The 55,370-nt window shown below is 69.7% G+C and carries 57 protein-coding genes (1 of these 57 running past the window's edge); 24 read left to right on the forward strand and 33 right to left on the reverse strand.

Translation table 11 applies throughout. The annotated features are described in order from the left end of the window. The 5 genes from AX744_RS05305 to AX744_RS05325 form a co-directional block, all read right to left on the reverse strand. On the reverse strand, positions 1–1,047 hold a 1,047-nt coding region (locus AX744_RS05305), incomplete at its 3' end, for a DUF6716 putative glycosyltransferase (protein ID WP_061015655.1). Further along, positions 1,044–1,916, reverse strand: a complete 873-nt coding sequence (locus tag AX744_RS20555) for an N-acetylneuraminate synthase family protein (protein WP_058632547.1) — start codon at positions 1,914–1,916, stop codon at positions 1,044–1,046. The genes AX744_RS05305 and AX744_RS20555, both read right to left, overlap by 4 nt. A 93-nt stretch (positions 1,917–2,009) precedes the next feature. After that, on the reverse strand, positions 2,010–3,296 hold the full coding sequence (locus tag AX744_RS20560) for an acylneuraminate cytidylyltransferase (protein ID WP_231728744.1): 1,287 nt from the start codon (positions 3,294–3,296) through the stop codon (positions 2,010–2,012). Further along, positions 3,227–4,576, reverse strand: coding sequence for a polysialyltransferase family glycosyltransferase (locus AX744_RS05320; RefSeq protein ID WP_061015657.1), 1,350 nt, complete (start codon positions 4,574–4,576; stop codon positions 3,227–3,229). The genes AX744_RS20560 and AX744_RS05320 overlap by 70 nt, the downstream gene beginning before the upstream one ends. Further along, positions 4,573–5,553: a glycosyltransferase family 2 protein gene (locus AX744_RS05325; RefSeq protein WP_061015659.1), complete on the reverse strand. Its 981-nt coding sequence runs from the start codon at positions 5,551–5,553 to the stop codon at positions 4,573–4,575. Before AX744_RS05325 ends, AX744_RS05320 begins: the two co-directional genes overlap by 4 nt. A 408-nt stretch (positions 5,554–5,961) precedes the next feature. Here AX744_RS05325 and AX744_RS05330 point away from each other — a divergent pair, with 408 nt between their 5' ends. Together AX744_RS05330 and AX744_RS05335 are read left to right on the forward strand one after the other, a co-directional pair. Further along, the gene (locus AX744_RS05330) at positions 5,962–6,882 is read left to right on the forward strand and encodes a hypothetical protein (RefSeq protein ID WP_058632544.1); all 921 of its coding nucleotides are present in this window, start codon (positions 5,962–5,964) and stop codon (positions 6,880–6,882) included. A 9-nt stretch (positions 6,883–6,891) separates the two neighbouring features. Further along, the gene (locus tag AX744_RS05335; protein ID WP_061015661.1) at positions 6,892–7,197 is read left to right on the forward strand and encodes a DUF4229 domain-containing protein; all 306 of its coding nucleotides are present in this window, start codon (positions 6,892–6,894) and stop codon (positions 7,195–7,197) included. A gap of 49 nt (positions 7,198–7,246) precedes the next feature. Here the strand turns inward: AX744_RS05335 and AX744_RS05340 are convergent, their stop codons facing one another. The 3 genes from AX744_RS05340 to AX744_RS05350 are packed head-to-tail and all read right to left on the reverse strand — an operon-like array spanning position 7,247 to position 8,939. Next, entirely contained in the window at positions 7,247–8,221 is a 975-nt protein-coding gene (locus AX744_RS05340) for a 1,4-dihydroxy-2-naphthoate polyprenyltransferase (protein ID WP_061015663.1), read from the reverse strand. 51 nt (positions 8,222–8,272) lie between these two features. Continuing rightward, on the reverse strand, positions 8,273–8,563 hold the full coding sequence (locus AX744_RS05345) for a DUF4287 domain-containing protein (RefSeq protein WP_061015665.1): 291 nt from the start codon (positions 8,561–8,563) through the stop codon (positions 8,273–8,275). A gap of 13 nt (positions 8,564–8,576) precedes the next feature. Next, a complete protein-coding gene (locus AX744_RS05350) occupies positions 8,577–8,939 on the reverse strand; it encodes a cupin domain-containing protein (RefSeq protein WP_061015667.1) in 363 nt (120 codons plus the stop codon). 45 nt (positions 8,940–8,984) lie between these two features. Between AX744_RS05350 and AX744_RS05355 the strand changes: the two genes are divergently transcribed. Continuing rightward, positions 8,985–10,010 (forward strand): ArsR/SmtB family transcription factor, encoded by a 1,026-nt coding sequence (locus tag AX744_RS05355; RefSeq protein WP_082738414.1) that lies wholly within the window; start codon positions 8,985–8,987, stop codon positions 10,008–10,010. Positions 10,011–10,025: 15 nt separating this feature from the next. Here AX744_RS05355 and AX744_RS05360 read toward each other — a convergent pair whose 3' ends face one another. Next, positions 10,026–10,484: an Lrp/AsnC family transcriptional regulator gene (locus AX744_RS05360; RefSeq protein ID WP_046747768.1), complete on the reverse strand. Its 459-nt coding sequence runs from the start codon at positions 10,482–10,484 to the stop codon at positions 10,026–10,028. 72 nt (positions 10,485–10,556) lie between these two features. Here AX744_RS05360 and AX744_RS05365 point away from each other — a divergent pair, with 72 nt between their 5' ends. Continuing rightward, the gene (locus AX744_RS05365) at positions 10,557–11,996 is read left to right on the forward strand and encodes a DUF6421 family protein (protein ID WP_046747767.1); all 1,440 of its coding nucleotides are present in this window, start codon (positions 10,557–10,559) and stop codon (positions 11,994–11,996) included. Positions 11,997–12,127: 131 nt separating this feature from the next. Continuing rightward, complete coding sequence (locus AX744_RS05370; protein ID WP_061015668.1) at positions 12,128–12,808, forward strand: SDR family oxidoreductase; 681 nt, start codon at positions 12,128–12,130, stop codon at positions 12,806–12,808. 78 nt (positions 12,809–12,886) lie between these two features. Here AX744_RS05370 and AX744_RS05375 read toward each other — a convergent pair whose 3' ends face one another. Then, the gene (locus AX744_RS05375; protein WP_082738415.1) at positions 12,887–14,278 is read right to left on the reverse strand and encodes an MFS transporter; all 1,392 of its coding nucleotides are present in this window, start codon (positions 14,276–14,278) and stop codon (positions 12,887–12,889) included. Positions 14,279–14,333: 55 nt separating this feature from the next. Here AX744_RS05375 and AX744_RS05380 point away from each other — a divergent pair, with 55 nt between their 5' ends. Beyond that, positions 14,334–15,407 carry a threonine aldolase family protein gene (locus AX744_RS05380; RefSeq protein ID WP_061015672.1) on the forward strand — a complete coding sequence of 358 codons (1,074 nt, stop codon included), beginning with the start codon at positions 14,334–14,336 and terminating at the stop codon, positions 15,405–15,407. Between the two features lie 12 nt (positions 15,408–15,419). Here AX744_RS05380 and AX744_RS05385 read toward each other — a convergent pair whose 3' ends face one another. Then, on the reverse strand, positions 15,420–16,025 hold the full coding sequence (locus AX744_RS05385) for an NUDIX hydrolase family protein (RefSeq protein ID WP_046747764.1): 606 nt from the start codon (positions 16,023–16,025) through the stop codon (positions 15,420–15,422). Between the two features lie 120 nt (positions 16,026–16,145). On the opposite strand from AX744_RS05385, the gene AX744_RS05390 reads away from it, so the two are divergent. Next, positions 16,146–16,802, forward strand: coding sequence for an alpha/beta hydrolase (locus tag AX744_RS05390; protein ID WP_061015674.1), 657 nt, complete (start codon positions 16,146–16,148; stop codon positions 16,800–16,802). Here the strand turns inward: AX744_RS05390 and AX744_RS05395 are convergent, their stop codons facing one another. Beyond that, entirely contained in the window at positions 16,803–17,090 is a 288-nt protein-coding gene (locus AX744_RS05395; protein ID WP_058633243.1) for a hypothetical protein, read from the reverse strand. A 288-nt stretch (positions 17,091–17,378) separates the two neighbouring features. Between AX744_RS05395 and AX744_RS05400 the strand changes: the two genes are divergently transcribed. Next, complete coding sequence (locus tag AX744_RS05400; protein WP_061015677.1) at positions 17,379–18,998, forward strand: ABC-F family ATP-binding cassette domain-containing protein; 1,620 nt, start codon at positions 17,379–17,381, stop codon at positions 18,996–18,998. Positions 18,999–19,044: 46 nt separating this feature from the next. Here the strand turns inward: AX744_RS05400 and AX744_RS05405 are convergent, their stop codons facing one another. Genes AX744_RS05405 through AX744_RS05415 form a run of 3 tightly spaced genes read right to left on the reverse strand, consistent with a single transcriptional unit; the run spans position 19,045 to position 21,773 of the window. Further along, the gene (locus AX744_RS05405) at positions 19,045–19,710 is read right to left on the reverse strand and encodes a response regulator (protein WP_061015679.1); all 666 of its coding nucleotides are present in this window, start codon (positions 19,708–19,710) and stop codon (positions 19,045–19,047) included. After that, positions 19,707–20,978, reverse strand: a complete 1,272-nt coding sequence (locus tag AX744_RS05410; RefSeq protein WP_082738416.1) for a sensor histidine kinase — start codon at positions 20,976–20,978, stop codon at positions 19,707–19,709. Before AX744_RS05410 ends, AX744_RS05405 begins: the two co-directional genes overlap by 4 nt. Positions 20,979–21,011: 33 nt before the next feature. Next, positions 21,012–21,773 (reverse strand): DUF998 domain-containing protein, encoded by a 762-nt coding sequence (locus tag AX744_RS05415; RefSeq protein ID WP_157543522.1) that lies wholly within the window; start codon positions 21,771–21,773, stop codon positions 21,012–21,014. Positions 21,774–21,898: 125 nt separating this feature from the next. On the opposite strand from AX744_RS05415, the gene AX744_RS05420 reads away from it, so the two are divergent. Continuing rightward, positions 21,899–22,507, forward strand: coding sequence for a hypothetical protein (locus tag AX744_RS05420; protein ID WP_141368623.1), 609 nt, complete (start codon positions 21,899–21,901; stop codon positions 22,505–22,507). 21 nt (positions 22,508–22,528) lie between these two features. On the opposite strand, the gene AX744_RS05425 is transcribed toward AX744_RS05420, so the two are convergent. Together AX744_RS05425 and AX744_RS05430 are read right to left on the reverse strand one after the other, a co-directional pair. Continuing rightward, the gene (locus AX744_RS05425; RefSeq protein WP_061015685.1) at positions 22,529–22,915 is read right to left on the reverse strand and encodes a hypothetical protein; all 387 of its coding nucleotides are present in this window, start codon (positions 22,913–22,915) and stop codon (positions 22,529–22,531) included. A 22-nt stretch (positions 22,916–22,937) separates the two neighbouring features. Next, positions 22,938–23,345, reverse strand: a complete 408-nt coding sequence (locus tag AX744_RS05430; RefSeq protein WP_061015686.1) for a DUF6157 family protein — start codon at positions 23,343–23,345, stop codon at positions 22,938–22,940. Between the two features lie 70 nt (positions 23,346–23,415). Here AX744_RS05430 and AX744_RS05435 point away from each other — a divergent pair, with 70 nt between their 5' ends. From AX744_RS05435 to AX744_RS05450, 4 genes are all read left to right on the forward strand, one after another. Further along, entirely contained in the window at positions 23,416–27,996 is a 4,581-nt protein-coding gene (locus tag AX744_RS05435) for an ATP-dependent helicase (RefSeq protein WP_061015688.1), read from the forward strand. A gap of 23 nt (positions 27,997–28,019) precedes the next feature. After that, positions 28,020–28,841, forward strand: a complete 822-nt coding sequence (locus AX744_RS05440) for an EI24 domain-containing protein (protein ID WP_061015690.1) — start codon at positions 28,020–28,022, stop codon at positions 28,839–28,841. Further along, positions 28,841–29,614, forward strand: a complete 774-nt coding sequence (locus AX744_RS05445) for a DNA-formamidopyrimidine glycosylase family protein (RefSeq protein ID WP_061015692.1) — start codon at positions 28,841–28,843, stop codon at positions 29,612–29,614. Before AX744_RS05440 ends, AX744_RS05445 begins: the two co-directional genes overlap by 1 nt. 80 nt (positions 29,615–29,694) lie before the next feature. Then, entirely contained in the window at positions 29,695–30,102 is a 408-nt protein-coding gene (locus AX744_RS05450) for a DapH/DapD/GlmU-related protein (RefSeq protein WP_017829277.1), read from the forward strand. A 23-nt stretch (positions 30,103–30,125) separates the two neighbouring features. Here the strand turns inward: AX744_RS05450 and AX744_RS05455 are convergent, their stop codons facing one another. After that, the gene (locus AX744_RS05455; protein ID WP_061015694.1) at positions 30,126–30,785 is read right to left on the reverse strand and encodes a LuxR C-terminal-related transcriptional regulator; all 660 of its coding nucleotides are present in this window, start codon (positions 30,783–30,785) and stop codon (positions 30,126–30,128) included. After that, a complete protein-coding gene (locus AX744_RS05460) occupies positions 30,778–32,022 on the reverse strand; it encodes an ATP-binding protein (RefSeq protein WP_046747753.1) in 1,245 nt (414 codons plus the stop codon). The genes AX744_RS05455 and AX744_RS05460 overlap by 8 nt, the downstream gene beginning before the upstream one ends. A gap of 114 nt (positions 32,023–32,136) precedes the next feature. On the opposite strand from AX744_RS05460, the gene AX744_RS05465 reads away from it, so the two are divergent. From AX744_RS05465 to AX744_RS05480, 4 genes are read left to right on the forward strand one after another with little or no spacing between them, the layout of a single operon-like run. Continuing rightward, a complete protein-coding gene (locus AX744_RS05465; protein WP_061015696.1) occupies positions 32,137–33,726 on the forward strand; it encodes a PspC domain-containing protein in 1,590 nt (529 codons plus the stop codon). Further along, a complete protein-coding gene (locus tag AX744_RS05470) occupies positions 33,726–34,037 on the forward strand; it encodes a hypothetical protein (RefSeq protein WP_058632370.1) in 312 nt (103 codons plus the stop codon). Before AX744_RS05465 ends, AX744_RS05470 begins: the two co-directional genes overlap by 1 nt. A 10-nt stretch (positions 34,038–34,047) precedes the next feature. Then, positions 34,048–34,788: a substrate-binding domain-containing protein gene (locus AX744_RS05475; protein WP_061015698.1), complete on the forward strand. Its 741-nt coding sequence runs from the start codon at positions 34,048–34,050 to the stop codon at positions 34,786–34,788. A 40-nt stretch (positions 34,789–34,828) separates the two neighbouring features. Further along, positions 34,829–35,545 carry a glutamine amidotransferase-related protein gene (locus AX744_RS05480; protein WP_061015700.1) on the forward strand — a complete coding sequence of 239 codons (717 nt, stop codon included), beginning with the start codon at positions 34,829–34,831 and terminating at the stop codon, positions 35,543–35,545. A 1-nt stretch (position 35,546) separates the two neighbouring features. Here the strand turns inward: AX744_RS05480 and AX744_RS05485 are convergent, their stop codons facing one another. Together AX744_RS05485 and AX744_RS05490 are read right to left on the reverse strand one after the other, a co-directional pair. Next, complete coding sequence (locus AX744_RS05485) at positions 35,547–36,017, reverse strand: hypothetical protein (RefSeq protein WP_046747748.1); 471 nt, start codon at positions 36,015–36,017, stop codon at positions 35,547–35,549. Continuing rightward, a complete protein-coding gene (locus tag AX744_RS05490; protein ID WP_046747747.1) occupies positions 36,014–37,228 on the reverse strand; it encodes a cation:proton antiporter in 1,215 nt (404 codons plus the stop codon). Before AX744_RS05490 ends, AX744_RS05485 begins: the two co-directional genes overlap by 4 nt. A 116-nt stretch (positions 37,229–37,344) precedes the next feature. Here AX744_RS05490 and purU point away from each other — a divergent pair, with 116 nt between their 5' ends. After that, positions 37,345–38,196: a formyltetrahydrofolate deformylase gene (gene purU, locus AX744_RS05495; RefSeq protein WP_046747746.1), complete on the forward strand. Its 852-nt coding sequence runs from the start codon at positions 37,345–37,347 to the stop codon at positions 38,194–38,196. Positions 38,197–38,332: 136 nt separating this feature from the next. Here the strand turns inward: purU and AX744_RS05500 are convergent, their stop codons facing one another. Further along, complete coding sequence (locus AX744_RS05500; protein WP_061015702.1) at positions 38,333–39,379, reverse strand: NAD(P)H-dependent flavin oxidoreductase; 1,047 nt, start codon at positions 39,377–39,379, stop codon at positions 38,333–38,335. A gap of 145 nt (positions 39,380–39,524) precedes the next feature. Here AX744_RS05500 and AX744_RS05505 point away from each other — a divergent pair, with 145 nt between their 5' ends. Both AX744_RS05505 and AX744_RS05510 read left to right on the forward strand, forming a co-directional pair. Then, positions 39,525–39,797 carry a DUF6412 domain-containing protein gene (locus AX744_RS05505; protein WP_046747744.1) on the forward strand — a complete coding sequence of 91 codons (273 nt, stop codon included), beginning with the start codon at positions 39,525–39,527 and terminating at the stop codon, positions 39,795–39,797. A 66-nt stretch (positions 39,798–39,863) separates the two neighbouring features. Next, positions 39,864–40,643, forward strand: coding sequence for a YidC/Oxa1 family membrane protein insertase (locus AX744_RS05510; RefSeq protein ID WP_046747743.1), 780 nt, complete (start codon positions 39,864–39,866; stop codon positions 40,641–40,643). Here the strand turns inward: AX744_RS05510 and AX744_RS05515 are convergent. The 3 genes from AX744_RS05515 to AX744_RS05525 all read right to left on the reverse strand — a co-directional run bounded on the left by AX744_RS05515 (position 40,615) and on the right by AX744_RS05525 (position 43,029). After that, a complete protein-coding gene (locus AX744_RS05515) occupies positions 40,615–41,532 on the reverse strand; it encodes an EamA family transporter (protein WP_061015704.1) in 918 nt (305 codons plus the stop codon). The two genes, AX744_RS05510 and AX744_RS05515, sit on opposite strands and share 29 nt — an antisense overlap. A 136-nt stretch (positions 41,533–41,668) precedes the next feature. Next, positions 41,669–42,553 (reverse strand): SDR family oxidoreductase, encoded by an 885-nt coding sequence (locus tag AX744_RS05520; protein ID WP_046747741.1) that lies wholly within the window; start codon positions 42,551–42,553, stop codon positions 41,669–41,671. A 128-nt stretch (positions 42,554–42,681) separates the two neighbouring features. Beyond that, positions 42,682–43,029 carry a DUF7882 family protein gene (locus AX744_RS05525; RefSeq protein WP_046747740.1) on the reverse strand — a complete coding sequence of 116 codons (348 nt, stop codon included), beginning with the start codon at positions 43,027–43,029 and terminating at the stop codon, positions 42,682–42,684. A 186-nt stretch (positions 43,030–43,215) separates the two neighbouring features. Here AX744_RS05525 and AX744_RS05530 point away from each other — a divergent pair, with 186 nt between their 5' ends. Together AX744_RS05530 and AX744_RS05535 are read left to right on the forward strand one after the other, a co-directional pair. After that, positions 43,216–43,695, forward strand: coding sequence for a hypothetical protein (locus tag AX744_RS05530; protein ID WP_061015706.1), 480 nt, complete (start codon positions 43,216–43,218; stop codon positions 43,693–43,695). Between the two features lie 25 nt (positions 43,696–43,720). Then, positions 43,721–44,272, forward strand: coding sequence for a CinA family protein (locus tag AX744_RS05535; RefSeq protein ID WP_061015708.1), 552 nt, complete (start codon positions 43,721–43,723; stop codon positions 44,270–44,272). A 69-nt stretch (positions 44,273–44,341) separates the two neighbouring features. Here AX744_RS05535 and AX744_RS05540 read toward each other — a convergent pair whose 3' ends face one another. The 6 genes from AX744_RS05540 to AX744_RS05565 form a co-directional block, all read right to left on the reverse strand. Continuing rightward, a complete protein-coding gene (locus tag AX744_RS05540) occupies positions 44,342–45,430 on the reverse strand; it encodes an alcohol dehydrogenase catalytic domain-containing protein (protein WP_061015710.1) in 1,089 nt (362 codons plus the stop codon). 11 nt (positions 45,431–45,441) lie between these two features. Then, positions 45,442–46,149 carry a phosphonatase-like hydrolase gene (locus tag AX744_RS05545; protein ID WP_046747737.1) on the reverse strand — a complete coding sequence of 236 codons (708 nt, stop codon included), beginning with the start codon at positions 46,147–46,149 and terminating at the stop codon, positions 45,442–45,444. After that, complete coding sequence (locus AX744_RS05550; protein ID WP_061015711.1) at positions 46,146–47,285, reverse strand: TIGR03364 family FAD-dependent oxidoreductase; 1,140 nt, start codon at positions 47,283–47,285, stop codon at positions 46,146–46,148. The genes AX744_RS05545 and AX744_RS05550 overlap by 4 nt, the downstream gene beginning before the upstream one ends. Then, on the reverse strand, positions 47,282–49,039 hold the full coding sequence (phnE, locus tag AX744_RS05555) for a phosphonate ABC transporter, permease protein PhnE (RefSeq protein WP_082682666.1): 1,758 nt from the start codon (positions 49,037–49,039) through the stop codon (positions 47,282–47,284). Before phnE ends, AX744_RS05550 begins: the two co-directional genes overlap by 4 nt. Then, a complete protein-coding gene (phnC, locus tag AX744_RS05560; protein ID WP_061015714.1) occupies positions 49,036–49,866 on the reverse strand; it encodes a phosphonate ABC transporter ATP-binding protein in 831 nt (276 codons plus the stop codon). Before phnC ends, phnE begins: the two co-directional genes overlap by 4 nt. A gap of 107 nt (positions 49,867–49,973) precedes the next feature. Next, positions 49,974–50,903 (reverse strand): phosphate/phosphite/phosphonate ABC transporter substrate-binding protein, encoded by a 930-nt coding sequence (locus AX744_RS05565; protein WP_061015717.1) that lies wholly within the window; start codon positions 50,901–50,903, stop codon positions 49,974–49,976. Positions 50,904–51,072: 169 nt separating this feature from the next. On the opposite strand from AX744_RS05565, the gene AX744_RS05570 reads away from it, so the two are divergent. Further along, on the forward strand, positions 51,073–51,816 hold the full coding sequence (locus AX744_RS05570) for a GntR family transcriptional regulator (RefSeq protein ID WP_231728745.1): 744 nt from the start codon (positions 51,073–51,075) through the stop codon (positions 51,814–51,816). A gap of 254 nt (positions 51,817–52,070) precedes the next feature. On the opposite strand, the gene AX744_RS05575 is transcribed toward AX744_RS05570, so the two are convergent. Continuing rightward, positions 52,071–53,213, reverse strand: a complete 1,143-nt coding sequence (locus AX744_RS05575) for a sensor histidine kinase (protein WP_061015719.1) — start codon at positions 53,211–53,213, stop codon at positions 52,071–52,073. Between the two features lie 227 nt (positions 53,214–53,440). Here AX744_RS05575 and AX744_RS05580 point away from each other — a divergent pair, with 227 nt between their 5' ends. Then, positions 53,441–54,097, forward strand: coding sequence for a response regulator (locus AX744_RS05580; protein WP_230977804.1), 657 nt, complete (start codon positions 53,441–53,443; stop codon positions 54,095–54,097). A gap of 23 nt (positions 54,098–54,120) precedes the next feature. Here the strand turns inward: AX744_RS05580 and AX744_RS05585 are convergent, their stop codons facing one another. Beyond that, positions 54,121–55,370 carry the 3' portion of an HNH endonuclease signature motif containing protein gene (locus tag AX744_RS05585; protein ID WP_061015723.1) on the reverse strand. The gene runs 184 nt beyond the window's last position, so the window shows 1,250 of its 1,434 coding nt (coding positions 185–1,434); the start codon falls outside the window, past its right edge; the stop codon is at positions 54,121–54,123.

Here is a 55,370-nt window from a genome sequence, read left to right on the forward strand (position 1 = left end):
CCCCGCCACGACCTCGCTGCGACCGCCGAGCAGCCCACTTCCCACGAACACCGTGTTCAGCAGACTCTTGCTCACACCGAACGCATCCAGGGCGATCACGGGCACACCGAGAGCCGTGGCCTCGATCGCGGCGGTGGAGCTCACCGTGACGAGGCCCGCGGCCGTGTCGAGCGCCGTGCTCATCGAGTCGTAGGAGAAGACGAGGTTCTCCGGAAGGCGCGACGGCAGCAACCCCGCGTACGGCTCGCGCTCGAGGTGCGTCTCGGATTCCCCCGGCCGCGACCGCAGCTTCACCACCACCCGGCGGCCCGGCTCGGCCTCGGCCGCGCGCACGAGCATGGCCGCGATCTCGGCGCGCTGGTCTTTCGCGAGGGGGACGAGGGCCTGCGCGGCGAAGACGATGTCCGTGGCCGGCGGCTTGACCGGAGCGGTCCGCGGGGGGCGTTCGGCGACCGCGACACCGCCGCCCAGCGCCGCGAAACCGCTGCCCCACGCCGCCGCCGCATCGACGGCGAGTCGTTCCGAGCGCAGCATCCGCTGCCGTCGCCGGGCGAACGGAAGGGTCGCGAGCGCCACGGGCGTCCGCACCCCGATCCGGCGCCCGAGCTCTTCGAAGGCACGCACCTCGCGGTGGGAGTGCACCACCAGCAGGTCGGTGTGGCGGCGATAGTCGAGCGCCCCGCGCTGGGCGGGGATCGCCATACCGGGCAGCCCCGAGACCGTGACCGGCCGATGCTCCAACGTGTCGATCACGCGCCCCATCAGCCGCACGAACGGTCCACGCCCCGCGAGCAGGACCACGTCCGGGCGCTGTTCGGCCAGCCAGCCCTCCGTCTGCGCGAACCCGATGCGGGTGACGTCATCCGGCCCGAGCGTCGTGCCGGCGAGAGCCGCGCGCTGCTGCTCGGCGCTGGCCGTGAGCGGTGTGCGCACGAGCAGCAGGTGAGGGCGCACACCGGGCACGGAACCGAGAAGGGAGGCGGCCCACTTCACGAACGAGTCGGCGTCCGCGATGGCGACGACGCGGATGCCGCTGGTTACCGTCATGCCGGAACGCGGCGCAGCTTCGCCATCGGCGCCCGCTCGCTGTCGAACACCCGCTTGACCCCGTCGCCGGTCGCGCGCTCGATCACCCGGATATCGCGCACGAGGTGCTCCAGCCCCGTCGGCTCGAGCGATGCCGCGTGGTCGGACCCCCACATCGTGCGGTCGAGCGTGATGTGCCGCTCGACCGCGACGGCTCCTATGGCCACTGCAGCGAGCGAGATCTGCAGCCCGCGCTCGTGGCCCGAGTAGCCGACGGGCACGCCGGGGTAGCGGTCGCGCAGCGTGGCGATCACCCGCAGGTTCGCCTCCTCGGGCTCCAGCGGGTAGGTCGAGGTCGCGTGCATGAGCACCACGCGATCGGTGCCGAGGGTCTCCAGCGCTCGGTCGATCTGCTCGATGGTCGACATGCCGGTGGAGAGGATCACGGGTTTGCCGGTCTCCCGCAGCGCGATCAGCAGCTCGGTGTCGGTGAGACTGGCCGACGCGACCTTGTGCGCCACGACGTTGAGATCCTCCAGGAACTCGACGCTGGGCACGTCCCAGGGAGAGGCGAACCAGTCCAGACCGCGCATGGTCGCGTAGTCGCCGATCTCGATGTACTCCTCACGACCGAACTCGACCCGCCGGCGGTAGTCGAGGTAGCTCATCACACCCCAGGGCGTCTCGCGGGGGACGTCGCGCATGTGCTCAGGAGTCGAGATCTCCGGAGTCCGCTTCTGGAACTTCACCGCGTCGGCGCCGGCCCGAGCCGCGACGTCGATGAGCTTCTTCGCGATGTCGACGTCGCCGTTGTGATTGAGGCCGATCTCCGCGATGACGTAGGCCGGACGACCGCCGCCGATCACTCGCGAGCCGATGCTGACAGTCATGATTCCTCCGGTGTTCGAGCGTTGGTGCAACCCCTCCCTCCTGACTACGGGCCGAGGATGAACACCGGGAGACCGCCGGGTTACCGGCATCGGTCAGCTCGACAACACCCGTTCGATCAGCTCGCGCACGGCGCCCTCTCCGCCCCGGCGGCGCAGGACGACACGAGCCTCTTCGATCACCAGCGGGTGCGCGTTCGCGACCGCGACCGGCCACCCCACGATCCGCAAGGCCGGCAGGTCGTTGACGTCGTTGCCGAGATACGCGATGTCGGCGAGCGGCACCCCGTTCTCGCGCGACCAGGCGCGCAGTGCGCTCTCCTTGTCGTCGATGCCGTGCAGCACGGGCACCCTGAGCTTGTCTGCACGAGCACGCACCACCGGGTTGACCTCGGTCGACAGGATCAGCAGCGGCACACCGGCCCGACGCAGGAGCGCGACACCCATGCCGTCTTCCCGACTGACCCGCACGCGCTCCCCGCCGTCGGCATCGATGATGGCGGTGTCGTCCGTGTGCACGCCGTCGAAGTCGGTGACCACCGCGCGCACCGGGATGGGCTCAGGCACGTCGTGCAGAGCGGCGAGCGCACGGGCGACACGGAGCTGCTCTGCATCGTCGATCTCGATCGCGGTCCACTCCGGCACGGGGGCGATGCGGATCCTGCCGAAGAAGCGATGTCTGCTCGCCCGGAAGCCGGAAGCCCGGAACACGTAGAACGCCCCGGTCTCGAGGTGGTGGGGCTCGCGATCCTGCCTTCGCGGGCGGTGTGCGGCCTCGTGGTTGATCGCCGCAGCCTCACCGTGTTCGTCCTCCCGCCACAGGAACCCGTACGTCTCATGCGCCGCGAAGACACTGTCGGCACGGTCGGCGCGGACCTCCTCCACGGCGGCGGCGAGCGCATCACTGGGGATGAACGGCGACGTCGCCTGCAGGAACGCCACGACATCGACGCTGTCGCCGCTCGCTTCGAGCGCGTCGAGGGCATGCAGAATCGCGCTCTCCGAGGTCGCGGTGTCTCCCGCGAGCTCCGCGGGGCGGCGGACCACTCTGGCACCCGCGGCAGTCGCCAGCGCGGCGATCTCGTCATCGTCGGTCGAGACCACGACCAGGTCGATGCCCGCGGCACGGGCGGCCGCGCGCACGGCGCGCTCGACCAGCGGCACGCCGCCGACGCGCTGCAGATTCTTGCGCGGCACCTGCTTCGATCCGCCGCGTGCCGGGATGATCGCCACCGTGAGGGGCCTCTGCTCGTCCATCGTCCCTGTCCTCCTCGTCGTCGCCATCGCCATCGCCATCGCCATCGCCATCGCCGTCATCGTCCGCGCGCCGCCCGCCAGACGCGCCCCGCACGCCGCCGCGCACCGAGGGCGTGCAGTCGCCACTCCTCGATCCTGCCCACGCCGCCGGCGGGTCGCAGTGCACGACGCACGGCGTTCTCGACCGGCGCGCCGGGTAGCCGCAGCTCGGCGAGCCTTCGTGGCGAGAAGTACCGATTCCGCTCGACCGGGTCGAGATCGTGCAGCAGCTCCTCGGCCCGCCCCCGCAGATGTCCGGCGATCTTCGGCTGCATGGCATAACCGACCGCGTCGATCAGCAGCTGGAGCCGGGCGGGGTCGGCGTAGGGCGAGCCCTCGCGCGTCATGGCGTCCACCAGAGTCACGGGAATCCGGTTGCTGTTCTCGAACGGCTTCAGTGCCGCGAGCACCGCGTCATTGCCGGCCGACCCGATCGCGCGTCCGAAGAGCGTGTGCACGGTCGGCAGCGCAGTGGAGAACCCGGCGACGACGGCCAGGGCATCGATCCGTTCGGCGAGCAGCTCCGCCGCGAGCGGACCGCGATACTCGACGAAGTCGATGCCCTGCTCGCTCGCTCGCGCCCCGACGGCCGCCGTCACGAGAGGCGGCGCGCCCGGATGCGGCTTGAACACGATGCGCTGTGGTCGCCACTGCGCCGCACGGTCGATCAGACGCTGCTGCAGGTCGATCTCCTCGGCCACCGAGACCAGACCGAGCGCCGACAGGTACTGGCCGAGCACGAGCACCGTCGATGGGGAAGCCTCAGGGAGGGAAGACTCCCCTGTGTCCGTCTCCCGCAGGACCGCGGCGAACGACGCCGGCGGCACCGGCACGATCCGCGCACCCGGCGATCCCACGAGCGGCCTGACGCCCGGCACGACATCGGCATGGACGACCCGCTCGATGCGTGCGGCGACGGGATAGGGCACCCGCACCCGCATGGGCGCATAGGTCATCAGCCCGTCCCCGATGATCGTGATCCGCGCCCGGGGGAACAGCGCCATCAACGTCCTGGCGGGTGCCACCTGCGGGCTCTGCACGAACAGTTCCAGATCGCGAGGGTCCACAGCCCACGCGCGCGCGAACAGGCGCTCGAGCATCGGGAGATCAGCGGCCTTCGGCTCCCAGGATCGCGGATGCCGCGGCATGAGCATCTCATCCAGCGGCTCCGCGCGGTCGAACCGCGCCCGCAGCGGCCCGAGCGCCGCATCATCCGCGATCCCGGTGACGGTCTCGGGCACCGTCGAGGAGGTGAAGGGCACAAGGATTCGCTCGCCACGGACCTCGTCGTCGATAAGTCCGGCATCCATCGCGGCCACTGCGGTCGCGAGTCCATAGGCGCTGTGCAGCGCGAAGACCTGCGTCATCCGGCACGACCCGCCTGACGGAGGACGCGTGCGAGGACCCGGCGGCGCGGTCCATCGAGGTGGCTCAGCACGACGGCCACCTCATCGGCCGGGAGTCGACGGAGCGTGCGGAGGATCCCCGCGCGCACTGCGCCGCGCAGCTGAGGGCTCATGCGGCGGGCGCGCACGAGGTGGTGGGAGCTGAGGGCGAGCACCGTCCAGACGGCCTTGGGGAGAAACCGCTCCGCCTCGCGATCCCGTTCGACGAGCGAGATGACCTCGCCCATCGCCCTGGCGAAGTCGAGCTGTCTCCGATCTCGGGTCTGGGTGAGCGATGTGGCCACGCCCCGCCGGTAGAGCAGCGCAGGCGCATCGACCACCGCGAACGACTCGGCCTGCAGATGCAGTCGCCAGATCCACGGTCGGTCCTCTGCGGTGAACAGCCCTTCGGTGAACGCCGCCAGGCCACGGTCGATGAGCCGGCGGTGGAAGAGCCCCGCCCAGGCGTACGGGTAGTCGACCATCGTCGATTCGTGCTCCGGCAGGATGGCGTCTCGCGGAGGAACGACCCGGTCGCGCCACGGATACGGCGCCCGGACGAGGGCGCGCGTCCCACCCCTCACCGTGACGTGGTCGGTGCGTACGAAGTCGCAATCGAGCTCTCGCAGCCGCGACGCGAGCACGTCGAGCCGACGCGGCTGCATCCAGTCATCGCCGTCGAGGAAGCAGAAGGCCTCCCCCTCGACGTGCGGCAGTCCCTGGTTGCGGGCCGTCGCCAACCCGCGCGCGGACTCGTTGCGCAGCACCTCGGCGCGGGGGAACCGCTCCGCGTACCGCCGCATGAGAGCACCCGTGTCGTCGCGCGAGCCGTCGTCGATCGCGACCAGCTTCACGGCTCCGAGATCATCGAACTGCCGAGTGAGCGTCTCGAGCGTCGTCCCGATGTACGCGCCGGCGTCCTTCGCGGGCAGGATGACGGTGACGAGGGGTGTGCGCACAGGACTCCAGAACGGGGACGGTGTGCGGGAATGGTCGCAGGCGGTCCTTGCCGGACGGCGACGCGGAGGTGAACGACGGGTGTCCGTGAAGCGCCAGAGACCGTGCACTCGGGAGAAAGGCACTGAGGTGTGGTCCCGTACCCGAACGGAACCACACCTCCCAGTGCATCGCACTGCCGAACGAGACACGTTCGGGACGCGGTATCGCAGATGCGACACCGCGTGCCACGCGGCCGACTGACCCCCATCAGATGGCCGCGAGACGCTCATGGTCGTCGCGCCACCCTGGATGAGAGGAGAGCGCGACCGGACAGTAACATAATACATGCCAGAACTACGGCTGCACTCCGTCGCGCGACTCCCGTGGTCCGGTTGGCCCCCAACGGCCGTATCGGCGACGATGGGGAGATGCTGTGGCCCTTCGGATCGACCTGGCGCCCCGTGCGACAGCGGAGGCGTGACACCGTCGACCTGCGCTGGCTCAGCGCGAGGACCTGGACCAGGCGCTGGTATCCGCAGGGCGTCGACGTCGGCGAATGGCGCGGCCGACGCACCCTTGCCGTGAGCTGGTTCCGCCAGGAGCTGTCAGGAGAGCATCTCGCCTCCCGCGTGACGCTCGTCGATCTCGAGCGCTCGCGTCACCTCGACGTCCTGCTCGCGACCGCCGACGACGACGACGGCGAACTGCACCCGGCGCGGATCCACGCCGGGGGACTCGCGTGGTTCGGGGATCGGCTGTTCGCCGCCGCGACGGGCCAGGGCATCTGGGAGTTCGATCTGTCGGACATCCGTACCGTGCGCGGCGCTCTCGCCCAGCGGCTCGCCGGGTCGAACCGCCGCGGCGGACGCAGCACCGCTCTCGTCGCCGTGCGAACCAGGGTGCATCCCATCGCCCTGCGCTGCTCGTACCTCGGGCGGGTGTTCGACGACGACGGCTCCCCGCTCGCACGGGTGCTCATCGGTGAGCATCGCCCGGACGAGAGCGGAAGGATCGGCGAGTTCGCGATCCCCGTCGACCTCGCCGGCGAGTTCACCGAGGTGGACCGCTTCACCCCCGGCATCGCACGGATGCAGGGCGCCGTCCGCTGGGGCCGGCATCACTTCGTGTCGCAGTCCGACCGCATGCACCCCGGCACACTCTGGAGCGGCCGACGCGGGGCTCTCGCTCCGGACGCCGTCCCTCTCCCCGTCGGGTGCGAGGACCTGGCTCTCGACCTCGAGGCCGGACTGCTCTGGTCGCTCGGAGAGCACCCCTGGCGACGGGTGGTGCGCGGCATCCCCTTCGCCAGGCTCGGGATCGGCGACGAGGGCTCCCGACGGCGAACGTAGACTGGAGGGGTGAAGAAGCCCGCGCCTTTCCTCGTCTACACCGTGCTGCGGCTGCTGGCGTTCCTCGTGCCGCTCGCCATCCTCTGGTTCTTCTTCCCGATCTTCCGAGAGTTCTGGTGGCTCGCAGCGATCTTCGCCGCGCTCATCGGCATGAGCATCTCGATGCTGTTCCTCCGCACGCCGCTCACCGACGCGTCTGCCCGCCTGCAGGAGCGCCGCGAGAGCCGTTCATCCGGCGGTCAGGACGACGCGGACGCCGAGGACCAGGCGATCGACGAGTCGAACGATCCCGCCGACGGCGACGCCAAGCCCTGAGGCTCCCACGAGCCGGATCAGCCCACGGCCGGATCAGCCCACGGCCGGATCAGCCCACGAAGGCCCAGAACAGGGCCCCGGCGTACAGCAGCGACGTCAATGAGGTGAGCGCGAGAGCGGTCACCAGCTCTTTCGGCTGCCGGTACGACCAGACGATGGCGATGGCCGGCAGACCGGCGAGCAGCGCCAGCAGGGAGATCCACGCGATCGGGAACCCCAGTGCCAGGAATGCGGCGATGCCGAACGGCGCGAGCACGAAGAGCGTGAAGAGCACCTGGGTGGCCCTGCGCCCGATCAGCACCGTGAGGGTGCGCTTGCCCACCTCGCGGTCCTGGTCGATGTCGCGCAGATTGTTGGCGAGCAGCACGGCGCAGGCGAACAGACCGGTCGCGATCGCGCCGAGCCAGGCCTGCTGCGGCAGGGCGAAGATCTGCACCCAGGTGGTGCCGATCGTGGCGACGAGTCCGAAGAAGACGAAGACGAACACCTCGCCGAAGCCGTAGTACCCGTACGGCCGCTTGCCGCCGGTGTAGAACCACGCGGCGACGATGCAGGCGGCGCCGACGGCCAGCATCCACCACTGCCCCGTGCGGATCACGATCCCCAGACCCACGAGAGCGGCCAGGGCGAAGAACACCAGGCCGATGATCAGCACGGTGCGCGGCTTCACCCGCCCCGAGGCCGTCAGGCGCGCAGGTCCGACCCTGTGCGCATCGGTGCCGCGGACGCCATCGCTGTAGTCGTTCGTGAAGTTCACACCGATCTGCAGCAGCACCGCGACCGCGAGGCAGGCGAGCGCGATGACCCAGTGGAACTCGGGCCCGGTGCTGCGCGCGGCGCCCGTGCCGATGACGACGGGTGCGATCGCGAGCGGCAGGGTGCGCAGGCGCGCAGCGCCGATCCAGTCCCCCGCCGTCACCGGCCCGGCTTCGACCACCGGACGCTTCGCCGGGTTGCCACTCGTGTGCACCGGCGTGCGCTTCGCGGACGGGTTCTTCTTCTTGCGCTGGGAGGATGCTGCCACGCAGGGAATCCTACTGGCCGACCCGATGCCGGACCTCAGCGGGACGGCGCATCAGGGGTTCGGGTTGGTGTCCTTGCCGTCGAGCCACAGGGTGTCGGACCGGTCGCCGTGGGCGCCACCCTTGCCCACGTGCTTGTCGCTGATCTGCGGCCCCTTGGTGATCACGTGCACGAGGGCCATCGCGTGACCCTGTCCCAGTTGGTAGTCCTCTTTGAGCCACGCGACGATCGGCGTCGCCTTGGTCGTCCGGTCGAACCCCTTCTCGGCGGCGAGTTCGATGAACTGCCGCGGGGTGAGGCCGGTCTTGGTCTCGATGTTGTCGAGGTATGCCTGGAAGGACATGATGCTCCTGTGGTCAGTCCTCGTCGAGGAACGTCTGGATGATGGTGGCGGAGGCGTGGATGCCGATGATCTTGAGCACCCCGTCACCGACGTTGGTGAAGCGGTGCGGCACATAGGCGGGTCCGGTCGCGGTGTCGCCTGCTCCGGCGACGAAGGTCTCCTCGCCCACCGTGATCGAGGCGATGCCCTCGATCACGACCCAGGTCTCAGGATAGGGATGCCAGTGCAGACCCGGCCCCTCCCCCGGCTGGTTCTCGACGAAGAAGTAGGACACGGCGGCGCCGTGTTCGACCCCGACGAACCTCCGGCTGCGCCCCGTGCCGATGCGGATGTCGTCGGCCGCGACGACGCCGGAGAGAGACGGTGTGCTGTTCATGGCTCCAGTCTCGACAGACCCTTCGCCTGCTCCTAGAGTTTCGATGTGGATCGAAACTCCAGCCCGATCGAGGGCGTCGAGCACCCGGATCATCGTGTCGAGTTCCACCTGAGCCCCGGCGACGTCGAGGCGGTGCGGTTCGGCATCTCCCCCGGGCACGAGCTCGCGCACGCGGTGAGGGTGTTGCGGCGTCCGGCCGCCCATCCGCTGCAATGGGGGTGGCTGCGCGCCGTTCGCGAACAGCTCCCGCGCCGCGACTTCGCACTGCTCTCCACCGTGATCGGCGACGACGGCTACCTGCCCGACTTCCTCACGACCACGCCCCGATGGGATCTGACCCCCGAGGCCGAGCTCGATGAGCTGCGCGCGGCACCTCTCGATCCGATGCGCGTCGACTTCGGGAAGATGGTGCAGCGTTCGACCGGCGCCCGCCGACAGGCCCTACGCGAGATGCAGGACCATCCCGAGCGCGCCCGTGACATGATCGCCGACGGGTGGGCCGCCGTATGGGAGGCGGCACTCGCCCCAGTGTGGCCGCAGCTCGAGCGCTTGCTCCGTGCCGACATCGCTGTGCGCGCCCGCACCATCACGACAGCAGGTATCGCCGGCATGGCCGGAGACCTGCACCGCCAGGTGACCTGGGGCGCGGGCGCCGTGCGCGTCTCCCTGCGTCGCCACAGCGAGCAGGTCGACTGCCGCGGAAGCGGACTGGTGCTGGTGCCCTCGGTCATGTCGTCGTGGGGCTGCATGGTGCTCACCGAACCTCCGGCGCAACCCACGCTGTTCTATCCGGCCCGCGGCGTCACCGCAGGCTGGGCCCGAGACGCCGCCGACATCGAGGATGCTCTCGGCGCCCTGGTGGGACCGGCGCGGGCGGCGATCCTGCTCCAGGCCGGCGCCGCCCGCACGACGACGCAAGTCGCGCACGATGCGGGCCTCGCGATATCGACGGCGTCGCATCACCTCTCGGTTCTTCGAGATGCCGGCCTGGTCACCAGCGAACGCGACGGCGCCAGGATGCACCACCTGCGCACCCCGCTGGGCGAGGCCCTGGTGGGTGCCGCGCTCTGACACCCGCCGTACGGGCTACTCCGCGGAGCCCACCGGGATGATCGGCCGGTGCTCGTAGTACGTCTGCAGCACCACCGTCGTGCGGGTGCTGACGTTCGCCGCCAGGCGCACGTCGCGCACGAGCTCTTCGAGTGCGCGCGGCGACGGCACCCGCACGAACAGCATGTAGCTCGCGTCACCGGCGATGGAGTGACAGGCCTCGATGGCATCGAGGTGCTCGAGCAGTTCCGGGGCGTTGTCCGGCTGGGCGGGGTCGAGCGGCGTGATCTCGATGAACGCCGAGAGCGGTGTGCCCACCTGTTCGGGGTCGAGGATCGCGCGGTAGCCGGAGATGACACCCCGCGTCTCCAGCCTGCGCAGGCGCGACTGCACGGCCGACACCGACAGCCCCACGGCGTCGGAGAGCTGCGAGAGCGTGGCACGGCCGTCGCGGGAGATGGCGGTCAGGATCGCGCGGTCGACAGAGTCATCCATAGCTGTAAGATTATCGTCAGGATTCCGTATATGCCGGAATCTTTCCACCAAACTCTCCGATCGGAGGTCCCGATGTCCCTTCTTTCCGCCAACAGTTCCGCTGTCCAGGCCATCGTCGGCGAACCTGAGGTCGTCGAGGACGCATCGATCGCCGAGCAGTCTGCCGCGTGGGCTCAGCTCAAGGACGCCGCGATCGCGATCCGCGAGATGCAGATCAAGGACGGCTCGATCCCGGATGCCGCGCACCACGCCGCCGCCCGTGAACTCGTCGGTGCGATCACCGCCGCGATCCGCGCACTCGCCCCCGCCTTCCCGCACGACGCCGAATACCTCGCCGCCTCCGTAGTCGACTTCGAGCGCTGGGTCTCGGAAGACTTCGGTGTGCCGGACTTCCTCGACTCGCTCGTGGCCTTCCAGCCGCAGCAGCACCGCGTCGACGGCATCCGCCACCTCGTCGTCTTCCCGATGTACACGCAGAACGGCTCGAGCGACCGCCTGGTCGAGGCGCTGATCGTCGAGACGATCTGGCCGGAGTTCATCGCGGCACTCGAAGCCGGCGACTACGGCAACAAGCTGTTCGTCTCGCTGCGTCTGGTCGATTTCACCCCCGGCTACGACACGAACTCGGCCGTGCTGTTCCCCGAGACCGTCGCGATGCGCGAGATCCCGACCTTCACGTGGGGCGCGATCTTCCAGGACCGCGAGGCGGCCCGCTACCGTCGTGTCACCCGTGCCGCTGCCGAGATCACCAACCTCGACCTGCCGGAGCGCGCGGCCGCGATGCTCGACGACCAGCAGATGACCGAGAAGACCTTCGTCATGTGGGACATCATCCACGACCGCACCCACATGCGCGGCGATCTGCCCTTCGACCCGTTCATGATCAAGCAGCGGATGCCGTTCTTCCTCTACTCGCTGGAGGAGATGCGCTGCGACATGACGGCGTTCCGCGAGTCGGTGAAGATCGAGCGTGCTCTCGCTGCCCGCATCGAAGCCGGCGAAGAGCTCACCGAGATCGAGCAGGAGACGCACGACTACGCGCACCTCGTGCAGTACGCGGTGATCTTCGATCGCATCTTCCGCTTCTCGATCACGGGCACTCGCACGCGCAACTACGACGCGGTCGGCGGACAGCTCCTGTTCGCGTGGCTGCACCAGCGTGGCGTGCTGCACTGGACCGACACTGCTCTCGCGTTCGATTGGGACGCCGTGCCGGATGCCGTGGTGGCTCTGGGAGATGCGATCGACGACCTGTACTGGCACTCGATCGACCGTCCGAAGGTCGCGCACTGGCTCGCCGCATACGAGCTCGTCCGCGGCACGCTCACCCCGCACCCGGCGTCTCAGTGGGCCCGCGGCCTGTCCGACGAGATCCTCGCCGGCGCGCCGAAGGGCTACACCGACGCCGTGATGGACGACGAGTTCCCGCTGTCGATGTTCTTCGAGACCCTCGACAAGAAGATGAAGCCGGTCATCGAGTCGACCGTCGGCATCCGCGGCACGGACGACTGATGACCACGCGCGCACCGCGCGCGTTCCGAGTGTGACGCTGGGGCGCACCGCGCTGCGGCTGGAACCTCTCATGCGGGATCTCCCGCAGGTTCCGGCCGCAGAAGCCCCTCCGATCCGGGAGAGTGGACGACATGGCTGAACACGTGGCACACGAGGCCGAGCGCACCGAATCGACGGCTTCCGGACGCATCGTCCTGCTCGCCGGGGCCACCAGTGCGGCCGGCCTCGCCGTGACGCGGGCGCTGGTCGCCGCGAACGCACGGGTCTTCGCGACCGGCCGCTCGGAGGAGCGCCTGCGGGAGATCGCAGATGCCGGCGCTCAGGTCGAGGTCGCCGATGCGACCTCTCTCGACGAGATGACCACCCTGGCCTCGCGGCTCGGCCCCGTGGATGCAGTGGTTCCGCTGGTCGGAGGGTGGAGAGGAGGCGGGGGCCTGGCCGGACAGTCCGATGAGGACTTCGCCGCGCTGCTCCCCGCGCTCGACGCCGTGCGAGCCACGAGCCGGGCGTTCGACGATGTGGTGCGCGCCTCAGACGCCGGACGCTTCGCGATCGTCTCATCCACCGCCGTCGCGCGCCCCCTCGCCGGCGGGGCGAACTACGCCGCGGTCAAGGCTGCGAGCGAGGCCTGGGCGCGAGCGGTGGCCCAGGGCTACGCCAAGGCCGCACGCGAAGCCGAAGAGCCCCTGCGCACGGCGTCCGTGGTGTTCCGCGCCAAGGCACTCGATCCCGATGCGCTGGCCGCCCGGATCGTCGCGCTGTGGGACGAGGACGCGACCGCGCTCAACGACCGGGTGCTGGACCTGGGCTGATCCCCGGCCTGGCACGGCACCGAGGCTCCCTCGATGCCGTCTCGATGCCCCCTGTCCGCTCCTGCGCGGCGGTCAGCGTCAGCGGGAATCCGGAGGCATCCCCGGAACCACGGGTGGAGCATCCGCCCCCTCCGGTTCCGGCGCGTCGATCTCCTGCTCGGGAGCCTCGGCGTAGAGCTCGGTGAGTTTGCGATAGGAGCGCGTGAAGAAGGCCAGCGTGGCCGCGACGACCATGATCAGTCCGGCGAACAGGCAGATCAGCGCGATGCCTCGCGCCTCGCCTTCTCCGAGCAGCCACCCCCACTGCTGCTGCCCCTGGGCGGTCCTCATGTAGGGGATGATCAGGAATTCGGCGATCGGGGCGATCAGGAAGGCCGTGAGCGGAGCCGCCGCCGCTTCCATCGCTGCGGCCACCCCGAACACACGCCCCTGACGCTGGAACGGCACGACCTTCTGGATCACGGTCTGCTCCGCGGCCTCGACCGGAGGCACCAGTGCCATGTACACCCACATGCCGACCACGTAGAGCGGCCACCACTCTCGCAGCATGAACACCGACCCGAGCAGTCCCATCGCGATGACCACGAGCAGCATCGTGCGCATGGGCTTGGGGCCGAGGCCGAACTTGGCCACCAGCCCGCCGCCGACGAGGAAGCCGGTCGAGGCGAAGGCCAAAGCGAACCCCCAGGTCTGGGCATCGAAGAGCGTGAGCCCGTAGGGGTCCATGAGCGCCATGTAGACGCCGCCGATGAGGTTGTTGAACGTGGAGAAGATGATCAGCGCGAACAGCCCGGGAGCCAGTCGGATGGCCTGCACGCTTCCCCGGAAGTCGAGGGCGCTGGAGGCGTTCGGGTCGGGCTCCGGAGCGCCCTCAGGGATGCGGATGAACAGCAGGTGCGCGAAGGTGAGCGCCATGGCGGCGATGGCGATCGCCAGGGTCCATCCCATGCCGAGGAAGCCGATCGACAATCCCGAGAACACACTGGTGACCAGGAAGGCGATGCCCTGCACCGTGCCGACCAGACCGTTCGCGTTCGCGCGCTTCTCCTCGGGGATGAGCAGGGTCACGGTCGTGGACAGCGCGATGTTGCGCAGCTGCTCGATCACGCCGCCGAACAGGATGATGCCGGAGAACAGCCAGAACCACGGCCCTCCCAGATCGAGCAGCGCCGCCTCGGGCTGCCAGACGTAGAGCACCCCGGCGACGAGGAAGGAGACCGCGGAGATGATGCTCGAGATCACCATGACGGTGCGCTTGCGGTTGCGATCGACGATCGTGCCGAACGCCATCGCGAAGAACGCGACGAACAGCATGTAGGCGCCGCCGATGATGCCCGTGGCCAGCACCGACTGCGTCTCGATGTAGACCCAGAACGTCAGCGCGAACCACAGGAAGCTCGTCGTCACGTTCGCGATGAGCGTGTTGACGAGGACGTTGGCGAAGGCTCTCTTCGCTACGGTGCGCTCCATGGATTCGAGGGTAGAGCGGGGCGGGGACATCCGGTAGGGCGATTAGGCTTGAGCGGTGAGCATCCAGCATGACCCCGCGATCCGGGGCTTCGCCAGTGACAACTACTCCGGTATCCACCCCGACGTCCTCGCGGCCATCGCCGCGGCGAACGGAGGCCACCAGAGCGCCTACGGCGAGGACGCGTACACCGCGCGCCTGCAGGAGGTCTTCCAGGAGCACTTCGGCGAGGGCGTGCAGGCGTTCCCGGTGTTCAACGGCACCGGCGCGAACGTCACCGGCCTGCAGTCCATGCTGCCGCGTTGGGGGGCGGTGATCGCCGCTTCGACCGCCCACATCAACGTCGACGAGGCCGCGGCCCCGGAGAAGATCGGCGGCTTCAAGCTGCTGACCGTCCCCACCGACGACGGCAAGCTCACGCCCGAGCTGATCGACCGCGAAGCCTGGGGCTGGGGCGACGAGCACCGCGCACAGCCGCTGGTCGTCTCGATCACCCAGAGCACCGAGCTCGGCACGCTGTACACGGCCGAGGAGATCCGCACGATCGCCGACCACGCGCACGAGCGCGGCATGAAGCTGCACCTCGACGGTGCGCGCCTCTCGAACGCGGCAGCGGCCCTCGACCTGCCGCTGCGTGCGTTCACCCGCGACGCCGGCGTCGATGTGCTGACCTTCGGCGGCACCAAGAACGGCGCCATGCTCGGCGAGGCCATCGTCGTGCTGAACCCCGACGCCGCCGACGGCCTGAAGTACTCGCGCAAGTTCAACATGCAGCTGTCGTCGAAGATGCGGTTCGTGTCGGCGCAGCTGATCGCTCTGCTCGAGACCGACCTGTGGCTGCGCAACGCGAAGCACGCGAACGCCATGGCGGCGCGTCTGCGTTCGGAGATCGAGGCGGGCATCGCCGACGGCTCCATCCGCGGCGTCGACTTCACCCAGCCGACGCAGTCCAACGGCGTCTTCGCCACGCTCCCGGACGGCGTCGCCGACCGGCTGCGCGACTCGTTCCGCTTCTACGACTGGGACGCGGCGCGCAAGGAGGTGCGCTGGATGTGCGGTTTCGACACCGAAGAAGCCGACGTCGACGCCTTCGTCGCCGAGCTCTCGCGCCTCACCACAGCCGGAGCCTGAGCACCGGAGGTCTCAGCGCAGCAGACCGAGGCTCGCGAGAGCCTGGCGGATGAGAGTGCCTCGACCGTTCTCCATCTCGGCGGCGACCGCGTCGGACCCGGCGGCCTCCGGCGAGAACCAGGTGACCTCGAGCGCATCCTGCCGTGGCTCGCACGTGCCGGTCACCGGCACGACGAAGGCCAGCGACACCGCATGCTGCCTGTCGTCGTGGAAGGCACTCACGCCGGGGATCGGGAAGTACTCGGCCACGGTGAACGGCAGCGGCTGGGGCGGAAGCAGCGGGAAGGCCATCGGGCCCAGGTCGTTCTCGACGTGGCGGAAGAGGGCGTCGCGGATCGTCTCGCCGAAGCGGACGCGGCCGGAAACGATCGTGCGAGTCATCTCCCCCATCGGGGTGGAGCGCAGCAGGATGCCGATCTCGATCACCTGGCCGGAGCCGTCGGTGCGCACCGGGATCGCCTCCACATAGAGCATCGGCAGCCGACGCCGAGCCTCTTCGAGCTCGAACTCGCTCAACCAGCCGGGGTTCGCATCGGGCGCAGGGCGATTCGAATCCGGGAACTCGCCGAGACCGTCGTCGTCGGGTTCCGGATCAGGATCAGGTGTGCGGACCGCCATGTGTCCTTTCTACCAGCCGTCCCTCAGAACCGACACCGCGCCCGCCCGTGCACCTCGAGTGGACGGCCGCCGCGCGACGGCTGAGCAGACGATGAGGGTGGCCCCTGGCAGGATGACGGTGTGAGCGAGAACCTGACGATCGACGACTCCGCGACCCGATGGTCGTCCACCGACCGCGCAGGGGCGCCTCTGCTGGTCCTCCTGCACGGTTACGGGGCGGACGAACACGACCTCTTCGGACTCATCCCCTACCTTCCCGAGGGCATCGCCGTGGCCTCCGTCGCCGCTCCGCTCGCCCCTCCGTGGCCCATGCCGGGGCGCTCCTGGTACCCGATCGAAGGACTCGACGGACGCAGCTCGGAGGCGGTCACCGCCGCGGCAGACGCCTTCCTGCGCTGGCTCGACTCCGCAGCCGCCGATGCCCCCTCGGTGGCGCTGCTCGGCTTCTCTCAGGGCGCGGCGGTGGCGCTGCAGGCCCTCCGTCTGGCTCCGGAACGCTTCGGCGCGGTGGCGGCGCTGAGCGGATACGCCGCACCGGGAGACCTTCCGAACGACGAGGCACTGGCCGAGCTGCGCCCACCGGTGTTCTGGGGTCGGGGCACGCGCGACGACGTCATCCCGCCCGCGCTGGTCGACCACACGGCCCAATGGCTGCCGACGCACTCCGAGCTGTCCGGTCGGGTGTACACCGGACTCACGCACAGCATCTCGGAGGAGGAACTGACCGACGTGCACCGCTTCCTCACCAAGTGGGTCGAGGGGGTCGCCGCGAGCTGATCAGCGCTCCGGCTCCTCGGAAGCACCGGAGTCGTCACCAGGGCGCCCGTCGGTCTCGTCGCCGGCCTCGCGTTGGTCCCCATCCTCGCGCTCGCGGGAACCGGATCCGCCGCCCGAGGTGATGGCGACGGAGAGGGCGACGCCGATCGCCACTCCGATTCCGATTCCGAGGGCCCAGTTCTGCAGGGCGGCGCCCAGCGACGCCCCGATCGCCACTCCGAGCGCGAGCCCGACGCCCAGGCCCATACGCGAACGCGACTCCTGCGGACTCGGATCGTGATCTGCCATGCCTCCACGCTACGCACCGGTGGAGGCGACGGCATCCCCCGCGCGACGGACAATCCGACACGCCCGGGGTTGCGCGATCGCGACACGCCCGGGTATCGTCGGGGAGTCCTGTCCGCCGTGTCTGGAAGTCCTTTGATCTGATCCGTCGCCTCCGCGCTCATCTTTCCGCGCGCTGACCCGACGATCGCCGACTCCACGGCAGACCCACTCCGCCCTATCCCGTGACGCGTGTCACGGCCCGGCAGGGGCTCGGTGTCAGTGCACCCTCGCACTCGACAGGAGACACTCATGTCAACCCCGACAACTCTTCACGCCTCGGTCGTCCTCGACCGGCTCACCTTCACCTGGCCCGACGGCTCGATCGCGCTCGACGGCATCTCCGGGTCCTTCGGCTCGGGACGCACCGGGCTCGTCGGACGCAACGGCGCCGGCAAGTCCACGCTGCTGCGACTGATCGCCGGCGAGCTCGACTCCACCTCGGGCGTCGTCACCGCATCCGGCGAGGTCGCGTACCTTCCGCAGCAGCTGACACTCGATGTCGACCGCCGCGTCAGCGACCTCCTCGGGGTGTCCGAAGCCCTCGATGCCGTGCGGGCGATCGGCACGGGCGACGTCGACCCGGCCCACTTCGATGCGGTCGGGGACGACTGGGACATCGAAGCGCGCGCGGAGGCGTCGCTGGCCGAGGCCGGACTGGCCCCGGACTTCCTCGACCGCACGGTCGGCGAGCTCTCGGGAGGGGAGGCGGTGCTCGTCGCGATCGCCGGCATCCGTCTGCGCCGCGCGCCCATCACGGTTCTCGACGAGCCGACCAACAACCTCGACCGCGACGCCAGAGCGAAGCTCGCGGCGATGGTGCGCGCCTGGAAGGGCACGCTCATCGTCGTGAGCCACGACCTGTCTCTGCTCGAGCTGATGGACGACACCGCCGAGCTCTACGCCCAGACGCTGAGCGTGTTCGGCGGCCCGTACTCCGAGTGGCGGGCGTGGCTGGACGCCGAGCAGGATGCGGCGAAGCAAGCCGAGGTCACCGCCGCCCAGGTGCTCCGCAAGGAGAAGCGTCAGCGGATCGAAGCCGAGGTGAAGCTCGCCCACCGCGCACGCACCGCGAAGAAGGCGGAGATCGAGAAGCGCGTCCCGAAGATCGTGGCCCACGGGCGCAAGATGGCCGCTGAGGTCTCGGCGGGCCGACTGCGCACCGAGGTCGGAGCGAAGGAGGATGCGGCGCGGTCGCTCCTCGATGAAGCGGGGCGCCGTGTGCGCTCTGATGCATCGATGAAGATCGAACTGCCCGACCCGCAGGTGTCCCGCAGCCGCCGCATCGCGACGGTCGGCGATGACGAACGAGCCTGGGTGATCCAGGGTCCGGAGCGGGTCGCACTGATCGGCCGGAACGGGGCGGGCAAGACCACGCTGCTGGAGCGGTTGGTCGCCGGCGGCTCGGCTCCGGATGAGCATCCGCTGCACGCCGAGGCCCACACCGACCTGATCGGCTACCTGCCGCAGCGGGTCGACGGACTCGACGAGCAGCGCTCGGTGTTCGAGAACATCGCCGCCGCAGCACCCCACGTGCCGGAGAAGGAGCTGCGCAACCGGCTCGCCCGGTTCCTCATCCGAGGAGCCACGGCCGAGCGCCCTGTGGCGTCCCTCTCCGGCGGTGAGCGGTTCCGCGTCGCGCTGGCGACGCTGCTGCTCGCCGACCCCGCACCGCACCTCGTGGTGCTCGACGAGCCGACGAACAACCTCGACCTCGACACGGTCGACCAGCTCGTCGAAGCCCTCCGCGCCTACCGAGGCGCCGTGCTCGTCGTGAGCCACGACGACGCATTCCTGCGTCGCCTCGACCTCGATCTGACGCTCGAGATCGACGGCGAAGGCGCACTGCAGGAGGTGACGCTGGAGCCGTGAGGCGGACCTGCGTCGTCGGGGAGGCGGCTCCCCGACGACGCACCCGTCAGACCAGACCGATCTCGTACGCGAGGATGACGGCCTGCACGCGGTCACGCAGATCGAGTTTCAGCAGCACCCTGCCGACATGGGTCTTCACGGTCGACTCGGACACGAAGAGGCTCTCGCCGATCTCGGTGTTGTTGTACCCCTTGGCGATGGCGAGGAACACGTCGCGCTCCCGCTCGGTCAGCACGTCCAGGCGCGCATCCCCACGCTCCGCCTGTCGGGGCAGGCGTGTGGCGAACAGATCGAGCATCGACCGGGTGACACGCGGCGAGACCAGAGCATCACCGGCGGCGATCGCCCTGATCGCCGCCGTCAGCTGCGCGGGCGGAGTGTTCTTCAACAGGAAACCACTCGCTCCCGCACGAAGGCTCCCGAACGCGTACTCGTCGAGGTCGAAGGTCGTGAGCACCAGCACCCTGCTCGACGGAGTGCCCCTGACGATGCGCCTGGTCGCCTCGATGCCGTCCATCTCCGGCATCCGGATGTCCATCAGGATCACGTCGGGGCGCAGATCCGCGGCCATGTGCACAGCCTCGGCTCCTGATGCTGCCTCGCCGACGACCTTCATGTCATCTTCGGCGTCGAGCACCATCCTCATCCCTCGCCGGATCAACTCGTGATCGTCGACGATGAGCACCCGGATCGGGGTCAGTTCCTCGGTCATCGCTGGTCCTCCTGTTCGGGGATCTCCGCCCGCACGCGCCATCCGCCGTCGGGCAGAGGTCCGGTCTGCACTGTTCCGCCGGCCAGCCGCGCCCGCTCACGCACGCCGACGAGCCCGCGACCCGACCCGACCGAGGCGGCGGGCGGTCCCGGCTGCCCGTCGTCGGTGACCTCGATCACGAGGACGTCGTCGCGGAAGTCGAGCAGCACCCGCACCTCACGCGGATCCTTCGCGTAGCGCAGCGCGTTCGTGAGCGCCTCCTGCACGATGCGGTGGATCGTGTTCTGCAGAGCGGGCGACGAAGGCGCACTCCCCTCCGTGCGCACCGACACGGGGAGCCCCGCCGTGCGGAAGGTCTCGACGAGAGGCACGAGCTCGGCAAGTCCAGGATTCGGCCGCAACGAACCGTCTTCTTCGCTCTCCGCCGTGTCGTCGCCCAGAGCACCGAGCAGCTGCCGCATCTCGACGAGCGACTGCCGCCCGATCTCGCCGATCTCCTGCACGGCGTCCCTCGACCGCTGCGGGTCCTTCTCGGCCAGGGCATCCGCACCGTCTGCGAGCGACACCATCACCGACACGCTGTGCGCCACGACATCGTGGATCTCGCGCGTGATCCTGGCGCGCTCGGCCAGAGTCGCGATCCGTGCCTGCTGATCGCGTTCACGGGCGAGCTGATTGGCGCGATCGAGGATCGCTCCGATATACCGCCGCCGGTCACCCACGTTGACTCCGAGGAGGGCAGCGATCAGCATCACGGCGAGGAACAGCACGCTCGTGGGTACCGAGACGAAGAGACGTTCCGGATCGGGTTCGCGCAGCCAGTCCAGGGCAGGGAGGACGAGGACCCCTCCCACCACGGTGATGCCGAACGCGATCCAGCCGCTGCGATTCGACCGGTAGACGAACAGCGCGTAGACCGCGAGGCCGACCCCGAACGTCTCGACGACGGTGTCGGTGACGAACGCGACGACCGCACCCGCCCCGAACACCAGGTACGTGAGCCAGGGTCGATGGGAGCGCAACATCAGGGAGGCGGAGGTCACCACGCTCACGAACAGCGGGATCATGTACGGCCACGCGGGCGACCATACGCCGGAGGACAGCGGAGTGACCAGGGACCAGAACGCACTCACGACCAGGTAGCCGGCGGCGAGGAGTCCGTCGAAGAGCCAGGGGTGCGTCTTCCAGAACCGCCCCAGCGCACCGGGAGGCCGAGGCAGACCCATCGCTCTGGCCTCTCCGGCGGCGACGGGTGCTGGCTCTCGCATGGGTCGACTCTACGCACCGCATCGTGGACTCCGTCAGCGAGAGACGACGAGGAGCGATCCGGTCGCGGTGCGACGCTCCCCCACCAGAGCGCCGGCCTTCTCCTTCGAGGCTCGCACCCACGTCTGTCTGCGCGCCGCACCTGCCCGCTGGGCGAACGCGGTGCCCATCCCGAGGATCGCGAGCCAGCCCATGCCGATCGTGGTCGCGACGAGCTCGAGGATGCTGCCGATATCGGTGCGGAACTGCAGCAGCGAGAGGAGGCCACCGGCCGCCGCGATCACCGCGGTCGAGATACCCGCCACCAAGGAGAGGATCCGCAGCGTGCGCCTCCCCTCGACGAACGACACCTGGAGCATCGCGAACGCGGCCAGCGCGAAGGCGAGGACGGCGACGGTCGTGTGCACGAGGTCCTGCCAGGTGAAGGCCGGGCCGACGGGAAGCGGGCATCCCGTCGTGCATGTGACCTGGGAGGCCACCAGGAACAGCGCGGACGCCATCGCCACCGAGAAGGACGGCGTCCAGATGCTCAGCCAGGGCACCGTCGACCGCAGTCCGCGTGCCGCCCACGCGACCGAGAGACCACCCACGACGAGGAGCAGCAGGGCGAGCTCGAACCATCCGGCCGTCGGCTCTCCGTCGGCTCCGAGGCCGCTCACGTACAGGACCCGGTCGATGCTCAGACGGGCGACCCAGATGATGCTCAGAGCGGCGGCGACGAGCACGCTTCCGACGATCGAGGCGATGACGCGGAGAGCGCTGGCGGCGGGGTGGGGAAGGGTGTTCTCGACGGGCATAGGGCGACGGTAAAAGCGCAGGCCACCCCGTCGCGTCGACCCGAAGTGCCCACTGTCAGGGGTCGTCGTACCTCAGTACGAGACACCCTGAAGTGTCCAGGCTGCCGCGCCGAGATAATGAGGCCGTGTCACGAAACCCCATGGACTTCCCTCTCAGCCCGCAGGAGCTGGGAGATCTCAAGTCCCGCCTTGCCGTCGAACCTCGCGATGACTCGACACGTCGTGCTCTGGTCGCCTGGTATCGGCGCAACGGTCACGAGGACCAGGCCGGGCGGTATGCCCTCGCGATCGAGAGTCTCGCCACCGACGACGAGCTCCGGGCCTACGCCTCGATGCTCCGTGGCATCGGCGCCGACGATCGGCGGATGCGCGAACTCAGCCGCCTTGCCGACGACATCGAGATCGAGATTGAGACGAGAGTGAAGCAGGAGCTGAAAGCGGCGACGGCTGCGGCACGACGCAACGTCGTCGGCGACATCGCGGGATACTCGTGGACGGCCTTCGGCCTCATGGTCGTGATCGCGCTGATCTGGACATTCGTCGTCACGATCCAGGGCGACGCGAACGCGCGGGATCACGCACTGGTGTTGAGCACCGTCGCTCTGTTCGTGCTCGCCGCGACCTGCGGCGTGACGGCCATGGCATCCGCGCTCGAGAAGGCACGGGTCACTGCCACAGTCTTCGGCCTGCTGAGCGTCGCCGCGCTCACATTCGGCGTCCTGCTCTTCCCCTGATGACAGGGAGCGCACGCGAAGTCAGGTGTCGATCCAGACGGTCGCGTTGACAGCGGCGATCTTCTGGATGAGTGCGGGCCGGAGTGTCTGCGCACCGCGTCCGAACGTCATGAACAGCCGGACGAACGACGCCTCGTCGAACAGCACCTCGCGCGGCACATCTGACAACAGGTCCAGCAAGGTCGAGACGGAACTGTCGAGTGCATGCAGCCGTCGGTCTGCGTCGGGTTCGTCTACCCTGATCGTCCCGAGGTCGTACGATCGACCGCCGTCCTTCGCGTCGCCGATCCATTCGAACGCCGACAACTCGTCGATCGTCGACGGTGCGAAGACGGTCAGGGTAATGATCACCCAACCGAAATCGTCATCGTTGATGTCCGTCTCCGCTTCCTCTACCAGCGCGGGCAACCCACCTTCTCATTCCGCGAACTCACGCCCGCCGACTCCGCATCGCCCGAGTGTGCGCGAGCGCGGGGTCTGCGGCGAGCGCCGTGTACTCCGCCGAGTCCCGCGGAACCAGAGCGACCCGACCCTCCGCGTCGTGGTGGACGCCCCATCCGTAGCGCTTTCCCAGCGGCGAGGAGCGCAGGCAGGGCTGTCCCTTCGAGAAGAACGACGCCCGTGCGGCAGTGTCGTCCACGGCGATGCCGTTGCGCAGCGCATACGTCTCGAAGATCACGTCGTCGGAGGTGCGCGCGTAGGGCTGCTCGGCGATCAGACGGTAATGCATCGCCGCGATCGAGGGCTTCTCGGCGACCGGCGGCTCGGTCGCGTGCGCGATCGGGCAGTCGTCGGCGACCTCGATGAACGTGTCGACGTAGTTCGTGGTGTGCGCCATTCCCCCAGCATCCTCCCTCCCGCCGACATCGTCACGCCCCGATGTCTGCGGCCTCGACGATGATGGAGGGATGAGCGACGTGCTCGACCGCTTCACTCCCGCCACGCAGGACTGGTTCCGGGGGGCGTTCCCCGCGCCCACTCCCGCGCAGGCGGGTGCCTGGAACGCGATCTCCGCCGGCAAGCACGCCCTCGTGGTCGCCCCGACCGGATCGGGCAAGACGCTGTCCGCGTTCCTGTGGGCGATCGACAGCGTGTTCCGCGAGCGCATGGGCGAGACCACGCCGTCGGCGAAGGGCGAGCCCCGAACGCGCATCCTCTACATCTCCCCCCTGAAGGCGCTCGGCGTCGACGTCGAGCGCAATCTCCGCTCCCCGCTGATCGGCATCGGCCAGTCGGCCAGACGGCTCGGGGTGACGGCCCCTGCGGTCACCGTCGGGGTGCGCTCCGGCGACACGACATCGAGCGACCGGCGAAAGCTGGTGTCCGATCCGCCCGACATCCTCATCACGACCCCCGAGTCGCTGTATCTCATGCTCACGAGCCGCGCAGGCGAGACGCTGCGTGGCGTGCACACCGTGATCATCGACGAGGTGCATGCCGTCGCCGCCACCAAGCGCGGAGCGCACCTCGCCGTCAGCCTCGAACGGCTCGACGCCCTGCGCCGCGCGAACGGCGTCGAGACGCCGGCTCAGCGCATCGGCCTCTCCGCCACGGTGCGGCCGATCGACGAGGTGGCCCGGTTCCTCGGCGGCTCTGCCCCGGTCGAGATCGTGGCACCTCCCGCCTCCAAGACCTTCGAGCTCGGTGTGGTCGTCCCGATGGACGACATGACGAATCCGCCTCCACCGCCCGGAGTTCCGGGAGACGCCGACGGAGCCGAATACTCCGAGGTCACCGGTTCGGTATGGCCGCACGTCGAGGAAGCGATCGTCGACCGCATCCTGCAGAACAACTCGACGATCGTGTTCGCCAATTCCCGTCGGCTGGCCGAGCGCCTCACCGGGCGACTGAACGAGATCTACTCCGAGCGGATCGGCGTACCCCTCCCCGATACGACCGTGCCCGCCGCGATGATGGCCCAGGCCGGAGCCACCGCGGGGGCCGATCCCGTGCTCGCGAAGGCGCACCACGGATCGGTGTCGAAAGAGCAACGGGCACAGGTCGAAGAGGAGCTCAAGTCGGGAGTGCTGCGCTGCGTCGTGGCGACGAGCAGTCTCGAGCTCGGCATCGACATGGGTGCCGTCGACCTCGTGATCCAGGTCGAGGCTCCGCCGTCTGCGGCCTCGGGTCTGCAGCGGGTCGGCCGCGCCGGGCACCAGGTGGGCGAGATCAGCCGGGCGGCCCTCTTCCCGAAGCACCGCGGCGACGTGCTGCACACCGCGATCGTGACCGAGCGCATGCTGGCGGGCAAGATCGAGGCGATCCAGGTGCCGCGCAACCCGCTCGACATCCTCGCCCAGCAGACCGTCGCGGCGAGCGCGCTGGGAGCCATCGGCGTCGAGGAGTGGTTCGAGACCGTTCGCCGATCGGCGCCGTTCCAGGCGCTTCCGCGTTCGGCGTACGAAGCGACGCTCGATCTGCTGGCGGGCCGCTTCCCCTCGGACGAGTTCGCCGAACTGCGGCCACGCCTCGTGTGGGATCGTGACGCCGGCACGCTGACGGGAAGGCCGGGGGCACAACGCATCGCGGTGACCAGCGGCGGCACGATCCCCGACCGCGGCCTGTTCGGCGTGTTCGTCGCGGGCGAGACGACCGGCGCCAGGGTCGGCGAGCTCGACGAGGAGATGGTCTACGAGTCGCGGGTGGGCGATGTGTTCACGCTCGGCACGACGAGCTGGCGGATCGCCGAGATCACGCACGACCGCGTGAACGTGATCCCCGCTTACGGGCAGCCGGGCAAGGTGCCGTTCTGGCACGGCGACGGCATCGGTCGGCCGTTCGAACTGGGCGAGGCGCTGGGGGCTTTCTCGCGCGAGGTCTCGGCGGCGACGCCCGAGAAGGCGGCACAGCGGCTCATCGATGCGGGGCTCGACGAGCAGGCACGGACGAACCTCATGGCCCATCTGACCGAACAGCGCGAGGCGACGGGCACGCTCCCCACCGACCGCACCCTCACCGTCGAGCGCGGCCGCGACGAGGTCGGCGATTGGCGGGTGATCCTGCACTCGCCCTACGGGATGAAGGTGCACGCGCCCTGGGCCCTGGCGATCAACGCCCGGGTGCGCGAACGTCTCGGCGTCGAAGGATCGGCGGTCGCGAGCGACGACGGCATCATCGTGCGCATTCCCGATGCCGAGGCGGAGCCGCCCGGTGCCGAACTGTTCGTGTTCGACCCCGAGGAGCTGGAACTCCTGGTCACCCAGGAGGTCGGCGGCTCCGCGCTGTTCGCCTCCCGCTTCCGCGAATGCGCGGCCAGGGCGCTGCTCATGCCCCGCATGAACCCGAACAAGCGCACACCGCTGTGGCAGCAGCGGCAGCGGTCGGCCCAACTGCTCGAGGTCGCCAGGCGCCATCCGACGTTCCCGGTGATCCTGGAGACCCTGCGCGAGGTGCTGCAGGATGTCTACGATCTGCCGTCGCTGCGCAAGCTCGCGACATCGATCGCCGACCGACGCATCCGCCTGGTCGAGACCGAGCCGGGCCAGCCGTCGCCATACGCCCGCGACCTGCTGTTCGGCTACGTGGGCGCGTTCATGTACGAAGGAGACTCTCCGCTCGCCGAACGGAGGGCGGCCGCGCTCTCGGTCGACCCCGCTCTGCTCGGGGAGCTGCTGGGCACGGTCGAACTGCGGGAACTGCTCGACCCCGACGTGATCGCGCAGTTCGAACGCGAGGCCCAGCGTCTCGATCCCGACCGCCGCGCACGAGGCCTCGAGGGCGTCGCGGACCTGCTCCGGATGCTCGGCCCGCTCGACGCCGAAGAGGTCACTGCGCGCATCGACCCCGAATCGACAGCAGGTGCCTCGGCAGCCGCTCTGCTGGACGACCTCGTCACCGCGCGACGGGCGATCCCCGTCACGATCGCCGGAGCGACCAGGGTGGCAGCGATCGAGGATGCCGGTCGGCTGCGCGATGCGCTCGGCGCAGCGCTGCCCACGGGAATCCCGGTGGCGTTCCTCGAACCGGTCGCAGATCCGCTCGGCGACCTCGTGGCTCGCCATGCCCGCACGCACGGGCCGTTCACGACAGATGCCGTCGCCTCCCGATTCGGGCTCGGTGCCGCCGTCGCGCGGCATACGCTGCAGCGGCTCGAGACGGCAGGACGGCTCACGAGCGGGTACTTCCTGCCCGAGGCGGCAGGCAGCGGCGACGCGGTCGAGTGGTGCGACTCCGAGGTGCTGCGTCGGCTCCGGATGCGCTCGCTGGCGGCCATCCGCGGTTCGGTCGAGCCGGTCTCTCCCGAGGCGTACGCACGGTTCCTCCCGGATTGGCAGCACATCGGTCGTCCGCTCGAAGGCGTCGACGGCGTGCTGAACGTGATCGAGCAGTTCGCCGGTGTACCGATCCCCGCGAGTGCGTGGGAGTCGCTGATCCTGCCCTCCCGCGTGCGCGACTACTCCCCGGCGATGCTCGACGAACTGACGGCATCGGGCGAGGTCATCTGGTCCGGACACGGCACCCTCCCGGGACGGGACGGCTGGGTGTCGCTGCATCCGTCCGACATCGCGCCCTTCACCCTCCCGGAGCGCGACACCGAGATCGCGTCCGACTCCCTGGAGTCGCGCATCCTCATCGCGCTCGACGTCGGGGGTGCCTACTTCGCCGGACAGCTGAAAGACATGGCGGCGGCCGAGAACGAGCAGTCGGTGCTCGAAGCGCTGTGGTCTCTGACCTGGGCGGGCTACGTCACCAACGACACCTTCGCCCCCATCCGCTCGCTCCTCACCGGCGGCTCGCAGGCGCACAAGGTCAAACGCCGTGCGCCCCGCGCCCGCACCTACCGCGGGGTGTCCTTCACCGGGACCGCGGCACCCCGCCCGCCCTCGATCGGCGGCCGCTGGTCGCTGCTGCCGGCGCTCGAGACCGATCCTGCCCGCCGGGCGACCGTCACCGCAGGGCTCCTGCTCGACCGCTACGGCGTCGTCACGCGCGGCGCCGTGCAGGCTGAGGGTGTTCCCGGCGGCTTCGCCCAGGCCTATCGGGTGCTCGCGGGCTTCGAAGAGGCGGGGCATTGCCGCCGGGGCTACGTGATCGAGAAGCTCGGAGCTGCGCAGTTCGCCGCGTCCGGCACCGTCGACCGGTTGCGCACCTATGCGGGCCTCGCGGATCCGCCGCCGCGCAAGGCCGTGACCCTCGCGTCGACCGATCCGGCGAACCCGTACGGCGCCGCCCTCGGCTGGCCCAAGCTCGACGGGGTCTCGCATCGTCCAGGGCGCAAAGCGGGCGGTCTGGTCGTGCTCGTCGACGGTGCACTGGTGCTGTCCCTCGAACGCGGCGGACGCACCGTGCTGTCGTTCAGCGACGACGCCGAGGTGCTGCGCGCCGCGGCCTCCGACCTCGCGGCCACCGCGCGCGCCCGTCGCCTCGACACGCTCACCGTCGAGAAGATCAACGGCGAGGGCGTCTACGGCACTGAACTCGCCCTCGCACTGCAGGAGTCCGGCTTCGTGGCGACCCCTCGCGGATACACGCTCCGCAAGGTCGTCTGAGCACTACGCCTACGCTGGAAGCCATGATCCGCGAGTTCGCCACCGGTATCCGCACACTGCTGCGCGGCTTCGGGCTGTGGCGCACCCGGCCGGGACTCATGCTGCTCGGACTGGTCCCCGCGATCATCGCATTGCTCCTGCTCGCTGCCGCGCTCGTACCGCTGATCATCGGTCTGCCGTCGGTCTCCACGTGGCTGACGCCGTTCGCCGAGGGGTGGCTCGAACCGTGGCGCGGCCTGCTGCGGTCTGCGGTGAGCTTCGTGATCGTCGCGGCCGCGCTCGCCCTGGCCAGCGTGGTCTTCAGCGCCCTCACCCTGACCATCGGCGATCCGTTCTACCAGCGCATCTGGCATGCGGTCGAGGCCGACCTCGGCGACGCTCCCCCAGCCGACGGTGGCAGCTTCTGGACCACTCTCGGCGAGGGACTCCGCCTGGTTCTGCTCGGCATCCTGATCGCGATCGTCGTGCTCCTCATCGGTCTGATCCCTGCCGTCGGCGGGTTCTTCGGCCCCATCGCCGGAGTCGTCCTGACCGGTCGACTACTGGCCCGAGAGCTCACGGGTCGAGCCTTCGATGCCCGCGATCTCAGCCTCGCCCAGCGCGCCGCCCTGTTCTCGGGCAGCCGGGCGCGGGTTCTCGGCTTCGGAGTGGCGACACAGCTCTGCTTCCTGATCCCTGGCGGGGCCGTCGCGATCATGCCGGCCGCCGTGGCCGGAAGCACGATGCTCGCGCGAGACATGCTCGCGCGAGCCGGATTCGCCACGTCCCCCACCACACCGCCCGTCGCGCCGCCCACCGCGTCGCCGCGCACCCCGCCGCCGCCCACTCCCATCGGCGCCCCCTGATGCCCGAGGGCGACACCGTCTTCCGCACGGCACGACGACTCGACGAAGCTCTGGCCGGCGCGGAGGTCACCCGATTCGACCTGCGCGTGCCCCGATTCGCCACGCTCGACCTGACCGGCCAGCCGGTGCATGCCGTGATCCCCCGCGGCAAGCATCTGCTCATGCGCATCGGCGACAGCACACTGCATTCGCATCTGCGCATGGACGGCGCGTGGTTCACCTATCGCCCCGGCGAGAAGTGGCGGCATCCGGCGTTCAAGGTGCGTGCGGTCGTCGGTACGCCGCGGGGCGAAGCCGTGGGCGTCGACATCGCCGAGATCGAGGTCGTCCCCACCCGTGACGAGGATCAGCTCGTCGGCTACCTCGGACCTGATCCGCTCGCCGACGACTGGGATGCGGCAGAGGCAGTCCGACGTCTCGAGGCCGACGCCCGCAGCATCCACGTCGCCCTCCTCGATCAGCGCAACGTCGCGGGATTCGGCAACGAGTACGCCGCAGAACTCCTGTTCCTCCGAGGAATCCTGCCGACCAGACCGGCGCCGGAGGTCGATGTCGCCGCCCTCCTCGACCTCGGTGTGCGCACGATCCGCGCCAACCGGGACCGCCGTCACCGCACCTTCACCGGCGTCGATCGGCCCGGCCAGGGCACCTGGGTGTACGGCCGCGCCGGACGTCCGTGCCGACGCTGCGGCACCTTGATCCGGCGGGGCGAGCAGGGCGCCGATCCGACCCGCGAACGCATCACCTTCTGGTGCCCCTCCTGTCAGCACTGACCACATCCATCCGCGGGAATGAATCCGCCCCTGTCGTGGTTGTTGATATATCCGGAGAACTCCGGAGCACGGGAGGAATCGTGGGCAAGAACTACGTCGACATCGAGAACGACCAGGGCGCGACGCTGCGGTATCGCAAGCACGCGAACGGCCGGGGTCTCGTCGCGCATGGCGCGAAGGTGCACCCGAAGGCACACATCGAGGCGGGTGCCTATATCGAACCGGGGGCGCGCGTCGGTGCCGGCGCGACCATCGCCCGCGGTGCCTGGATCGACGAAGACGCCGTGATCGGCGAAGGCGCGTTCGTGGACGCGCACGCGCACGTCGGCCATGGCGCGGCGATCGGCGATCACGCCTACGTGGGCGTCCGCACCGACATCGGTGCCGGAGCGCGCATCGTCCGCGGTGCCAGGATCGGCGACGACGAGACGGTCGCGGCCGGACTCACCATCGCGACGGATCAGAAAGGTCTGTGGCTCGCGGCCTGAGCGACCTCACCCGAGCGGTGCTCTCACAACAGCCGCCGCTCGGAGGCCCATGCCGTGAGTTCGTGTCGTGAGGAGAGCTGAAGCTTGCGCAGCACCGACGACACATGCGTCTCGACCGTCTTGATCGAGATGAACAGCTCCGACGCGACCTCTTTGTACGCGTAGCCCCGAGCGATCAGGCGCATGACCTCCTGCTCGCGTGCCGAGAGCCGGTCGAGTTCGTCGGTCGCTGTCGCGGTCTCACCGGCGACCGCCCCGAAGGCGTCGAGCACGAAGCCGGCAAGCCTCGGCGAGAAGACCGCATCACCCTCGGCCACGGCCCGCACCGCGCTGCTGACCTCGACGCCGGATGAGCCCTTCGTGATGTAACCCCGCGCGCCGGCGCGGATCACCCGCACCACGTCGGCCGCGGCGTCGGACACGCTCAACGCGAGGAAGCGGGCATCGGTCGGAGACGACCCGCGGATCACCGCCTCACCTCCGGCCGCGTCCTCGCCGTCGCCGCCCGGGAGATGCACGTCGAGGAGCACGACATCCGGTCGCGTCTCGCCGATCACCGAGATCGCCGACGGCACGTCTGCCGCTTCGCCCACCACATCGACGCTCGCATCGAGGTCTGCGCGCAGGCCGGAGCGGAAGATCGAGTGATCGTCGACGATCACGACACGGATGATCTCAGCCATGGTGCTCCTCCCGAGCCGTCGCACGCGGTACCGGCCGCTCCTGGTTGGACGGTGTCATGATGCGCAGATGCACCTCTGTGCCGCTCTCGTCGCTGCGAACCCCTCCACTGCCACCCGCACGGCGCATCCGTCCGATGATCGACTCGCGCACGCCCAACCGATCGCTGGGCACCTCATCGAGCTGGAATCCCGGGCCCCGATCGCGGATGAACACATCGACGCCTGACACGCTTCCCTCGATGTACACCGAGATCTCGCCTCCTGCGTGGCGGGCCGCGTTCAGGATCGCCTCCCTGGCGGCGGCGGCGAGCTCTCCGCTCGCCCGCTCTGTCGACAGGCCGGCGGAGACCACGTCGATGCGCACCGGGTAGTCGAGCTCCAACGCTCCGGCATAGTCGCGCAGGTCGGTCGGAAGATCACTGTCGGCCGGAGCATCGCCGTCGTACAACCAGGCACGCAGCTCGCGCTCCTGCGCCCTGGCGAGGCGCGCAGCTTCGCTGGAAGCTCCCGCCCTGTTCTGGATCAGCGCCAGTGTCTGCAGCACCGAGTCGTGCAGGTGGGCGGCCATCTGGCTGCGCTGCTCCTCGCGGATGCGGCGCACCCGCTCACCGGACAGCTCGCGCCATCGGGGTATCAACGACGAGGACACCACGGCCGCGAGCCCGACCAGCGGGAGCAGCACCAGCGCCACGCCCGACCGGGCCACCGGCCAGGACAGCAGGATCGTGAACAGCAGGGCCAGCAGGACGATGGAGAGGATCCGGATGCTCAGCGTGTGCCGTGGCCCCCGTGCGGTGTCGGTGCTGTCGATCAGCGTCGCCCAGAGCCCGGCGCCGGTCGCGAAGACCACCGTTCCGCCGACGACGACCGCCGCGACATCGGGAGGGATCGACCCGGTCAGCCAGTCGCTGCCGCCACGCCACACCAGCACGACGAGGACCCCCACGGCCGCGGGAGCCAGCAGCAGCCACGCCACGGGCATCCGTCTGGTCGGTGCGTCCTCACCCTCCGCCCACGGCGTGAACATCCAGCACCAGGCGTAGAGCAGCACCCCTGCACCGCCGCACAGCGCGAGGGCGATGAACAGAGCGCGCACCATCCACGGCCGTGCGCCCAGGTGGCGTGCGAGTCCGGCACTGACGCCGGCGACCAGGCAGTCGCGATCGCGGGTCAGCGACGGGCGCGGTGGAGCGGCGACGCGCGGAGGTCGCGCGGGAGCGTGCGCCGAAGAGGACATGTCGCCATCCAATCATCCGCGCCGATGCTCCGGGGGCTCCCCCGGCGAGAATCAGGGGTCGCTCAGGGGTTCCCCCCATGGCACAGCGCCCCGCGCCACCGCCAGGATCGAAGCATGACGATTCCGACTGCGCCTCCGCCCCCTGCCGATCCAGACGCTCCGGCCGTCGGCGGTCCCGGCACGGGCACCCCGCGCGGCGCCGACCGCTTCCTGCTCTGGGTCGCCGGTCTCGGCGTCGCCCGCTCCGAGGGCTGGCTGGGTGGCGTCGCCGCCGGTATCGCCGCACGCCTGCGGATCGACCCGCTCATCGTGCGAGGGGTGCTGGTGGTGGCCGCGCTCTTCGGACTGCCGGTGATCTTCCTGTACGCCGCCGCGTGGGCGCTGCTGCCCGACATCGATGGACGGGTGCACCTGCGCGACCTGCTGCGTCGCGACTACCAGCCCGTGCAGTGGGGCATCCTGGCGATGGCCGTCATCGGGCTGTTCCCGACCGCTCCGCTCGCTGGCCGCCTGTTCGGGCTCGGTTACGGCGACTGGTCGGCCCTCTCCCTCCTCAGCTGGATCGTCGGGCTCGTGCTCGTCGCCGGCCTGCTCTTCCTGATCGTGCGTGCTGCCAGCCGCACCCCGGGCGCTTCCGCGTCTGATCTGCCGACGGCTTCCGCAGATCAGACGGCCCCGGCCGCGTCCGCCCCCCTCGCCGGTTCGGGTACCGCCGAGGGGGCGGACGCCACTCTCTCCGCCGCCGCGGATTCCGACGCCGGCATCGCAGCAGAGCCGATGTCACCGGATCCCGCACTCGGCGCGATCCCGCCGGCACCGCCGGCCCCTCTGCCGCCCGGTTCGCAGGATCCCGCAGCCCTCGAAGCCTGGCGCGCCCAGCATGCCGCGTGGAAGGAACAGGATCAGGCGTGGCGGCGCCAGCAGCAGGACGTCGAGCGCGCCGCCCGCGACCAGCTGCGCCGTGAGCGCCAGGCCGAGGCCGCCGTGTTCGCCGCCGAAGCCGCCGAACGCCGTCGCATCCGCCGGGAGTCGAACCCGCGCGCCGGATTCGCGTTCGTGGCGACGATGGTGGGGCTCGCGATCATCACCGGTGCTGCCGTGGGACTGGCGACCGGCGCAGCCCAGCTCGGCGGAGCTCTCGGCCTCCTCGCCGCAGCCCTGATCCTCGCGCTCGGGATGATCGTCGCCGGGGCGTTCCGTCGGCGCAGCGGTTTCCTGGCCTTCGTGACGGTCATCACGCTCGTCGGCGGACTCGTGGCCGGGGCGTTCTCCACACTGCAGGGCCTGACCTTCGGATGGGCCTCGATCACCAACAGCCGCGAGCAGCACATCCGTCAGCCGTTCGGCGACCTCTCCGTCACCCTATATCAGCACGACGGCGCGCCGCGACCGATCGTGATCGAGAAGTCCTCCGGGGGGACGTACATCTATGTGGATCCCGGCGTCGAGCTGCAGCTCCGAGCGACGGTGGACACGGCATCCGTGACCTGGACCCGCGTGGAGGGCGACTCGGGAACGATCGTCGACTCCGGCACGTGGCTCGGCACGCGTGACGGAGACGAGCGCGCAGGAGAGGAGGCGGTGATCGTGCAGAGCATCTCGGCCGACACCGCCTCCCCGACGACCATCCAACCGATCACCCTCGATCAGAACAGCGGTGACATCTCCATCACCGTCGCCGAGCCCGCGAAGGAAGACCAGTGATGAGCGTTCCGTCGATCACCGAGACCACCGCCGTGCCCCGCACCCGCTGGGCGGCCATCATCTGGGGGCTCCTGTTCGCCGCGATCTCGGCGACAGCCCTCTGGATGCTGGCAGACGCCGACCGCCGCGATGCAGCCGCCGACGCCCTGCTGGCCCTCACCCCGACGGCCGCCGTCACGGTCGCGCTCCTGACCGTCGGCGTGCTGCTCCTGGTCGGCGGAGCCGCCGGACTCGTCCGTCGCGCGCAGCGGAAGCTCTCCACCACGAGCCCTGCTGCGCCGACGGAGGTGCCGGGCACTCCCGCCGAGTAGCCTTGACCGCATGGCGAACCAGGGAAGACGCCCCGCGAAGGGCACAGGCCGCGGAACACCGGTACGCCGAAACAAGGCAGCACCCGCGGAGCGGTATCCCCCGCAGAAGCCGAAGAAGCCCACCTCCAAGGTCGTCTTCGATGCCCCGCAGCCCGAACCGGAAGCGCCGCGCACCTTCCGCCTCGGCGCTGTGCCTGGCGCGACCCCCGGCAAGTGGATCGACGCCTGGAAGCAGCGGATGCCGCGTGTGCCGCTCGAGCTCGTGACGATCGACCCGGCCGCCCAGCGCGATGCACTCGACCGCGTCGATGCGGCGCTCCTTCGTCTGCCCCTCACCGACGAGTCGCTGCACATCATCCCCCTGTACGACGAGGTCCCGGTCGTCGTCGCAGCGGTCGATTCGCATCTGATGGCCGCGGAGCAGCTCACCGCGGCCGACCTCGAAGGCGAGGTCGTGATCACGCTGACCGACGATGTCCTGGGTTCTCCCGTGTTCCCGGGGACTGTCCCGGCGACCTTCGATCCCCTTCCCACCGACGAGGCGATCGCGACGGCGGCATCCGGCGTCGGCATCGTCGTCGTCCCGATGTCTCTCGCGCGTCTGCACCATCGCAAGGACGCCGATCACCGCGTCCTCGCGCACGGACCGACCTCGACCGTCGCGCTGGTGTGGCCGCGGGAGCACACCACGGCCGACGTCGAGACGTTCGTGGGCATCGTCCGCGGTCGCACGGCGAACTCCTCGCGGTGACCGCGTCTGCTCGGCCACGCGCGCTCGTTAGAATCTCCTGATGGCCTCGCTTCTCTACGTCTGCGTGCGACCCGAGACCGGGGCGGCGGATGCCGAGCATGCCTCCTTCCGTCGGGCGCTGGGCGTCGACGTGGTCGACCGGCTCGATCTGCTGCACGGGACGTTGCCGATGGAACGCCTGCGGGGATACCGCGGCATCGTCGTCGGGGGCTCGCCGTTCAACGTCTCCGATGCGGTGAAGTCCGCCGAGCAGCTTCGCGTCGAGGCCGACCTCCGCACGCTGGCCGACGCGGCGATGGCCGCCGAGGTCGCGGTGTTCTTCACCTGCTTCAGCATCGGTGTCGTCACCCGCATGCTCGGCGGCGAGGTGGTGACCGACACTCCGGAGCCCGCGAGCGCCACGGTCATCGAGACCACGCAGGCGGGCGCGGCCGATCCAGTGTTCGGACCCAGCGGCTCCGCTCTGACGGTCTTCACGGCCCATAAGGAGAGCGCGGCGGCGACCCCGCCCGGCGCCGTGCTGCTGGCCACGAACGAGGCCTGCCCCGTGCAGGCGTACCGCGTGGGCACGCATCTCTACGCCGCTCAGTTCCACCCAGAGCCCACGCCTCGCGATTTCGCCGACCGGATGACGTTCTACCGCACCACCGGCTACTTCGACCCCGACGAGTTCGACGCCGTGCAGCAGCAGGTTCTCGCAGCCTCGGTCACCGAGGGTGCGGCCCTGCTGCGACGCTTCGCCGAGACCTTCGCCTGAATCAGCTCGACGCCGAGTCGCGGAGCAGCGGTACGCGCTCGCGCAGGTATGCCTCCAACGGCATGAATCCTCCCGCGGTGCTCCAGCGCACGGAGGGCACGCCGTCGACCTGAGCGAGCGGACCGGATGAACCTCCGGCGTCCACGGCGTCGACGTCGACGACGCTCCATCCCACATGCACGACATCGCCCTCGTCGAAGCCGCCGCGCAGCGCCTCGGCCCTGCGCTCCGCCCGCTCCCTGGCCGACTCGGCCGTGTAGCCGCGACGCCCCGGGTCCGCCGCGCGCAGGACCTCGGCCGTCGCCAGCGCATGTGTCTCGGTCAGCAGCAGCACACCCAGGTGCCACGCCTCACCGACCCTGACGATGCGACGCCCGCGCCAGCGCGAATCGCGCTGTTCGCCGAGCCCTTCCTTCGGAGCGCCCTTCAGGTCGTGCACGGCCTGTGTCAGCAGCGCGGATGCGGTGGTCACAGCTCTCCCTGTCGTGTCTTGTCGGCCAGTCGCGGGCCCACGACCTCCGCGCGGTCGCCACGGAGCGTCATCCCGATCAGGGGATACAGCAGCACGGACAGCATTCCGGCTCCGACGAGCGCCGCAGCCGTGCCGGTGTCGAGCATCTTCTGATCCACACCGATGGCGGTGACAGCCACGATGATCGGCAGGCCCGTCGCGGCGAGCAGTCCGAGGGCCGCGCGGTCGCGCACGCTCATCCCCGCCGGCGCCGAGAGCTGCGCCGCGGATCCGCGGATCACGAGCAGAGCGATCAGGAAGATGGGCACCAGCCCCAGCGCCGTCGGCGAAGACAGCAATGCCTGCAGATCGAACGTGACCCCGGTGTAGAGGAAGAAGATCGGCACGAGGAAACCGAAGGCGATCGCCTCGATCTTGCTCTCGACCTCTTCCGCGTCCTTCTTCGGTGCACGCGCCATGATGATGCGCCAGACCGCCCCGGCCACGAAAGCCCCGAGCAGCATGTCGAGATCGAGCATGACGCTCAGCCCGACGAGAGCGGCGATGAGCAGGATCACGAAGCGCACGCCGAACTGATCCGAGGTGTGCAGTGTCGCCCGCACGATGCCGTGCAGCCGCCCGTGCGGGACGCGGTGCGCCAGCAGCACCGCGAGCCCGGCGAGCACCACGAAGGTCAGCAGCACGGCCGTGGCGATCGGCGTGGTCCGCGTGCTGAGGAAGATCGAGATCGCGATCAACGGGAGGAACTCGCCCACCGCGCCGATCGCGCTGATGGCACGGCCGAAGGGGGTGTCGAGCTCGCGGGCATCGCGCAGGATCGGCATCAGGGTGCCCAGCGCCGTGGAACTAAGCGCGATGCCGACCACCACCATCCCCTCTCCCGGCGCGAAGAAGAAACCCAGGCCTATGCCCAGCAGCACGCTGAGCAACCAGCCGAGTGATGCGCGGGCGAGCGGCTTGCCCGCCACCATCTTGAAGTCGATCTCGGTTCCGGCGACGAAGAACAGCAGCGCGAGGCCGAAATCGCTGAGCTTCTCCAGCAGCGGTCCCGGTTCGACCCAGCCGAAGACAGCGGGACCGACGAGGATGCCGAGCACGAGCTCGAACACCACGATGGGCACCCGGACCACCGGTCGCACGCCGCGTGCGAGAAGCGGCGCCGCCACGGCGAGCAGCGGGATCAGCACGAGGCCGAGGTCACTCGCATTCATGCTCTCAGGGTAGGTGAGAGCGGTGCAGTGCGCAGGCAGTGCAGCGGGTGATCTTTCGCGATTCGCCCGCTCGGCGCATCCACGGCAGAATCGATGCACACCCTCGAGGAGCCCCCATGTCTCAGCCCGATACCGCCCGCCTGCTCATCGCCTGCGACGACCAGCCCGGCATCGTCGCCGCCGTCGCCGGCGTGCTCGCTCATCACGGCGCGAACATCATCTCGCTCGATCAGCACTCGACCGACTCCGAGGGCGGTCGCTTCTTCCAGCGCACGGTCATCCACCTCGACGGTCTGGCAGCGGCGCGCCCGGCACTCGAAGCCGACATCGCGGCCGTCGCCGAGCGCTTCGGCATGGAGTGGTCGCTGCACGACGTGGCCCGCCGCAAGCGCGTCGCGATCTTCGTCTCGAAGTACGATCACTGCCTCATGGAGCTGCTGTGGCGTACGCAGCGCGGACAGCTCGACATCGACATCACCATGGTCGTGTCCAACCACCCCGACCTGGCCGAGGCCGTCCGCTCGTTCGGTGTGCCGTTCGTGCACATCCCCTCCGGCGACAAGGCCGCCATGGAGGATCGTCAGCTCGAACTGCTGCGCGGGAACGTCGACCTCGTCGTGCTCGCCCGCTACATGCAGATCCTCTCCGACGACTTCATCACGCGCCTCGAAGCTCCGGTCATCAACATCCACCACTCGTTCCTGCCCGCGTTCATCGGAGCGAACCCGTACGCTCGCGCCAAGGACCGTGGCGTCAAGCTGATCGGCGCGACCGCGCACTACGCGACGGCGGATCTCGACGAGGGACCGATCATCGAACAGGACGTCACGCGCGTCACCCACTCCGAGTCGGCCGCCGAGCTGCAGAGTCGCGGTGCCGACGTCGAGCGCCTCGTGCTCGCCCGCGCCGTGCAGTGGCACGCCGAGGATCGCGTGATCGTGCACGGCAAGTCCACCGTGATCCTCTAGCCCGGTCGTTCCCGGGTGGACGCGGGTCAGTCGCGGTCGCTCAGGATATCGACCGCGAGCCCGTGGGAGGCCGCTGCCAGGCGTCGGTCATTCGTCCACAGCGCGGAGCAGCCCGCGATCCGGGCCGCAGCGAGGGTCACGGCGTCGCCGGGAGCCCTGCCATCAGCTCGGCGAAAGCCTCGGCAGCCGAGCCATGACGCACCAGCGGCGCGGCCTGCCCCATCCACAGCGACTGCAGCGCGCCCAGGTTCTGCTCCCCCGCCGCGGTGCGGAAGCGCCCTGTCAGCCAGTTCTGCATCGGGAACGGCGCGATCGTGCCGCTCGCCTCGATCGCCCGCACCACACGGTTGCGGGCGCCGCGAGCCAGGCGTCCGCTCATCGCACGTGTGAGCACGGTCTCGTCGGCGGCGGTGGATCGGATCGCGTCGCGGTGCGCTTCGTTCGCGGCCGACTCCGCGGTGGCGAGGAACGCCGTCCCCACCTGCACTCCCGCCGCGCCCAGGGCGAACGCCGCCGCCACCCCGCGACGATCGGCGACACCTCCTGCCGCGATCACGGGCACCCCGACCGCGTCGACCATCTGAGGCACCAGCGCGAACGTCCCGACCAGCGACTCCTCCGCTGAACGCAGGAATGCGACCCGATGACCCGCGGCCTCGGCGCCGCTCGCGACCACGGCGTCCACGCCCGCTGCGTCGAGCGCGACGGCCTCAGCCACCGTGGTCGCCGTGCCGACGATGAGGATGCCGCGGCGATGCGCCTCCTCGATCAGGTCGTCCGACGGCACGCCGAACACCACGCTGAGCACGGCGGGCTCGATCTCCCAGACGGCCTCGAGCTGTTCGTCCAGGGTCGGGGCGTACCGCTCCGGCCGCGCGGGGACGTCCACGCCCACGGCTTCGTAGAACGGCTGCAGGGCCTGCGCGAACACGGTGTGCTGCGGGTTCGGCTCGACCTCGTCTCCCATCGGAAGCCAGACGTTCACCGCATAGGGCCGGTCGGTCAGGGCACGCAGCTCGGCCCCGGTCGCACGGATGCGATCGCCGTCGTAACCGTAGAGTCCGAACGACCCCAGTCCACCCGCGTTGCTGACCGCGGCGGTGAGCGCGGTCGAGGAGAGCCCGCCGAACGGGCCGAGAACGATCGGATGCTCGATCCCGAGCAGGGTGCGAAGGTCACTCATGCTTCGACGTTACGCCCGCGGGCGACCCCGAGGCCCCGTTCGAATCGCGCAACTGGTCGCATCCGACGCCCGGAGGGAACCAGTCGCGCGATTCGAACGTCACCCGGACCCCGGTGATACCCTCGTCGCAGGAAGGGGTGCGCACATGAGCGAGTGGTTCGGGCAGATGCTGAGCTTCGTCGCGACCGCGATCGGCCTCGTGTCGATGCCCGACGCAACGGCCCTCGGCCTCGCGATCGCGCTGCTCGCAGTGACCGCCCTCACGCTCGCCATCGTGCTGAGCGTGCACCCCGAGGCCACAGCCGACGCCCCGCATCCACTGCGGGCCATCGACGTCGGCACCCTCCTCACGCAGAGTGACCCCGATGCCGCCGGGCATCCGCGCCCTCGGGCACCGGGAGTCGCGACCGCCGCGTAGTCCGTTCGCACGACGGGACAGCGCGGCCTTCGCCGACCCTTCCCGACCCCACGAACGGACACTCTCTTGGACATCTTCGCTTTCCCTCCTCTCGCCGCCCTCCTCGACGCCGCCTACGGCGCCATGACCGGGCTCTCCGACCTCCTCACCCCTCTCGCCGGCGCCGCGGCCGCAGCACTCGCCGTGGTGCTCGTCACCCTGCTGGTGCGGGCGCTGCTCATCCCGGTGGGCATATCCCAGGCCAAGGCCGAACAGACCAGGGCGCGTCTCGCCCCGAAGCTGCGTGAGCTGCAGCGCCGCCACAAGAAGAACCCCGAGCGCCTGCAGAAGGAGACGTTGGCGCTCTACAAGGCCGAGAACACGTCGCCGTTCGCGGGGATGCTCCCGGTGCTGGCGCAGGCCCCCGTCGTCGGCATCCTGTACACGCTGTTCCTCCGTCCCGAGATCGCCGGTCATCCGAACGAACTGCTCGCGCACGACCTGTTCGGCGCCCCGCTGGGGACGAGCCTGGTCTCCGCGCTCTTCGGCGGCACGGCCACGCCCGCCACGTTCCTGGTGTTCGGAGTGCTGCTGGCGGTCATGGTCGCGGTCGCCGAGGTCACCCGCCGCGTATTCCGTCCCACTCCGGTCGAGGGTGACGACTCCCCGTTGAACTCGCCCACGATGCTGCGCGTCGTCTCGGCGACGCACTACCTCACAGCGGTCTTCGCCGCATTCGTGCCCCTCGCCGCTGCGCTCTACCTCACCGTCACGGTGGTGTGGACGCTCGTCCAGCGCGTCATCCTGCGTCGGCGCTTCCCGCTGCCGACGCCGACGGTCAATCGGGCAGCGGTATCGGCGCGGTGAAGGGACCGGAGGGGCCGCCGTCGCGACGGTCCCTCCGCACGCCGAGCGTGGTGCCGACACTCGCGGCGATCACGAGAGCGATGGCGAGCATGCGCAACGGCGTCGCATCCTGACCGAGGATGAGCCAGCCGGCGAGGGTGGCGAACGCCGGCTCCAGGCTCAGCAGCACCCCGAAGACGCGCTGCGGAAGCCGCCGCAGCGCCGCGAGCTCGAAGCTGTACGGGATGACCGACGACAGCACCGCGGTGATCGCCGCGAGCAGCAGGAGCTGCGGGTCCATCGCCACGGTCGACACAGCGGGAACGCCGACCGGGATCAGCAGCACGGCCGCGACCACGAGTCCCATCGCCAGGCCGCTGCTGCCGGGGATGAGGGCGCCGACGCGGGCGCTCATCCGGATGTACATGGCCCAGAATCCGGCGGCGATGAGGATGAACACGACCCCGAGCGGATCGAGCGGCTCGGCCCCGATCAGCCCGTCGATGCCGAGGACGACCATGCCCAGCAGGGCGATGCCGACCCAGGCGAAATCTCTGAGCTTCCGGGTGATCACGGCGGCGAGGACGAGCGGTCCGAGGAACTCGATCGCGACGGCGGGCCCCAGCGGGATGCGATCGATCGCGGCGTAGAAGAAGCCGTTCATCGCCGCCAGCGAGACTCCGAAGAGCACGGCGGCAAGCCACTGCGCGCGGGTCCACTTCCCCGGTCGCGGCCGCACGATGACGACGAGCAGCACCGCGGCGATCGCCACGCGCAGCGAGGTGACCCCCCACGGTCCGAGCACCGGGAAGAGCTGGGCCGCGACAGCAGCGCCGAAGGGAAGTGAGAGGCAGGAGCCGATGACGAGCACGACCCCCACGAGGGGACCGGACGCGGTGGGCTTCTGCACCAGACAAGCTTAGGCGGCGACTGTCGAGACCCACCCTGCTGTCGAGACCCACCGTCCCTGTCGAGACCCACCGTCGAATGCGCGACGGCGCGTGGGTGTCGACGAAGACGATGGGTCTCGACGGGTGCCGTACGGGTCAGAGGTGTTTGCCGCCCGTGACCGCGATGACCGATCCCGAGGTGTAGGAGGACTCGTCCGACGCCAGGTACACATATGCCCCGGCGAGTTCCGCGGGTTGCCCTGCCCGTCCGAGCGGGGTATCGGCACCGAAGGTCGCCAGGCGCTCGGCGTCCCAGCCCGTCGCGGGGATCAGCGGTGTCCAGATCGGGCCGGGGGCCACGGCGTTCACTCGGATGCCCTTGGGCCCTGCCTCCTCGGCGAGCGCCTTCACGAACGCCACCTGTGCCGCCTTGGTCATGGCGTAGTCGATCAGACCCGGCGAGGGGTTGTAGGCCTGCACCGACGCGGTCACGATGATGCTCGCACCGGGTTCGAGGTCGGGATAGGCCGCACGTGCCGAGAACAGCATTCCGGCCAGGTTCGTGTCGAAGACCCGACGCATCCGCTCCGTCTCCAGCGACGCGAAACCGTCGATGTCGTGCTGGTAGCCGGCGTTGAGCACGAGCACGTCGAGTCCACCCAGCTCGCTCCGGGTCTTCGCGACGATGTCGGTCGCGAACCCCTCGTCGCGCAGATCGCCCGCGAATCCCACTCCGATCCGGCCGGCCTCGCGGACCAGGGCGAGGGTGTCCTCCGCGTCGTCCTGTTCCTCGGGCATGTGCGCGATGGCGACGTCCGCGCCCTCTCGGGCGAAGGCGATCGCGACGGCGCGGCCGATGCCCGAGTCCCCGCCCGTGATCAGAGCACGTCGTCCTCCCAGGCGACCGTGGCCTGCGTAGGTCTGCTCCCCGTGGTCGGGCTCCGGCCGGGTCCGCTCCGTCAGCCCCGGCTGATCCTGATGCTGCGCGGGGAAGCCCTCCTCGCGATGCGCGTGCCGGGGGTCGGTGGTGTCGTCTGTCATGGCGATCCTCCTCATCTCGTGGAACGTGTCGTCTCGTGGAACGTGTCGTCGTACGAGCGACTCTCCCCGAGGGCCGCCCTCCCGTCAGGGGGGTTGACAGGTCCGCCCTGTGCGAGGGGTCGAGAGGATCAGACGGGCGGGGTCACCGGGACTTCCTCGGTGCCCGGCTCGGTTCCCGATTCCGCGGGCTCGGGAACGAGGTAGAGCCCGCTCGGAGCGTTCGCCGTGAAGGCGAGTGCCTCGATCCAGGCGCGGTTGACGGAGGGCTGCCTGCTGCCGAAGTACTTGAAGACCAGCGCGCTGCCGGGCTGGATCCAGACGGTGGTGCGCCCACCGCCCACGCTGGTGTCTTCTCGCCAGCTGAACGGGAAGGGCTCACCGCGACGCAGCTTGGCGGTGATGACGAGCTGCAGATGCGTGAGCGCCCGGTCCTCGATCTCGGTCTTCACGCTGCCTTCATAGACGAACTTTCCCATGCACTGCTCCTCGGTCGTGGCGGTGGGGACGACGGTTGCGACCCATTGTTCCCCAAACAGCCGACGGCCACACAGTCCCTCGGCGGGTGGATCCGATGCCGGGTCGCCACAGCGAAGTCAACCCCCTCGGCGAGATCTGGAGGGACGCATAGCCTCATTCCACTCGACCCCGAGGAGGGCACTGCCATGAACGACCGACACATCGATGACCGCCCGGACGAGGGCAACACCCCGGGCACCACGCACGCGTCGTGGGGCGCGGGAAACCCCCGTCTGCGCATCACCAGGGACGACGAGCGCACCGAGTTCGCGCTCGAAGACGATGTCGTCCGCGTCGGCTCGGCCGAGGGCAACGAACTGCGCCTCGCCGACACCGACCCGGTGCACGCCACGATCACTCACGACGACCGCGACGAGTACGTGCTGACCCTGCACGGCGAGGGCGAGACGAACGCGAGCCTCGGCGTGGACGCGACGCACGTGGATGAGAACTCCGAGACCCTGCGCACGGGCGCGCACTTCACGGCGGGTCCGTGGACCCTGGTGTTCGCCCGCGACGAGTTCGCCGATCACGGACGCCCCTACGGCGGCCGCGCGGGCGGAGAGTACTCGGACCAGCCGCTGCAGCCCTCTCGTCCGGACTACGACGAGAGCGAAGAGCGATGACGCTCGAGAACGGACGCTCCGCACGGTGACCGCTCTCGACGCTCTCGACTCGGACACGCAGAGCCACATCGCACGGTTGAGCGAACTCGCCGCCGAGCGGGAGCTCCGCATCGGAGTGGCCGAGTCGCTGACCTCGGGCATGCTCGCGGAGACGATCGGTGCCGGCGACGGTGCCTCCGGCTGGTTCGCCGGGGGCATCGTGGCCTACTTCACCGACGTCAAGGAGCGCGTGCTGGGACTGACGCCGGGAACGGATCCGTGCTCTGCCGCCTGCGCGGAGCAGCTCGCCGCCGGTGCACGGACCCTGTTCGATGTCGACCTTGCGGTCTCGACCACCGGTGTGGGCGGCCCGGAACCCCAGGGCGGGCACGCGGCGGGAACCGTCTATCTGGGCTGGGCCACGGCCGATGGCGACGTGGGCCACCGTCGACTGGCACTTGTCGGCGACCCGGAAGAGGTGCTCGCGTCGACCGTCGGTGCGGCCGTCGGCCTGCTGGCGTTCCACGCCGAGGGGCTGCGACCGCTGGGTCCGCGGCGCGGTCAGGAGAACGACGGCGAAGACCGTCGTCCGCACTGACCACGGCATCGCCACGAGTCGCGCATCGTCACAGGCCGCAGCACCCCCGCCGGCGCGTTGGCCGCAGCTTCACCGGCCGGGCACGAGCCCTATCCGCAGCGGCGCCTGTGGGGTGGTCGCCTCGCGCAGCGCCGCATCGATCTCGGAGAGCGGCCGCACCGCGCCAACGGCATCGGCGAAGGGATAGGCCCTCCCCCGGCCCGCGAGGAACGCCACCGCTTCAGCCAGCTCTGCGCCCGTGTAGTTGTGGATGCCCGCGACGGTGACGAGCCGGCGCACGATGCTCTCGGCGTCGAACGGAACCGGGTCAGCGGGGAACACGCTCCCGACCAGCACGACCGTCCCCCCGACCGCCACGCCGGCGAGTGCTTCCTGCACGGCATGCCCCGACGCCTCGATCACGACATCAGGATCCCGGTCGAGACGCGTCGCTCCGAACCGTGCGGCCAGACCCTGCCTGTCGACGTTCGGGTCCCGCACCTCCACGGTCGCCCCCTGTTCGGCGGCGATGGCTGCGGCGGACAGCCCCACGAGACCCGCGCCGTGGATCCGCACGGAGGCCCCGTCGAGGTCGTGGTCCTTCGCCGCTCGAGCGACCGCCGCCCACGCGGTGGCCGTGGCGCACGAGGCGGGCGCGAGCACCGCGGCGGGGAGCGCCTCGGGCACCCTGACGATGGCCGTCCCCTCCCTCAGCTGCACGTGACTCGCGAACGCTCCGGTGAGGTCGCCGTGCGCGCCGACGCGATCGTGCCCGTACTTCCCCAGATCACGGCATTTCTGCGGCAGCCCCCGCAGGCAGCGATCGCAGCTCGCGCAGGATACGGTCACCGACCACACCACCCGATCGCCGATCCGCAGCGGAGTGCCGTCCACGGTGCGCGCGCCGGCGTCGCCGATGGCGATCACCCGTCCGACGCTCTCGTGTCCGAGCACCAGGGGCGTCGGAGCGGATCGTCGTCCCCGCACCGTGTGCACGTCGGATCCGCAGATCGTCGACATCTCGACCGCCACGAGCGCGTCCCCGTCCGCGAGAGCCACTCCCGGTACCGCGATCGTCTCGTGCGGGTGGCCTTCGCCGACCCAGACCATCGCGGTGGCCGCCGGGCGCAGCGCGACGTCTCGGCGGTGGCCGGGCGGACGGATCAGCAGCGTTCCCATGGCGCGATCCCTCAGGAGGTGGCGACGAGCGGCAGCAGCTCGCGCTGGACGAGCACATCCCGCAACGCGCTCACATCGCTCAGCACGGCATCGGCTCCGGCGGCGCTCAGTGCCGGACGATCGTGGGCGCCGGTGAGCACGCCCGCGACGAATCCGGCGCCGGCTCGACGACCCGACTCGACATCGCTGACGGTGTCGCCGACGACCGCGATCGACTGGACGGATGACGCCTGCGTGCGCAGCAGGGCCGCCAGCACGAGGTCGGGCGCCGGGCGTCCGCGTCCGGCGTCGATCGGCGACAGCGCGAGGTCGACGAGGTCTCGCCAGCCGAGTCCGTCGATCAGGGCGTCTCGGGTCACCGGGGCGAAGCCGGTGGTGAGCACGACCTTCAGCCCGGCGTCCTTCAATCCCTGGATCGCATCGGCGGCACCGGGGATCTCGGAGACGCCCTGCTCGGCGACGATCTCGGCGTACGCGCCCTCGAACGCGGCAGTGGCACGTGCCGCGGCCTCTGCGTCGCCGCCGGAGAGGTGCGTGAAGACGTCGATCTTCGACTGCCCCATGGTCACGCGCACGTAGTCGAGCGCCTCGTCCCACGGCATCCGGTCGGCGACGCCGGTGCGCTCGGCGGCGCGCTGGAAGGCCTGCTCCACGACGCCGTCGTCGAGCACCGTGGTCCCCGCCATGTCGAGGACGGCGAGTTCGAGAGGAGTGGTCATGATGTTCCTTCCATTGCTGCCGTCCACCCGAAGGCGGCGGCGAGGTTCTCTTCGGCGAGTCCGAGGCCCGTGGTCATCCCGATGCCGGTCGTCGCGGCGAGCACCAGCACACCGTCGTCGCCCCGGTCGATCAGGAACTCCTGCGGGCCCTTCGCGTACACGCCCTGCCAGCGCTCGATCACCCGCGGTGCGGGTGCGTCGAACAGCGCCTCGGCCTCGTCGAGGAACGCGGTGAATGCGGCCTCGGGCTGGAACGGCGCCGGGGAGAGCGCCGTGGCGTGCGAGTCCCCGATGATGAGCGTGCCGTCGGGGAGCTGCGTGTACATCTGGTTGAGGTCGATCGCTGCGAGATCGGGCCGCTCGGTGTGCAGACGCTCGCGCACCGCACGGGCCTCCGGTCCGTCCGCGAAGCGGCCGTAGCGCACGAGCGACCAGCCGGTGAGCAGGGGGGCCGCGAGCGGACGCGGGAACGACACGGCCGCCCGCATCATGTCGAGCGCGCACCGCACGACCCCGTGCCTTTCGGCGACCTCCGGGAGCAGCTGGTCGATGTCGTGATTCACGGCGACGACGACGCTCCCGCAGGCGATCGGCCCCCGAGTCGTGTCCACCCGCCCGGCCCCCACAGCGGTGACCGCGGTGCGGAAGCGGAACTCGACGCCGAGGGCGACCAGGTGGCGCACGATCGCGTCCGCCGCGGTGCGCGGATCCGTCTGCAGGTCGGTCTCGATGTGCGCGCCGCCGACGAGTCCCTCGGCGCGGAGCGGGGCCGACCGCAGGAGTTCCGAGGCTTCGAGCATGCGGATGCCTCCCTCACGGGATGCCGCCTCCAGCACGGCGAGCTCGTCGTCGTGTCTGGCGGCGACCAGCGTGCCCGACTCTCGCAGCCAGAACCCGGCATCGTGCGAGAGGCGCAGCCACAGGCCCCGCGAGAGATCGGCGTAGCGCCGCGCCTCGCCACCCTGCGCGCCGATGCAGAGGTGTCCGAAGTTGCGGATCGTCGCACCGACCGGCCCATCCGTGCGGTCGACGACGATCGCCCGCAGCCCACGCCGGACCGCCGCGTACGCCGCACCGAGGCCGACGATGCCGGAGCCGACGACGACCACATCCGCCGTGTCGAGAGCGCGATTCATCGGAACACCTTCCGCATCCACATGGCGAGACCTTCGACCACGAGCACCGTGGCGAGGATCATCAGCACGATGGCCGTCACGGTCTCGTAGCGGGACCCCTGGCTGGCGTTGAGCAGGTAGTAGCCGACCCCGCCCCCGCCGACGATGCCGAGGATGGTCGCCGCGCGGATGTTCGTGTCGAGCATGTAGAAGCTGTGCCCGATGAGCGCCTGCATGCCCTGCGGCACGGTCGCCGAGGTGTAGGTCTGCAGACGTGTCGCGCCGACCGCCCGCAGCGCGCGCTCCGGTCCGCGGTCCACCTCTTCGAACGAGTCGGCGATGAGCTTGCCGAGCAGCCCGATCCCTCCGATGGCGAGCGCGATGACGCCGGCCTGCGCCCCGAGACCCGTGATGACGACGAGCACGATCGCGAGGATCAGCTCCGGGATGCCGCGGATGCCGACGAGCAGCAGTCGTGCGGTCCCCCGCGCACCCGAGCTCGGAGCGACGTTGCGGGCGGCGAGGGAGCCGAGCAGCAGCGACGGGAGCAGGGTGAGCACGGTCGCGGCCAGGGCGATCGCGACCGTCTCCCGCATCGCCTGGAACATGGCGCTCGCGTCGTAGTTGCCGAACGAGGGCGGCCAGAAGCGCGCCGCGACCTCGGGCAGCTTGGCCCAGAATGTGATGAGGTCCATCCAGTTGATCTGGCTGACCAGCACGCTTCCGATCACCACGAGCACGGCGACGACGCCGGCGATGGTGTGCCGGATGCGCTGCGCGGTCCAGGGGCGACGCACGGCGGTCTCCGGGCTGGCCGCCCAGGCGGGGCGCTCGACCTGGGTGGATGCGGCGTGCGCACCGAGGCGCGGATGCAGGATCCGGTCGATCCAGGAGCGGGTGTGCTTCTGTTCGCCGAGCATCGCTCCGCGGACCATGCTCGAGACGATCTCCATCGCGACGCACAGGATGAAGATCACGAGGGCTATGCCGAGCCCCTTGCCGTAGTTGAGCGACTTGAACGCGTACGACATCTCGAGGCCGAGGCCGGCGACGCCGACGTAGCCGAGCACGACACTGCCGCGCAGGTTGATGTCGTTGCGGTGCAGCACGGTGGCCACCCAGCTGGGCAGCACCTGCGGCAGGATGCCCGACGTGAACTCTTGCATCTTCGACCCACCCGCTGCGCGGATGGCGAGGCGGGGTCCTTCGTCGATCTGCTCGATCGCATCGGCGAACATCTTCGAGATCATGCCGATCGAGTGGATGCCGATGGCGAGGATGCCGGGAAGCGTGCCGAGAGAGAACATCAGCACGAACGCCATCGCGAGGACGACGTCGGGCAGGGCGCGGGTGAGGACGCCGATGAAGCGCGCGGCCGCGCGCCAACCGTTGCCTGGCGTGGTGTTGGATGCGGCGAGATAGGCGATCGGCACCGACAGCACGGCAGCGAGGAGCGTGCCGACGAGCACCAGGCCAACGGTGAGGGCGATCAGCCAGGCGAGGTCGCCGGGCGCCGGGAACGTGAGTCCCCCGACACGGGCCATGAAGTTCTCGGCGTTGCCCCAGCTCTGCACCATCGCCGGGATCGAGATGTCGACGTCGCGGACGGCGAGGATGCCGAGCACCACGAGCGCGACCAGGGTGAGCGATGCCGCGATCCGCTCGGGCGAGATCGGGCGCTTCGGAGCGCGCTCGGCGACCGACTGCCCGCCGCCCCGAGGCACCGGCCCACCGCCGCGGGTGGCTGCATCCGTCGCGGAGTCGAGGGCCGTCATGATGCGGCCACCTGCGCAGCCGCCTCCACGAGCTCCTCGGCCACGGCGCGGATCTCGGCGGTCGTGGTGGCGACACGGCCGTAGATCTCCATGACCTCGGCCTTGGTGAGGTCACCGGTCGGGGTGTCCAGCACCACTTCGCCGTGGCGCAGACCCACGATGCGGTCGGCCCACGAGATCGCGAGGTCGACCTGGTGCAGGCTGCAGACGACCGTGAGTCCTTCGTCGGCGGCGATCTCGCGGATCAGCGCCATGACCTGTTCGCTCGACTCGGGGTCGAGAGAGGCGACCGGCTCGTCGGCGAGCAGGATCGCGGGCTTCTGCATGAGAGCGCGAGCGATGGCCACACGCTGCTGCTGTCCGCCCGAGAGGGTGTCGCTGCGCTGGTAGGCGCGGTCGAGGAGCCCGACGCGGTCGAGGTGCTCGAGCGCGGTGAGCTTTGCCGCCCGCGAGTAGCCCCAGAGACCGAGACGCGGCCCGCGCACACCCGACAGCGATCCGGTGAGCACGTTCTCGAGCACGGTGAGAGAGGGAACCAGCTCGAACTGCTGGAAGATGAACCCCACACGGCTGCGGAGGTCGCGCAGTGCCCTCCCCTTCAGCGACGGGACCTGGGCGCCCAGCACCTCAACGGAGCCCGCGGTGGGGATCTCGAGGCCGTCGAGGTGGCGCAGCAGGGTCGACTTCCCCGAGCCGGAGAGGCCCAGGAGCACGACGATCTCTCCGCGGGACACCTCGAGCGAGGCATCCTTCAGCGCGGTGGTCGTCCCGAAGGTCTTCGTCACGCCGTCGAGGCGGATGAGGGCGTCGGATGCCGAGGCGGTCATGTCGTAGCTCCTGTGTTGTCGTGAGTCGTGCGGTGGTGCCCTCCGTCTCGTCCGGGTGAGGCGGACGAGACGGAGGGCGCCGGGTGAGGCGAAAGGTCAGGCCGGGCTCAGCCCTGGCACTGCTCCGCTTCGGTCTCCTTGCAGATGTCGCGGATCAGGTCGTAGTACGCGTCGTCGACCGGCTTCGTGGCGTAGAAGACGCTGCGGAACGCGTCGGTGTCCGCACCGTCGATGCCGGCGGCGATGATGTCGTCGATCGTGATCTCGGAGAGACCGTCGATGAGCTTCTTCGAGACGTCGTCGGGCAGCGTGGACGAGTAGACCAGCGGCGCGCCGGGAACCATCGTCTCGTCGATGACCTTCACCTTGTCCGACTTCTCGACCTCGGAGTCCTCGGCGAAGCCCGCCTCGCACTCGACGCCTTCGCCGACCTTGGTGACGCTCACATCGTGCTTGCCCGCGAAGACCGGCGTGATGTCGGTCTTGGGGTCGATGCCGGCCTTCAGCAGGTTGTAGGACGGGAACAGGTAGCCCGAGGTGGAGGACGGGTCGACGAAGCAGACCTTCTTGCCCTTGAAGTCGTCGATGCTCTTGATGTCGCTGCCCGCGGGGACGATCGCCTGCGAGAAGTAGCCGGGCTCCTGGCCCTCTTCCGTGACGATCGAGGAGATCGGGGTGAGCTTGGCGCCGTTGTTGGTGGCGGTGACGTACGTGAAGCCGGAGAACGACGCGACGTCGACCTTGCCGGCGACGGCGGCTTCGATCAGTGCGGCATAGTCGGTCGACTCGTGGTACTCGACCGTCTTGCCGGTGATCTCGGCGATGTAGTCCATGAGCGGCTGGTAGTTCGTCTCGGTGTCGACGGAGTCGGGCACGACGCCGAAGACGAGGGTGTTCTCATCGACCGCGAAGCCGCTGGCCGAGGACGACTCGTCGGCGCCGGGAGTGCCGGAGGCGTCCGCCGAGCCGGAACAGGCGGCGAGGCCGAGGGCGAGGAGCGCGACGCCGGCGAGGGCGGGGAGAGCGCGAAGCTTCATGAGGACCTTTCAGGGTGTGAGGGGTGATCCACGGAAGACTCTGGCAGGTGATGAGCGCAGATATGTACCTAACTCGGAAGAGTTCAGGCCGTGTTTACCGGGGATTCGCCTGAGTGAACACTCCTGGAACGAGGCAACGCCGTTCGGACTGACCAAGTAATGTACCTATGTGGCTGAAGCTGTGTACACCCAGATCGCCGACGACCTGCGCGCCCAGATCGCCGCGGGTGCCCTGCGCCCCGGGGATGACGTACCCACCGAAGCGGAGCTCGCGGAGAGATGGCACACGTCGCGTGGGCCGATCCGCAACGCCCTGGCCGCGCTCCGCGGCGAAGGCCTGATCGAGACCAGTCGCGGTCGGCCGGCGCGAGTCGTCGCCAGGAAGGCGAGCCAGGCGGTCGACGTGTCGGTGCCGTTCACCCGCTGGGCCCGCGAGCTGGGCGTCACGCCGGGGGCCGAGACGCAGGAGCTGAGCCTGAGACGCGCCGGAGAGCTCGGAGCGGCACTCGGCGTCGACGCCGGGGACACGATCGTGAGCGTGGTCAGGCTGCGTCTGCTCGACGGGCGCCCCACCATGCTGGAGCGGCTCAACTACACCGAGGTCGCGGGCCGGAGGCTGTTCGAGGTGGATCTGGACGAGGTGTCGATCACGGAGTACCTCTCGTCGGTCGGGCACCCCATCGTCACCCTCCAGCACGTGATCGACGCCGTGGCCGCTGACGACCAGGACGCGGAGTTGCTGCGCGTGCCGCGCGGGACGCCCATCCTGCGTCTCACCCGCACCTCGCGTGACGCGGAAGGGCGGATCTTCGAGGCCTCGGAGGACCGGTACCTGAGCGAGGTCGTGCGGTTCACCGTCGCCGCATCGGGGATCTCCACCGATGGCCACTACATGCGCGCAGTGGGCGGGTAGTCGCGCGGTACGGAGCGTCGCGCGGAAGGCCGGGAAGACAGCCGTTAACGCAGAAGGCGATCGCGAGCGCGCAAAGTGTTTCAGAAGCCAGAAAGACCGCGCTCGCGATCGCAGCGCTGGGGACGCTTTATCTGGGGAACCCTCAGAATATGGCGGACTGCAACTCGTTCCACAGTGTCGAACGTCGAGACCTCGCTAGACCTTCGTCTAGGTTCTCGCGGATCTTGGAGAGGGTGCTCACACACTCTAGGGCATCAGACGACCGGAAGTCGGGCCGACACGACCCAGAACCCGTCGACTTCGCCGGCGCTGAACTCGCCACTCGCTCCCATCACGCGCTCCGCCATCCGGCCGAGTCCTGTTCGACTCGACGAGAGTTCACGGCGCGGCGTCGTGGGGAGGGGGCTGCGCAGCGTGAGGTGCGCGACCTCGTCGTCCACGGCGAGGTCGATCAGCACCTCGCCGGGGCCTGCGTATTTGAGGATGTTGGTGGCGGACTCGCGCACGATGCGCGCGAGGACGATCTCGACGGCCCGCGGGATGCGCTCGTCGCTGGGATCGCCCACGCGGGCCACGGAGTGGCCCGCCGCTTCGAACTCGCTCTGCGCCTCGTCGACAGCCGCCGCGAGGTCGCCCGTCTGCACGCTCGACGACTGCGGACCGTCGTCGGCGAGCTCGATCACGAAACGGAGATCGGTCATGGCCTTGCGAGCGGCGACGCGGATCGCCTCTCGAGAGTCGGTGCTCATCTCGGGGTCTTCGAGCATCTGCACGTGCAGCGACACCACCGTGAGGTGGTGCGCGATGCTGTCGTGCAGCTCACCAGCGATCCAACGTCGCTCGGCGAGCACTGCCTGTCGTTCTTGTTCAGCCCGCTCTTCGAGTTCGCGCTCGAGGCGACTGCCACGGGCGAAGGCCAACCGAAGGGCGAACCCGACAGCTCCGGCCACCGTGGCGAAGATGAGGAAGAGACCGACGTTCACACCCGAGTCAGCAACGCCGTTGGCGACGAGAGCCGCAGCGATGAGGAACGTACCGGTGTACGACAGGATCAGGGATGTCCATCCCAGCCTCATGACGAGCCCAGCCGCGACAGCGGCGGCGGTCAGAACCTGGGATTCCGTTCCCACGAGAAATGATGCCGCGAACACAACGCCGAGGGCGCATGTCGCGATGAGCGGGTTCCAGAGATAGAGGGCGAACGCTGCCGTACATGCGACGCTCACCAGAAGGGCTACCGGGTTGACCCCCGGTGTGGTGAAGAAACCTATGACGTCCGTGGCGATGGTGATGGAGACGATGACCAGGACGACGATCCGCTCTATCGCGCTGAGCTTCTCGCCTCGACCCAACCGGAACGAATCAGTAGATCGCCGGGGTGACTGGTCGAAGGCCATGGTTCACTATCTCCTATTCGCCAGGTACGCTAGCGGACGAGACCAAAAAACTTGCCAACCTGCTGCCAGAAAGTCATTACGTTCACCTCCATTATGTAGTCGTTCGTCGATGTCTGTATTCATCTTCTCGGCGACAGGAGCGGCGCACATCTGTCTCAGGTCTAGACCTTTTTGGCCAAAGGTCTACATGACGTCCATCAGGTGCCCGCGCCGTTAGGCTTCCCCCTATGCAGGAAATCCGTGTCGTGATCGTCGATGACGATCCCCTCGTCCGTTCGGCGTTGTCGCACTTCGTTTCGCGCGACCCGGAGATCAGCGTGATCGCGCAGGCAGAGGACGGTCTCGAGGCGATCTCCACTGTCGAGCGCGAACAGCCCGACGTCGTGATGATGGACGTGCAGATGCCTGAGATGGACGGCATCGAGGCGACGGGTGTCATCGCCGAGCGATGGCCGCACGTGCGCGTGCTCGCTGTCACCACGCTCGACGGCAGCGACACGGTGCTCCCCATGCTGAGCGCCGGCGCTTCCGGCTATCTGCTCAAGGACTCCAGCGCGGAGGACATCGTCACCGGTGTGCGCGAGGTGCACAGCGGGGCCAGCTCGCTGTCGCCGCGGATCGCTTCGATGCTGATCAAGCACGTCCGCGATTCGACCCCGGTCGCCGCTGACGCCGCCGCTCTCGAACCGCTCACGGAGCGCGAGGTCGAGGTGCTGAACTGCCTCGCGCAGGGGATGTCGAACGCGGAGATCGCGAAGGCGCTCATCGTCTCCGAGGGCACGGTGAAGGCACACCTCGGGCGCATGATGTCGAAGTGGCACCTGCGCGACCGCGTGCAGATCCTCGTGACGGCCGCACACGCCGGACTCGTCAACTTCCGCTGATCACCCACCGCGTTTCAGCGCTATCACGCAGCTGCGGTCTCGCGCTGCCGCGGAACACGCCAGCGACGCTCGGGATCCCACCATGCCGGGCCGCGGACCTGCGGGGTACCTCCCGCCATCCGGATCTCCCACCCCGATCGGTTCAGCGAACGGTGATGCCACCAGCACAGGGGCACGCCGTTGTCCGTATCGGTCGGTCCTCCCCTGGCGTGCTCGACGACGTGGTGGATCTCGCACCATGACGCCGGCACATGGCACCCGGGGATCAGGCACTCTCCATCGCGAGCGATGATCGCGCGCCGCTGGTGAACCGTGAACACCCGATCAGTGACGGTCGTGCCGACGATCCGGCCGTCGTCGAACAGCACCCGCTGAATGGCGCCCGTGCACGCGGCCTGGGTCGCGACCCCGATCGGCACCGGCGACTGCGAGCCGGCCACGGTCGCCCACCCGGAGCCCGAGACGAGGTCGTCCGCGTCGGCGTGCACCACGAGCGTCGGGGATGCTCCGGCCAGTCGAGGCATGTCTTCGTGACGCGCGGCGATCGCCAGTGCTGCCGCCATGGCGTCGTGCCGCTTCTGCGCGGCGGTGCGCTGTTCGATCACGTTGCGCGGGTCGGAGTTCCACGGATCGGCGTCGGCGACGTCTGCACCGGAATCGGCTCCATCGCCCGATCGCTCGCTCTCCGACCGGAAGGTCACGCCCGGCTCTGGCGGGCCATCGGTCTTCGGATTGTTCTGAGCGTCGATGATGAGCTGCAGCTGCGCGGCCACGTCGGGAAGGAGGTTGCCCCGGAGCGGATGCACCCCGTTGCGCAGGCGCCCGATGGTGAGGAATCTCCGATTCCGCGCCTTCGCGTCCGTCGGCTCGGCACCATCCGGATCGAGCAGCTGCGCGAGCAGCATCGCGTACTGCCGGAGGTCGTCAGGGGTGGCGGGCGGCCCTCCACCTTCGGTGCCCCCGTCCGCCTCGGGGAGTCCGCGTGCCAGGTCGGCCAGCGCAGCATCGGCCGCCACCCGTTCCTCCGCCCCGATCCGATCGCCCGCCTGCAGGACCGGCCCGGACGCCGCGAGCACACCGGCCACCCCGATCACGCCGTCGAGCATCGCCTCGCGGATCGCGGGGAAGCGCGCCGGGAGCCGCTCCCCCGTCGTCAGCGCCACCTCGCGCCGAACCGCCTCGGCCGCCTTCACCACCCGAGACGCTCCGGGTGCATCCACCCGCAGCACCCGCTGCAGGAGCTCGTTCATCGATCGGCATCCGGTCGCCTCGG

It is taken from the genome of Microbacterium sp. CCH5-D1 (genome assembly GCF_001557335.1).
GTDB lineage: Bacteria > Actinomycetota > Actinomycetes > Actinomycetales > Microbacteriaceae > Microbacterium > Microbacterium oxydans.

Excerpts from the sequence above, each read along its gene's own strand:
- purU (WP_046747746.1), top strand. The coding sequence starts at position 37,345 with ATGTCTCAGCCCGATACCGCCCGCCTGCTCATCGCCTGCGACGACCAG.
- AX744_RS05350 (WP_061015667.1), bottom strand. The coding sequence starts at position 8,939 with ATGAACAGCACACCGTCTCTCTCCGGCGTCGTCGCGGCCGACGACATC.
- AX744_RS05530 (WP_061015706.1), top strand. The coding sequence starts at position 43,216 with ATGAACGACCGACACATCGATGACCGCCCGGACGAGGGCAACACCCCG.
- AX744_RS05375 (WP_082738415.1), bottom strand. The coding sequence starts at position 14,278 with ATGGAGCGCACCGTAGCGAAGAGAGCCTTCGCCAACGTCCTCGTCAAC.
- AX744_RS05500 (WP_061015702.1), bottom strand. The coding sequence starts at position 39,379 with ATGAGTGACCTTCGCACCCTGCTCGGGATCGAGCATCCGATCGTTCTC.
- AX744_RS05540 (WP_061015710.1), bottom strand. The coding sequence starts at position 45,430 with ATGGGAACGCTGCTGATCCGTCCGCCCGGCCACCGCCGAGACGTCGCG.
- AX744_RS05345 (WP_061015665.1), bottom strand. The coding sequence starts at position 8,563 with ATGTCCTTCCAGGCATACCTCGACAACATCGAGACCAAGACCGGCCTC.
- AX744_RS05410 (WP_082738416.1), bottom strand. The coding sequence starts at position 20,978 with ATGCGAGAGCCAGCACCCGTCGCCGCCGGAGAGGCCAGAGCGATGGGT.
- AX744_RS05360 (WP_046747768.1), bottom strand. The coding sequence starts at position 10,484 with ATGGATGACTCTGTCGACCGCGCGATCCTGACCGCCATCTCCCGCGAC.
- AX744_RS05365 (WP_046747767.1), top strand. The coding sequence starts at position 10,557 with ATGTCCCTTCTTTCCGCCAACAGTTCCGCTGTCCAGGCCATCGTCGGC.
- AX744_RS05565 (WP_061015717.1), bottom strand. The coding sequence starts at position 50,903 with ATGAAGCTTCGCGCTCTCCCCGCCCTCGCCGGCGTCGCGCTCCTCGCC.
- AX744_RS05505 (WP_046747744.1), top strand. The coding sequence starts at position 39,525 with ATGAGCGAGTGGTTCGGGCAGATGCTGAGCTTCGTCGCGACCGCGATC.
- AX744_RS05405 (WP_061015679.1), bottom strand. The coding sequence starts at position 19,710 with ATGACCGAGGAACTGACCCCGATCCGGGTGCTCATCGTCGACGATCAC.
- AX744_RS05330 (WP_058632544.1), top strand. The coding sequence starts at position 5,962 with ATGCTGTGGCCCTTCGGATCGACCTGGCGCCCCGTGCGACAGCGGAGG.
- AX744_RS05490 (WP_046747747.1), bottom strand. The coding sequence starts at position 37,228 with ATGAATGCGAGTGACCTCGGCCTCGTGCTGATCCCGCTGCTCGCCGTG.
- AX744_RS05580 (WP_230977804.1), top strand. The coding sequence starts at position 53,441 with ATGCAGGAAATCCGTGTCGTGATCGTCGATGACGATCCCCTCGTCCGT.
- AX744_RS05395 (WP_058633243.1), bottom strand. The coding sequence starts at position 17,090 with ATGGCAGATCACGATCCGAGTCCGCAGGAGTCGCGTTCGCGTATGGGC.
- AX744_RS05430 (WP_061015686.1), bottom strand. The coding sequence starts at position 23,345 with ATGGCGCACACCACGAACTACGTCGACACGTTCATCGAGGTCGCCGAC.
- AX744_RS05435 (WP_061015688.1), top strand. The coding sequence starts at position 23,416 with ATGAGCGACGTGCTCGACCGCTTCACTCCCGCCACGCAGGACTGGTTC.
- AX744_RS05460 (WP_046747753.1), bottom strand. The coding sequence starts at position 32,022 with ATGTCCTCTTCGGCGCACGCTCCCGCGCGACCTCCGCGCGTCGCCGCT.
- AX744_RS05525 (WP_046747740.1), bottom strand. The coding sequence starts at position 43,029 with ATGGGAAAGTTCGTCTATGAAGGCAGCGTGAAGACCGAGATCGAGGAC.
- AX744_RS05520 (WP_046747741.1), bottom strand. The coding sequence starts at position 42,553 with ATGACAGACGACACCACCGACCCCCGGCACGCGCATCGCGAGGAGGGC.
- phnC (WP_061015714.1), bottom strand. The coding sequence starts at position 49,866 with ATGACCGCCTCGGCATCCGACGCCCTCATCCGCCTCGACGGCGTGACG.
- AX744_RS05480 (WP_061015700.1), top strand. The coding sequence starts at position 34,829 with ATGGCCTCGCTTCTCTACGTCTGCGTGCGACCCGAGACCGGGGCGGCG.
- AX744_RS05550 (WP_061015711.1), bottom strand. The coding sequence starts at position 47,285 with ATGAATCGCGCTCTCGACACGGCGGATGTGGTCGTCGTCGGCTCCGGC.
- AX744_RS05415 (WP_157543522.1), bottom strand. The coding sequence starts at position 21,773 with ATGCCCGTCGAGAACACCCTTCCCCACCCCGCCGCCAGCGCTCTCCGC.
- AX744_RS05455 (WP_061015694.1), bottom strand. The coding sequence starts at position 30,785 with ATGGCTGAGATCATCCGTGTCGTGATCGTCGACGATCACTCGATCTTC.
- AX744_RS05400 (WP_061015677.1), top strand. The coding sequence starts at position 17,379 with ATGTCAACCCCGACAACTCTTCACGCCTCGGTCGTCCTCGACCGGCTC.
- AX744_RS05470 (WP_058632370.1), top strand. The coding sequence starts at position 33,726 with ATGAGCGTTCCGTCGATCACCGAGACCACCGCCGTGCCCCGCACCCGC.
- AX744_RS05440 (WP_061015690.1), top strand. The coding sequence starts at position 28,020 with ATGATCCGCGAGTTCGCCACCGGTATCCGCACACTGCTGCGCGGCTTC.
- AX744_RS05370 (WP_061015668.1), top strand. The coding sequence starts at position 12,128 with ATGGCTGAACACGTGGCACACGAGGCCGAGCGCACCGAATCGACGGCT.
- AX744_RS05545 (WP_046747737.1), bottom strand. The coding sequence starts at position 46,149 with ATGACCACTCCTCTCGAACTCGCCGTCCTCGACATGGCGGGGACCACG.
- AX744_RS05475 (WP_061015698.1), top strand. The coding sequence starts at position 34,048 with ATGGCGAACCAGGGAAGACGCCCCGCGAAGGGCACAGGCCGCGGAACA.
- phnE (WP_082682666.1), bottom strand. The coding sequence starts at position 49,039 with ATGACGGCCCTCGACTCCGCGACGGATGCAGCCACCCGCGGCGGTGGG.
- AX744_RS05445 (WP_061015692.1), top strand. The coding sequence starts at position 28,841 with ATGCCCGAGGGCGACACCGTCTTCCGCACGGCACGACGACTCGACGAA.
- AX744_RS05575 (WP_061015719.1), bottom strand. The coding sequence starts at position 53,213 with ATGGCCTTCGACCAGTCACCCCGGCGATCTACTGATTCGTTCCGGTTG.
- AX744_RS05385 (WP_046747764.1), bottom strand. The coding sequence starts at position 16,025 with ATGGCGGTCCGCACACCTGATCCTGATCCGGAACCCGACGACGACGGT.
- AX744_RS05320 (WP_061015657.1), bottom strand. The coding sequence starts at position 4,576 with ATGACGCAGGTCTTCGCGCTGCACAGCGCCTATGGACTCGCGACCGCA.
- AX744_RS05465 (WP_061015696.1), top strand. The coding sequence starts at position 32,137 with ATGACGATTCCGACTGCGCCTCCGCCCCCTGCCGATCCAGACGCTCCG.
- AX744_RS20555 (WP_058632547.1), bottom strand. The coding sequence starts at position 1,916 with ATGACTGTCAGCATCGGCTCGCGAGTGATCGGCGGCGGTCGTCCGGCC.